This window comes from Pseudomonas trutticola BRTCR10 (assembly GCF_056155105.1).
Map to the genome: position 1 here is coordinate 4,477,584 of NZ_CM149552.1, position 57,671 is coordinate 4,535,254.

Sequence of the window (57,671 nt, forward strand, 5' to 3'; positions counted from 1 at the left end):
TACGGCATGGCGCTAGGTGGAATGAACTTTCTCTTCTATATGTCATTGCGCACAGTGCCTTTGGGGATCGCCGTTGCCCTCGAATTCACCGGACCACTGGCCGTAGCCATCTATGCATCTCGTCGTGCAATCGACTTTCTATGGATCGGACTGGCTGCAACCGGACTGCTGCTATTGATACCGACGGGGGCAACAACCGCCGGAATCGATTTGGTCGGTGCCGGCTACGCTTTGGGGGCCGGTGCCTGCTGGGCGCTGTACATTCTGTTCGGGCAGAAGGCCGGTGCAGATAACGGAGTCACCACCGCAGCACTGGGCGTGATGATCGCGGCGTTGTTTGTCGCCCCCATAGGCATCGTCCATGCGGGTGCCGCGCTACTGACGCCATCACTGATCCCGGTGGCAATTGGCGTTGCCATCCTCTCTACCGCCCTTCCATATACCTTGGAAATGGTCGCGCTCACGCGTATTCCCGCGCGCACCTTCGGAACATTGATGAGCATTGAGCCCGCGTTCGGTGCGCTGTCAGGTCTGCTGTTTCTGCAGGAATACCTCACGCTGTCACAATGGATGGCAATCCTGTGCATCATCCTGGCTTCCGTCGGCGCCACCATGACCATGGGCAGTGCCGCCAAGCCCGCCATTGCGGCAGATTGAAACAGGATTTGACGAAGGTCTGGCAATTGGAGCTCATATAGGCCATGTTTAGGCCCGTAACCCAATGCCAGACATGGATTTTTTTCGGACAGGGATTTCACAACGCTTACAGCGCAGGCGAATACAGGCAGACCCGAGCGTCAGACTCGCGGCCGCTATAAGGACGGTAATGAAACGAATTTTGATACTGATCGCCGTACTCGCAATCGCGGGCTGTGCGGCGACCTCGAAAACCCAGGTAAAGCACGGCAAGAAAGGGCTGCACATCAACTGTTCGGGGCTCTCGTCCTCTTGGGACAAGTGCTATACCAGCGCAGCCAACTCCTGCGCTCCGAAAGGTTATAAGGTCATCGCCAAGTCGGGAGACTCCGTGGAGGAGCCTGGCGATTATCCATTCGGTCTCAATCCCGCCGGTTACACCAGCCGCAGCATGATCGTCATCTGTAAATAGATCACGGCAGACTGGCGATCTGGCGACCAATCTCGTCATGACTGGACTTCAGCACCGCTCGCTGAATGTCCGGCGTGGCCAGCATCCGCGCCACCACCAGAGCTCCAACGCACTGCGATAGAACCGACCACGCCAGGCTGTCGCTCTCCAGTATCCGCGCCCAACTCTCTTGAAGCCGACAGATCCACAGCTCGGCCTGCTCACGAACCTGAATTTCCGAACGGGCGATTTCCGCACCCAGCGCCGGCAGAGCACAGCCGGATTCAGGCTGTTCAACGTGAGCCATGCTCAAATAGTGTTTGAGACAGCGTTCCAGCCGTTCACGATCCTGTTCGCCCTGCCCGCCCAATCGCGCCAGGCTTTGCCCCAACTCTCGCTCGACGATAGCCGTGAACAGCGCATCTTTCGACGAAAAGTGACTGTAAAACGCCGCTCCGCTCAGGCCAATGGCTTTCATCAAACCATCGACGCCGACCGTGGAAAACCCGTTTTGTTTGGCAGACAACGCGCTGCTCTGCAATAGCTTTTCACGGGTTTCCAGTTTGTGACTGGCGGAATAACGCATGTGTTGATCCTCGAATTGGCCGCCTTGACGTTACTCGGATCCTAGCATAACGTTCGTTCACTTAACGATCGTTTACTAAAGGGGTACACCCATGAATAACAAGAAGGTCGTATTGGTGGTTGGCGCAGGCGATGCGACGGGAGGAGCGATTGCCAAGCGTTTTGCCAAAGAAGGATTCGTCGCCTGCGTCACCCGGCGCAGCGTCGATAAATTGCAGCCACTGGTGGAGGCGATTCAGGCCGAGGGCGGCGAAGCCCACGGTTTTGCCTGCGATGCGCGTAAGGAAGAAGACGTCATTGCCTTGATCGAAGACATTGAAACCCGCCTCGGCCCGATTGAAGCGTTTGTCTTCAACATCGGCGCCAACGTGCCCTGCAGCATCCTAGAAGAAACCGCTCGCAAGTATTTCAAGATCTGGGAAATGGCTTGTTTCTCCGGCTTTCTCAACGCCCGTGAGGTGGCCAAACGCATGGTCACCCGCAAACGCGGCACGATACTTTTCACCGGGGCCACTGCCGGATTGCGTGGTGCGTCGGGTTTCGCTGCATTCGCCGGAGCCAAACACGGCATCCGCGCCTTGGCGCAAAGCATGGCGCGCGAGTTGGGACCAATGAACATTCATGTCGCCCATGTCGTGGTCGATGGTGCTATTGATACCGACTTCATCCGCACCAGTTTCCCTGAGAAGTACGCCACCAAGGATCAGGACGGCATCCTCAATCCCGAACACATCGCCGAAAACTATTGGTATCTGCACAGTCAGCCACGGGACGCATGGACATTCGAACTGGATCTGCGCCCCTGGAACGAACGCTGGTAAATCCACCGCCCATAACAATAAGTAGAGAGCAGCGATAATGACGAAAACCGTGGAGTTCTATTTCGACCTTGGCAGCCCTGCCACGTACCTGGCCTACACCCAGCTGCCGAAAATCTGCGCCGATACCGGCAGCGAGCTGATCTATATCCCGATGTTGCTCGGCGGCGTATTCAAGGCAACCGGCAACGCTTCTCCGGCAATGATTCCGGCCAAGGGTCGGTACATGTTTCAAGACCTGGATCGCTACGCAAAACGCTATGGCGTGCCCCTCAGGTTCAATCCGCACTTCCCGATCAATACGCTGATACTGATGCGTGCCGTCACCGGCATACAGCTGCGCCAGCCGGAACGCTTTCAAGCGTTTATCGACTGCTTGTTCAGCGCATTGTGGGTAGAAAGCCGAAGCCTGGACGAACCGGCTACAGTCGCCGCTGTGTTGAGCGAACACGGCTTTGATCCCGATGAAGTCCTGGCGTTGACCAGCGACGAAACCGTCAAGGCTGCATTGAAAGACAATACCGAGACGGCCGTTAAACGTGGTGTTTTCGGTGCCCCAACCATGTTTATCGGCAATCAGATGTTCTTCGGCCAGGATCGTCTCGACTTCGTCGAGGAAGCGTTACGCCAATCCTGAATCGACAAAAAAATCAGGCGCTGATTTCAGCGCCTGAGTTGTACACGATCAGATTGCAGCAGTACGCGTATTCAGCCATTCCAACGCTGCACCTTCGAGCAACGGGCTCAAGCGCTCGCGCACTTCAGCGTGGTATGCGTTGAACCACTGTTTCTCTTCCTGAGTCAGCAACGATGGCAGCAGGCAGCGTGTATCGATCGGACACAGGGTCAAGGTTTCGAATTTGAGGAACTCACCGAATTCGCTACTCCCCGCCACCTGATTCATCGCCAGGTTCTCGATGCGCACGCCCCAACGGCCCGGACGATAAGTGCCCGGCTCAATGGAGGTGATCATCCCCGGTTGCATCGCGGTTTGCGGTGCCGCCACTGCCTGGTAGGCAATCACCTGCGGGCCCTCGTGCACGTTGAGGAAATACCCCACGCCGTGACCGGTGCCGTGACCGTAATCGACGCTTTCGGCCCAGATCGGCGCGCGTGCGATAGCGTCGAGCAGCGGCGACAGAATGCCTTTGGGGAACTGTGCCCGTGACAGTGCAATCACCCCTTTCAACACGCGCGTGCAATCGCGCTTCTGCTCTTCGGTCGGTGTGCCGACTGGCACCATACGTGTGATATCAGTGGTGCCGCCCAGGTATTGACCACCGGAGTCGATCAGCAGCAGACCATCACCCTCGATCACCGCGTGCTCTTCTTCGGTGGCGTGATAGTGCGGCATCGCGCCATTGGCGTTGAATGCAGCGATGGTGTTGAAACTCAGCGAAACATAATCCGGGCGACGCTCACGGGCAGCGGTGAGTTTTTCGTCGATGGTCAGTTCGGTAATGCGTTCGCGGCCCCAGGCCGACTCCAGCCAGGCGAAAAACTCGCAGAGTGCCGCGCCGTCCTGTTCCATGGCTTTACGGATGTGCTGGGCGTCAGCTTCACTTTTTTGCGATTTGGCCAGCGTGGTCGGGTTCAAGCCTTCGACCAGTTTCACGCCGCTATCGAGGTTATCCAGCAGACCACTGGTTACGCGCGCGGGGTCCACCAGCAGGCTCGCGCCACTCGGTACGGCACGCAGAGCGTCGGACACTTCGCGGTAATCACGCAGCGTTACGCCGTCTTTCTCCAGCACTGCCCGCAAATCAGCATCAACCTTGCTCAACGCCACGAACAGCGTGGCTTGCTGTTGATTGATCAACGCGAACGAAACAAACACCGGGTTGAACGACACGTCACCGCCACGCAAATTGAACAACCACGCGATGTCGTCGAGGGTGGCGATGAAGTGCCAATCGGCGCCGCGCTCCTGCAACGTCTCGCGCAGTTTGGCGAGCTTCTCGCCGCGACTGACAGTCGCTTGCGGCGGCAAATGCTGATAGATCGGCGCATTCGGCAGGCTTGGGCGATCGCTCCAGACTTCCTTGAGCAGATCGATATCGGTGCGCAGACGTGCGCCGCGTGCTTCGAGCTTGCTGCCCAACGTGCGGGCGAAAGCCACCGCCATCACCGCGCCATCGACCGCAACCACACCACCTTCCGGTGTTTGCTCAGCCAGCCAATCCAGCGGGCTCGGTTGACCCGGTTGCAGCTTGACCAGTTCGATACCGCTGCCTTTGAGCTCCTTGGTCGCCTGTTCCCAATAACGACTGTCAGCCCAGACACCGGCGAAATCGTCAGTAACAATCAAAGTCCCGACCGAACCATGGAAACCCGAGAGCCACTGCCGACCTTGCCAGTAACCCGGCAGGTATTCCGACAGATGCGGGTCGGCGGACGGCACCAACAGCGCATGAATGCCTTCGCGGCGCATCAGTTCACGGGTGTGCGCCAGGCGCTGGGGAACCGATCCTTCGGTCAAAGTCTGGGTACTCATCATGTCTCCTGCCAATCACTTCATCGTTATTGTTCGTCACCGGAACAACCGGCTCGTTAAAGCCCTGTCGCCCAGAATGCCGGAGCACTGGCGCAGGCGGTCTTGATCAGTTGCGCGGCCTTGTCGATATCTTCGGCGGTGGTGAAACGGCCGAGGCTCAAGCGGATGGTACGCCCGGCCAGACGCGCATCATGCCCCAGGGCCAACAGCACATGCGACGGCGTGTTGCTCGCGGAATTGCACGCCGAAGTCGCGGAAAACGCCATCGAATGGCTCAAAGCCGCGCTGTTGAATTCGCCCTCGCTGAAGGTCAGGCTCAAGGTATGCGGAATGCGCTGGGTGGCACTGCCATTGAGGCGCATGCCCGGCAGGCTCAGCAGTTGTTCAAGCAAGCGTTCGCGCAACGCGACAATGGTTTTTTTCTCTTCATCGAATGCAGCGGCGGCCAAGGCAAATGCGGCGCCCATTGCGGCGATCTGGTGGGTCGCCAAGGTGCCCGAGCGCAAACCGCTCTCGTGTCCGCCGCCGTGAATCTGCGCTTGCACGCGCTGCTGCGCCCGGGGACCGACGTACAGCGCGCCGATCCCTTTGGGACCGTAGAGCTTGTGTGCTGAAAACGACATCAGGTCGACCCGCCACTGCGCCAGATCAATCGCCACCTTACCTGCGCCTTGCGCCGCGTCGACATGGAACAACGCCGCGCGACCACGGACGATTTCACCGATGGCCGGGATGTCGTTGACAGTGCCGAGTTCGTTGTTGACCAGCATCAGCGACACCAGAAAAGTGTCGTCACGCATGGCTTCGCTGACCGCTTGCGGGGTAATCAAGCCATCGGCGTCCGGCACCAGGTAGGTCACGGCAATGCCGGCGTCTTGCAACTGGCGGGCGGTATCGAGGATGGCTTTGTGTTCGATCTGGCTGGTAATGATGTGGCCGCCGGGCACACCGCGCGCCTGGGCGACGCCTTTGAGGGCGAGGTTGTTGGACTCGGTGGCACCGGAGGTCCAGACGATCTGTTCGGCTTGCGCGCCGACCAGTTCGGCGACTTGCCGGCGGGCCTGCTCGACCGTTTGCCGGGCTTGCTGGCCGAACGCGTGGGAGCTGGAGGCCGGGTTGCCGAAATTACCGTGAAACCCCAGACATTCGATCATCACCTGGATGACCCGCTCGTCCACCGGGGTGGTGGCGGCGTAATCGAAATACAACGGACGTATGTTCATAAAAGACTCGCAGAGCGTGTTCCGGGATCAGGAGGCTCGTGTCTGCAAACGGCACTGCGCAGCCTTGTGAGCTGCGCGTCGGTTCGAGAGCGTCATCAATACCTGATCGGATGCCGTTAAAGAAGAACAACTTCATTTAAAAGTGCGTAGGAACGCTCCTGAAGCCGAGCTTAACAGGCATCGGGCGGGCGGTTGAAGCAATGCGTCAGCTAAAGCTTTCGAGAAGTAACGGGTATAACGAAATCACCAGTAACGCCGCCATGCCCCAGTTGAACACGCGCAGCCAGCGCGGATCTTTCAACACATTGCGCAACAGCGTGCCGCACGCGGCCCAGACGCCGACGCTCGGCAAGTTGATGATGGCGAACACCGCGGCGATCACGACCACATTGGTGAAGTAGCCCTGCATCGGCGTATAGGTGCTGATAGCACCGATGGCCATGATCCACGCCTTGGGGTTGACCCACTGGAACGCCGCAGCGCCAAGGTAACTGATCGGTTTGGCGTCGCCTTCGACGTTGTCACCGACAGGCCCCGAGTGCGCGATTTTCCACGCCAGATACAACAGGTACGCCGCGCCGACATAGCGCAGAACCGTGTAGAGCAGCGGGTAAGTCTGAAATACCGCACCCAGGCCAAAGCCTACGGCGACAACCAACACGAAGAAACCGCAGGTAATGCCGAGCATGTGCGGGATGGTTCGGTTGAACCCGAAATTAACCCCCGATGCGAGCAACATTGTGTTGTTCGGTCCCGGTGTAATCGAGGTGACAAGGGCAAACAGGGCAAAGCCCAGCAAAAGATCAAGCGAGAGCGTCATGGGTTCAATCCGTCAGGGTCATTCAGATGTTGACCCTATCCCACGCGGCCCGGCAAACCCACGGACAGTTGGGAAAAACTTCGAGCAGTACAGTTTTCTTCTAGCTTGGACGACCGTGCAGCTGTACCGCACGTTCTGCGCTCATTTCGGCTTGCTTGTCGAATTGCGACTGACCCAGCAATTGGGCTTTCTTCGCGTGGTATTCGTCGAAGGACAAACCGCTGCGGTTCAGCGCTTCCATCGCCAGTTCGCGGGATTCTTCTGCGGTGTAGGGGCGCAATTCCGGGGAAACATGGCTGGCGCAACCGGCGAGAACGGAGACAGCGAGCAATAGGGAGACAGTCAATAAACGATTCATGGGAGCGTCCTGGCGAGCAATGTGGGGGTCGATGGACAAAGGCTACGCCCGGGCACACTCGCGCAAAAATCATCGCTCTCAATAGTGGCTATCAGAAAATCAGCATCACCGGCCTATATCTCCTAATGATCTATAAATATCAATTAACGTTCTTTTACGGAATATCAATCAACCTTTATAAATCCCTGCATGCATTCTCCACTGTTGCTCCAGCAACTGTTGCACTGGCAACAGTGGATCAACAATCCGGCCGCTAATGCACATAGCCGACCCCGACCGAAACGCTCAACGCCCCGTAAACCGGGCCCTCCAGGAATTGGTACAGCACTTGCTCAAGCCCAGTGACTTACTCACTGCTCGCTGAGCAACTGTTGAAAAAGGAACTGATCATGTCGCGTCCCCTGAAAGTCGTCGCCCTGTCCGGCGGAACCTGGCGTCCATCGCGCACGTTGGTGCTGACCCAAGCCCTACTGAGCGAATTGGCCGGGCACTTGCCAATCGAGAGCCATCTGATCGAACTCGGTGACATCGCCCGTCCGCTGGGTGGTGCCCTTTCGCGCCAAGAGTTGAGTGCGGAAGTCGAAGCCGAGCTGCAAGCCATCGAACAGGCCGACCTGCTGATCGTGGCCGCACCGGTTTATCGCGGTTCCTATCCGGGCCTGCTCAAGCATTTGTTCGACCTGATAGACCTCAATGCGCTGATCGATACACCGGTGTTGCTGGCGGCTACTGGCGGCAGTGAACGCCATGCGCTGGTACTCGATCACCAGCTTCGCCCGCTGTTCAGTTTCTTCCAGGCCGTGACGCTGCCGATCGGCGTGTACGCCACCGAGGCCGATTTCGCCGATTACCAGATCACCAGCGAGCCATTGAAAGCGCGGATCCGCTTGGCCGCCGAGCGTGCCGCGCCGTTGTTCGCGACGCAAATCAAACCGTTGCTGAAGATCGCTTAAGGAGCTGTTCATGGATGTTTTCTGGTTCCTGCCGACCCACGGCGACGGCCACTATCTGGGTACCACTCAAGGTGCGCGCCCGGTCACGCTCAATTATTTGAAACAAGTCGCGCAAGCCGCGGACAGTCTCGGTTATCACGGTGTGCTGATTCCCACCGGACGCTCCTGCGAGGACTCGTGGGTGATCGCCTCGGCGCTGGTGCCGTTGACAGAACGCCTGCGTTATCTGGTGGCGATTCGCCCGGGGATCATTTCGCCGACGGTGTCGGCGCGCATGGCGGCGACGCTGGATCGACTGTCCAACGGCCGCTTGTTGATCAACGTGGTGACCGGCGGCGATCCGGACGAGAACCGAGGCGATGGCAGTTTCCTCAGCCACAGCGAACGCTACGAAGTCACCGACGAATTCCTCAGGATCTGGCGCCGGGTGTTGCAAGGCGAATCAGTGGATTTTGAAGGCAAGCATCTCAAAGTGCAGAACGCCAAGGCGTTGTACCCGCCGGTGCAGAAGCCTTATCCGCCGCTGTACTTCGGTGGTTCGTCCGACGCGGCACATGATCTCGCCGCTGAACAAGTCGACGTCTATCTGACATGGGGTGAACCGCCGGCTGCCGTCGCCGAGAAACTCGCCGATGTGCGTGAACGTGCGGCGCGTCATGGTCGCAAGGTCAAATTCGGCATTCGCTTGCATGTGATCGTCCGCGAGACCGCCGAAGAAGCGTGGAAAGCCGCGGACAAACTGATCGAACACATCAGTGATGAAACCATTGAGGCGGCGCAGAAATCGTTTTCGCGTTTCGACTCCGAAGGTCAACGACGCATGGCGGCATTGCACGATGGCCGTCGCGACAACCTGGAAATCGCACCCAACCTGTGGGCTGGCGTCGGCCTGGTACGTGGCGGCGCCGGCACTGCACTGGTCGGCGATCCGCAGCAAGTCGCGGCGCGGATCAAGGAGTACGCGGACCTGGGCATCGAGAGCTTCATTTTCTCCGGCTATCCGCATCTGGAAGAGGCTTACCGGTTTGCCGAACTGGTGTTTCCGCTGTTGCCGGAGCCATACGCGAGCCTGGCCGGGCGCGGCGTGACCAACCTCACCGGGCCGTTTGGCGAAATGATCGCCAACGATGTGTTGCCCGCCCAAGCCAAGGCCTGAAAACGCCCACTGTAGGAGTGAGCCTGCTCGCGAAAGCGGTGTGTCTGCGCCGGTGATGTCGACTGTGCTGACCTCATCGCGAGCAGGCTCACTCCTACAGATAATCGCGTCGATTTGATGAGGAACACCGCGTGACCGCCAAACCACAAAGCACCCTGCTCTCCCCGCTGCTGACTGCCCGTCAACTGGCCGCCGAATTTGCCCTGACCGCCGTCGAACGCGACGAGCGCGGTGGCACCCCGAAAGCCCAGCGAGATGCCCTGCGTGACAGCGGCCTGCTGGCCCTGAGCATTCCGACCCGCTACGGCGGTCTCGGCGCGAGCTGGAGTGAAACCCTGCAGATCGTCCGCGAGTTCGCCAAAGTCGACAGTTCCATCGCCCACGTCTTCGGTTTTCATCACCTGATGCTCGCCACCGTGCGCCTGTTTTCTCGCACCGAGCAATGGCAGCCATGGTTCGAACAGACCGCCCGCCAGAACTGGTTTTGGGGTAACGCCTTGAATCCGCTCGACACCCGCACGGTGGTCAAGGACTTCGGTGGCTGGCGTGAGTTTTCCGGCAAGAAAAGCTTCTGCTCCGGCGCCACCGACTCGCAGATGCTCATCGCCTCGGCAGTGGATGAAAGTGCTGGCGGCAAATTGCTCATCGCCGCGATCCCTACGGGCCGCAGTGGCATCACCTTACATGATGACTGGAACAACATCGGCCAGCGCCAGACCGACAGCGGCAGCGCCACCTTCGAACGGGTGCGGGTCGAGGAATCGGAACTGCTGCTCGATCCCGGCCCGCTGAGCACACCGTTCGCCTGCTTGCGCCCGCTGATCGCGCAACTGACCTTCACGCATATGTTTCTCGGGATTGCCGAAGGGGCTTTTGAAGAAGCGCGGAATTACACCCTGAGCGAAACCCGCCTCTGGCACAAATCCGCCGCGCGCGATGTGCGTGAAGATCCTTACGTGCTCGCGCATTACGGCGAGTTCTGGGTTGCACTGGAAGGCATTCGCCTGCTGGTCGAGCGCGCAGCAGCGCTGCTTGATCAGGCGTGGGCCAAAGGTCCGAACCTCAGCGCCGAAGAACGCGGACATCTGGCCACGGCGATTGCCACCGCCAAAGTCGCCGCCAGCCGTCAGGGCCTCGACATTTGCAGCCGCCTGTTTGAAGTCACCGGCGCACGGGCGACTCACGCCTCGCTGCGCCTGGATCGACACTGGCGCAACCTGCGCACGCAAACCCTGCACGATCCGCTGGATTACAAACTCCATGAGCTGGGCGACTGGGCGCTGAATCAGGCGCTGCCGGTACCGACCTTCTATTCCTGACCTGCCTGCATTTGAACTAAAAAGAAGGACGAGCCCATGCAACTGCTGACTCTACCGCCCTCACCCGCCCTGGCCACGTCGATCCGCGCCACCGCGCAGGTGTTCGAAGACCCGAAGTCCCAGGCCCTGCTCGCGCATTTGCAACAGGTCGCACCGAGTGAAGCCAGCGTGCTGATCATCGGTGAGACCGGCACCGGCAAAGAGCTGGTAGCGCGGCACATTCATAACCTGAGCAACCGCCGTCATCGGCCATTCATCGCGGTCAATTGCGGAGCGTTTTCCGAGTCACTGGTGGAAGCTGAACTGTTCGGCCACGAAAAAGGCGCGTTCACCGGTGCGTTGAGCGCCAAGGCCGGGTGGTTTGAGGAAGCGGATGGCGGCACGCTATTTCTCGATGAAATCGGCGATTTGCCGATGGCGATTCAGGTGAAGTTGTTGCGGGTACTGCAGGAGCGCGAAGTGGTGCGGCTAGGGTCGCGCAAAAGCATTCCCATCGACGTGCGAGTGCTGGCGGCGACCAACGTGCAGCTGGAGAAAGCGATCAATGCCGGGAATTTTCGCGAGGATCTGTATTACCGGCTCAACGTGGTCAATCTGGAATTGAACCCATTGCGCGAACGGCCCGGCGATATCCTGCCGCTGACCCGGCACTTTATCGAAGCCTACAGTCAGCGTCTGGGGTACGGCCGGGTCAGCATCAGTCCCGGCGCGGAAAACAAGCTGCGCAGCTACAGTTGGCCGGGCAATATTCGCGAACTGGAAAACGTCATCCATCATACACTGCTGATCTGCCGCAACGGTGTGATCGAACGCGATGACTTGCGTCTGTCGAACCTGCGTATCGAACGCCCGGACGATCACCACGCCAGCGCCGACGATTCACCGGAAGCGTTGCTGGAACAAGCCTTCCAGAAACTCTTCGCCCAACAGGCCGGGGCGTTGCATGAAAAAGTCGAAGACGCTTTGCTACGCGCCGCCTATCGCTTCTGCCATTACAACCAGGTGCACACCGCTGCGTTGCTTGGTCTGAGCCGCAATGTCACCCGCACGCGGTTGATCAAGATCGGCGAACTGGCGGTGAACAAGCGGCGTATGACGGAAAACCTGCAAGGTGAGCGGCTGATCCAGTTGTCGATCTAACCGACCAGGGTGCATTGCAGTGCATCGTCGTGACTACGGGCGATGCTGCTCAGCACCTGGAACGAGTTGAAGGTGACGGTTTTCGCCTGATGGGCGCGGATCAACTGCCAGAAGTCCTGCTCGCCGCTTTCGAAACTGCGAAACGCGGCCTCCCCGGCCTCGCGCGTCTGCCATTGCAAAAAGCTCAAGACCCGCCGGCCATCGTCGCTGGCTTGCACGCTGGCACTGACAAAACCGTCGTAGCGTTGCGCCAGGCGCTCAGTCTGCACCGACAGCGCCGAGACCAGCGCCCATTGCTGGCGTGGCTCGATCTCGAATTCGATCAATTGGGTAAAGCTGCGGTTCTTCGCTGATGCTTGCATGAAAAGTCCCCACTCATCGTAAGACGAGTCTTGCGACTCGAAGGCCTGCAGGGTAAAACCTCTAGTTAAGTCAAGGTCAAGGGCTTTTCAGCATGATCAGCAAGGAAAACGTGCACAAGCCACTCACTGTTGGCGAGGTCGCGGCGCGCAGCGGTGTCGCGGTCACAGCCCTGCACTTTTATGAGTCCAAGGGTTTGATCAAGAGCCAGCGCAATGCCGGCAATCAGCGCCGTTATGCGCGAGCCGTGTTGCGCCGTGTGGCGCTGATCAAGGTCGCACAACGTTTGGGTATTCCGCTGGCGGAAATTGGCGAGGCGCTGAAAACCCTCCCGGACGATCGCGCACCGACGGCGGCGGACTGGAAGATGCTCTCGGAGCGATGGCGGCGAGAACTGGATGAACGGATCAATCAACTGACGTTGCTGCGTGACCGGCTCACCGGCTGCATCGGTTGTGGTTGTCTGTCGATGGAGGCGTGCCCGTTGCGCAATCAGGGCGATGTGCTGGGCGAACAAGGGCCGGGAGCGCACTTTCCAACCTGAATATTCCTGATGAATATCCTTGGGTGGATACAAAACTTGTGGCGAGGGGATTTATCCCCGATGGGTTGCGAAGCAGCCCCTAAGCCTCCCAGCGCGGTAATCCTGAAAGAATGAATCGGCAGGTTTTAGGGCTGCTTCGCAACCCATCGGGGATACATCCCCTCGCCACAGTTATATAACTGTTCAAAGTGAAGTGACTGCTCGTCGGGCGAAATTCCTGGCCGTGAAGACAGTTCTATAGTGATTCTTCCGCCGATGCGGTACAGCCGCATTTCGTAAAACAACAATCAGGGAGAACGTCATGAGCGTAAAACCCATTCCCGAGGGGTATCACAGCATCACCCCATATCTCGGCATCGAAAAAGCCGCCGAGGCCATCGACTTTTACAAGAAAGCCTTTGGCGCCAACGAAGTCATGCGCTTGGACATGCCTGATGGCCGCGTCGGCCACGCCGAACTGCGCATCGGTGACAGCGCGATCATGCTCGGTACGCCGTGCGATCAGGGCCCCTTGAGCGGCCCGGACAAAGCGGTTTCGGTCGGTTTGCATCTGTATGTGACGGATGTCGACAAATCATTTCAACGGGCACTGGATGCCGGGGCGACGACGGTGTCCGAGGTCAAGGATCAGTTTTACGGTGATCGCAGCGGGACATTGAAAGATCCGTACGGGCATCTGTGGTTTCTTGCCTCGCGCAAGGAGGATTTGACCGAGGAGCAGATCAGGCAGCGGGCGATGGAGATGTTCCAGCAGGGTTGAGATTTGCTGTGTGATCACTGGCCTCTTCGCGGGCAAGCCCGCTCCCACAGGATTTTGCGGGGTGACATAGATAGTGGTCACACTAAAGTTACCTGTGGGAGCGGGCTTGCCCGCGAAGGCGCCATCACTGACAACACACTTCATGACCGGCTACACCACATTTAGCCCCTTGCCCCGAACCCCGGATAATTTCAGGATGCATCTCACAAGCACCCTGAAAAAGGATCAGCCCGATGTTTGCCGGATTTCTCAAAGACCAGCGCCACGTCAACGGCGTCGACATTGCTTACCGTCTCGGCGGTAGCGGGCCGGGCCTGTTGCTGCTGCACGGCCATCCGCAGACCCACGTGATCTGGCACAAAATCGCCGAACAACTGGCCGAACACTTCACCGTGGTCGCCGCCGACCTGCGCGGTTACGGCGACAGCAGTCGACCCGCCGCCGATGCGCTGCACCGCAATTATTCAAAACGCGAAATGGCCCGGGACAACGTCGAACTGATGAAGGCGCTGGGTTTCGAGCAGTTTTCGATCCTCGCCCACGACCGTGGCGCTCGGGTCGCCCATCGCCTGGCCCTCGATCACCCCGCCGCCGTGCAACGCATGATGCTGCTGGACATCGCCCCGACCCTGGCGATGTACGCACAAACCAACGAAGCCTTCGCCCGGGCCTACTGGCACTGGTTTTTCCTGATCCGCCCGGCGCCGCTGCCGGAAACCTTGATCGAGGCCGATCCCGAATCGTACCTGCGCAGCGTGATGGGCAGTCGCAGCGCCGGGCTCAAGCCGTTCACAGAACAGGCGTTCGGTGAATACCTGCGTTGCTTGCAGCAACCGGGCAGCGCTCGGGGGATCTGCGAAGATTACCGCGCCAGCGCCAGCATCGATCTGGAGCATGATCGCGCCGACATTGCCGCAGGCCAGCATCTGAATCTGCCGCTGCGGGTGCTTTGGGGGGCTGAAGGTGTTGTCGGACGCTGCTTCGATCCGCTCGGGGAATGGCAGCAAGTGGCGATGAACGTAACAGGCCAGGCGCTGCCCGCCGGCCACTATCTCGCCGAAGAAGTCCCGCAACTACTGCTCGCGCAAGCGCTGGATTTTCTGCGCTGAACGGAGCCGGCCAATGTCGATGCTATGCTGGCGGCTTCTGCTGCCAGTGCTCGTTTTGACATGACCCAGAAGAAAGACGCCGTGCCCCTGCCCGAAGACCTGCGCGTACTGCTCACCGTGATCCGCAAGAACGGCTTCGCCGCCGCGGCCGATGAGTTGGGGCTATCCCCGGCCTACGTCAGCAAGCGCATCCAGATTCTCGAAAGCACCCTCGGCGCGCGCCTGCTGCATCGCACCAGCCGCCGCGTCTCGCTGACCGAGGACGGCGAGCGCGTGCAGCGCTGGGCGTTGCGCATTCTCGATGATTTCCAGCAACTGCACGACGAACTTGCCGACGCCCACGACAGCCCGCGTGGGCGTCTGCACATCTGTAGCAGTTTCGGTTTTGGCCGCAATCACGTGGCGCCTGCCGTTTCATTGCTTGCCGAACGTTATCCGGCGCTGGAGATTCGCCTGGACCTGTTTGATCGGGTGGTGGACATCATCCATGAAGGGTTCGATCTGGAAATCCGTGTGGGCGACGATATTCCTGGCCAGCACATCGGCCGGCGCCTGGTCAGCAACCGGCGAGTGCTGTGTGCGGCACCGAGCTATCTGCAGCGACGCGGCACACCGCAGACGCTTGATGAGTTGCAGCAACACGATTGCCTGGTGATCAAGGAGCGCGACAACGCGTTCGGCATCTGGAATCTGGATCGCGACGGCACGCAGGAAAGCGTGCGGGTCAGCGGGCCTTTATCGTCGAACAACGGCGAGATTGTCATGCAATGGGCGCTCGATGGGCGTGGGATCTTGCTGCGCTCGTTGTGGGATGTGAAGCCGCTGCTGGATGACGGACGTCTGGTTCAAGTGCTCGAGGATTACCGTCAAAGTGCCAACGTCTGGGCGGTGTACCCGACGCGACTGGCGCATTCGGGGAAATTGCGTGCGTGTGTGGAGTTTTTTCAGGCGCATTTCCGGGATCTGTCCCTGTAGCCCAACCACCATAAAACCCTGTGGGAGCTGGCTTGCCAGCGATGGCGTCGGTTAAGCCAATACAAATGCAAGATGTGCCGGCCTCATCACTGGCAAGCCGGCTCCCACAAGTTACGCTTTCAATTCAGCCAGGGATTGGCGGCCAGATGCTCGCGTTCAAAAGCCTTGATTTGCTCGCGGCGCTGCAAGGTGCTGCCGATGGCATCCAGCCCCAGCAACAACGCCGTCTTGCGCAGCGTATCAATCTGAAAGTCGATCACCGAGCCACCGGCCAGACCGATCTGCTGTGCCTCCAGGTCGATACTGATACGCGCTCGGTCAGGCTGACTGACCAGTTGTGCGATCCGCTGGACCTGCGCCTCTTCCAGGGTAATCAACAACACCCCGTTGCGTTGGCAGTTGTCATAAAAAATCCCGGCAAAACTGCTGCCGATCAACGCGCGAATGCCCATCTGCTGCAAGCCCCACACCGCATGTTCACGGCTGGAGCCGCAACCGAAATTCGCCCCGACCAGCAGAAAACTCGCGCCCTGCCACGCCGGCTGGTTCAACACGAACGCAGGATTGGGCGTGCCATCGGCGAGAAAACGCAAATCGAAAAACACGCCACGATCCAGCCCCTGACGATCGATGCCCTTGAGAAACTGCTTGGGCATGATCACGTCAGTGTCGACGTTGGCCGCCAGCAGCGCTGCGGCCTGGCCGCTGACCTGGGTGAAGGGTTGCAGGCTCATGGGCGTTCTCCAAAGTGGCGGATGTCGGTGAGTCGACCGCTGATCGCAGCGGCGGCGACCATCGCCGGGCTCATCAGATGGGTGCGCGCGCCGGCGCCCTGACGGCCCTCGAAATTGCGATTGGTGCTGGAGGCACAGCGGTCGCCGGGGGCCAGGACGTCGTCGTTCATCGCCAGGCACATCGAGCAACCGGACTGACGCCATTCGAAACCGGCGTCGATAAAGATCTGCGCCAACCCTTCGGCCTCAGCCTGAGCGCGGACTTCGCTGGAGCCCGGCACGATCATCGCCCGCACATGCGCGGCCACCTGTTGCCCGCGCACGACGCTGGCGGCGTCACGCAAATCTTCGATCCGGGCATTGGTGCAGGAGCCGATAAAGGCATGGCTGATGACGATATCGCCTAGCGCCATACCCGCTTCAAGGCCCATGTAATTGAGCGCGCGACGCATGTCCTGGCGCAGGATCGGGTCGTCGATGTCTTGTGGGTCCGGTACTCGCGCACCGATGGCGGCGGCCTGATCCGGGCTGGTGCCCCAGGTGACCATCGGTTCCAGCAGACCCGCATCAAGATGAATTTCCCGGTCAAACCGCGCACCCGGATCACTGCGCAATTCACGCCACGTTGCCACTCCGAGTTCCCACAGTTCACCTTCAGGCGCACGCGGTTTGCCTTTGAGATAGGCGAATACTTTGTCGTCCGGCGCCATGAACGCACCGCGTGCACCGGCCTCGACCGCCATGTTGCAGATGGTCATGCGCGCTTCGACACTCAGGGCAGCAATGGTCGAACCGCAGAACTCGATGGCGTAGCCGGTAGCCCCGGACGCGCCGATCCGGGCGATCAGCGCCATGATCACATCCTTGGACGTGAGCCCCGGCGCCAGTTCGCCATCGACCGTCACGCGCAGGCTTTTCAGGCGTTTGTACACCAGCGTCTGCGAGGCCAGCAGATGCTCGATTTCCGAGGTACCAATGCCGAAACCGAAAGCGCCGAGCGCGCCATAGGTGGTGGTGTGGCTGTCGCCGGCGGCGATCACCATGCCCGGCAGAATAAAACCCTGCTCGGGGGCGATCACATGTTCGATGCCCTGGCGCTTGTCGAGAATGTCGAGCAATTCGATACCGAAGTCCCGACAGTTTTCCGCCAGATATGACACTTGCCGGGCGCCACCCGCGTCGGGCATCGCCGCGACCCGCTGCGGTGTGGTCGGGTTGACGTGGTCGACCACCGCCAGCGCCGTCCCCGGGCGCCATACCTCGCGCCCGGCATCACGCAAACCGCTGAAGGCCTGTGGACTGGTGTATTCGTTGATCACCTGACGATCTATGTACAACAGGACGTGGCCCTGATCGTCGAGGCGACACACCGTGTGCGAATCGATGTGTTTGTCGTAAAGGGTTCTGGGGGTCATGAACAGCACTCACGCAGGGAATCCGGGTGAGCTCCATCATAGGCAGCGGCGAGTTGCCATCAATCGGCAGACAGTGATCGCGTCGTCCATGAATCGTGTTTGATCTGCCGGGCACCGAGGTCCCGTCCCCTGCGGTAATTGTGCTGACCAAGCGAATTGCGAAACATTTGCTTTCATATCGCTTTTCGGGATTTACCACGCTCATTCGTCCTATAGAGATGCAGGCCGTTCGCGTAGGCAAAAGCCACGAGCGCCTTTCGGGGATTCCCGTGCTGCGAAGCCCGTAGCCCGCTCCCTTCCACCGAAAACAAGACGCGCAATCATGTCGAAGAAATCCCGTTCAAAACTATGGTTCCTGGTGCATAGCTGGCTGGCGTTGCCGATCTGGTTTTTTGTCCTGATCGTCTGCGTGACCGGGACACTGGCGGTGGTCAGCCAGGAAATCGTCTGGCTGGCCAACCCGCAAATGCGCGCCAGCCAGCCGTCGGATGACGCCCCGCTGCTCAGTTACGATCAGGTGCTGGCGGCGATCAAAAAAGCCGAGCCACAGACAATCGTCGAAAGCATCAGTCGTCCGGACGAGTCGCACTTTGCCCTCGATGTCGAAGTCAGCTACCCCGACGGGCGCTCGCTGACGGTCTACGTCAACCCGTACACCGGCGTCATCCAGGGCACCGCGCCCACCTTCGACTTCAAGGCTTTCACCCGCGCCCTGCACGGCTGGTGGCTGGTGCCGTTCACCAACGGCTACAGCTGGGGCTGGTACCTGGTGTCGTTTCTCGGCGTGCCGATGCTGGTGTCATTGATTACCGGCCTGGTGGTCTACAAACGCTTCTGGAAAGGCTTTCTGCGCCCGACCCTGCGCGTGCGCCACGGCGCACGGATTTTCTGGGGCGACTTCCATCGACTGTCCGGTATCTGGTCAATCTGGTTCATTGCGGTGATCTCCATCACCGGCATCTGGTTCCTGATTCGGGCGTTCCTGTTCGACAACCAGATTTCAATCTCGAGTGAACCGATCATTCCGGCCATGTCCCGTGAAAGCGTGCCGATTTCCGCAGCCGGCACGCCGCCCCCGCGCATCAGCCTGGATCGCGCCGTCGAAATCGCTCAGCAGGAGATTCCGGGACTGGAAGCCAGTTTCGTCAGCCTGCCGGGTAACGCTTACAGCCACATGAGTGTCGGTGGTCGCGGCTGGTATCCGTTGATGTTCCAGACCGCGACACTCAATCCGTACAACGGTGATATGGCCGCTTCACGTTTGCTCTCCGATCGCTCCTCGCTGGAGTTCGTCACGGAATCCATGCGCCCGCTGCACACCGGTGACTTCGGCGGTATCTGGATCAAGCTGATCTGGTTTTTCTTCGGCCTGCTGCTGAGCATGATGGTGCTCAGCGGCTTGCTGATCTGGACCAAACGCACTGCCCTCGCTACCGCGAACGCGCTCAAACGCGAGGACAAAAAAAACCGCACAAAGGCACAAGCGGTCATGAGCCGTGAACCTTCGGAGGCCACCCAATGAACAAGTCCAAAACGACCGCGGCGCCCTCGCCACTGGCGCGTTTCTGGCGCAAATGGCGGTTTCATATCAACATCCTGTTGCTGTTGATCCCGCTGGGCTTCATGCCCAAATACTTCGCCGACGCTTCGCTGTTTCGCGGCGACAGCGGCCTGGGACAACATGAAATCGGCAATATCCAGGTCGGGCCATGGAGTCTGCGCCTGGCCGAACTGCGTGACCAGGCCCCCATCCTCACGGGCCCGGCCGGCTACATGAAAGACTTCAGCGCAGCCCTGTGCGATACCTGTGTCGAACAGGTCAAAGCCACCTACCTGCGCATCGGCAAGCCGCGCAGCCTGCGCGCAGCCGGAACCATCTTCTTTGGCACGCCCTACCGCATGGGCACACAAATGCCGATCCCGGAAAAGACCAAAACCGACGCAGAACTGTGGATCACCATGGAAGGCTGGGACGGCAGCATGCATCAGGCCTCGATTCCCCTGAGCCAGGCCTCCCCCGCCACTGTCGCCTGGCTGAATAAACAAGGAGCCAAACCATGAGCCCTGCCAAACATCCTTCCCGCCTGCGGCTGGGCGCCGCGCTGCTGGTCCTGTGCGCCGGTTTCAGTGCCAACGCCCTGGCGCACAACCCGATGTGCGAATGCAAAGCCATCGACGCCGAGCAGATCAAATGCACCGGTGGTTTTTCCGACGGCAGTGGCGCACCGGGGGTGACCCTTGACGTGATCGGCTACGACGAAACCATTCTGGTGCCGGGCAAGCTTGGTAGTGATTCGACGCTGACCTTCAAGAAACCCGGCGCCGAGTTCTACGTGCTGTTCGACGCCGGCCCCGGCCACGTCGTCGAAATCGACCAAGCGGATATCGAAGCCCCATGACCACGCCCACCACACAAATCGTGCGCCCGGCCGGTGCCGGTCATGAAACCCTCAACGTTCTGCTGCTGTGCCTGCTGATCCTCGCGCTGGCCGGTTCCGTGGTGGCGTGGCGCGGGGTGTCCCATGACCCGGAACCGGTCGCGAGCGATCAACTCGATGCTCGCCGCGACCTGAGTGCCGCCGAGCAAGGCATTTATGCCGACCTGCGCGTGACCCTGGACGAAATTCGCTTGCTGCGTGAAGAGCAGAAAACCCTGCCGACGCCACAAAACCTCGCGGATGAAGGCTTTGCGCCGTTTGCGCAGGACGCGAGTTCCGTCAGCCGTGGCGGTCATGCCTGGCAAATGCAGGCAGACACCGCCTACTTCGGCCACAGCCAGACGCCTGCCGTTGCCGGTTCGTTTCTGATGCGCATCGACAGCGACGACAAGGCTGCGCCGGATATCTGGCTCAACCGTGACGCCGCTCTCACGGCGCCGCAGGATCTGACCGACGCTGCGCTGTCTGTCGCTGGCTGGAAACAGATCGTCACGCAATACGATGCCGGGGTTACCCGCGAACATCGCCATTGATTCCTCGCCCTCAACCGAGAGAAGACCGTTTGCCCATGTCCAGTTCATCGCCTCGTCGTCCTTTATTGCGTCTGTTTCTGTTTGGCCTTTGCGCCTGTCTGCTGAGCCCGTTGGCCAGCGCCGATGAGGCCAAGCGCCTGCGCATCGGCATTACCCTGCATCCTTATTACAGCTATGTGGCGAACATCGTCGGCGACAAGGCCGAAGTCGTCCCGTTGATCCCGGCCGGTTTCAACCCGCACGCCTACGAGCCGCGCGCCGAAGACATCAAGCGCATCAGCGGCCTCGACGTGATCGTGCTTAATGGCGTGGGCCATGATGACTTCGCCGACCGCATGATCGCCGCCAGCGAAACACCGAAGATCAAAACCATCGAGGCCAACGAAAACGTGCCGCTGCTGGCCGCCACAGGAGTCGCCGCACGCGGTGCCGGCAAAGTGGTCAACCCGCACACCTTCCTGTCGATCAGCGCCTCCATCGCGCAGGTCAACAACATCGCCCGGGAGTTGGGCAAAATTGATCCGGACAATGCCAAGACCTACACCCAGAACGCTCGCGCCTACGGCAAACGCCTGCGGCAGATGCGTGCCGATGCGTTGGCCAAACTGACCCAGGCGCCGAACGCCGAACTGCGTGTCGCCACCGTCCACGCGGCTTACGACTATCTGCTGCGCGAATTCGGCCTGGAAGTGACGGCCGTGGTCGAACCTGCACACGGGATCGAACCGAGCCCCAGCCAGTTGAAGAAAACCATCGACCACCTGCGCGAACTGGACGTTAAGGTGATTTTCTCGGAAATGGATTTCCCGTCCACGTACGTCGAAACCATTCAGCGTGAGTCGGGTGTGAAGCTGTACCCGCTGTCGCACATTTCCTACGGCGAATACACCGCCGACAAGTACGAAAAGGAAATGACCGGCAACCTCGACACCGTGGTGCGGGCGATTCAGGAGTCGGGGGCATGACTGGAAAAGAAACCCTTTCTGACACCTCCAAATCCCCTGAGGGAGCGAGCCTGCTCGCGAAGGCGCCCGATCAGCCAACATTTTTATCGAATGACGCACCGCTATCGCGAGCAGGCTCACTCCTACAGGGTTTCGGGCCGACGCTGGATTTTGCGGGGGTTTGCCTGACGCTGGGCCGCACCACGATTCTCGACAACGTCACCTTTCAGGTTCAGCCCGGCAGCGTCCATGCACTGGTCGGTCCCAACGGTGGCGGCAAGAGTTCGCTGATCAAGACCCTGCTCGGACAGATGCCGCACCAAGGCCAGCTCAGCCTGCAATGGCCCGGCGAGCCCGGCACCATCGGCTACGTGCCGCAGGCGCTGGAGTTTGATCGCGGCTTGCCGATGACCGTCGACGATTTCATGGCTGCGATGTGTCAGCGCCGCCCGGCGTTTCTCGGTTTGAGCAAGCACTACGCCGGCGCCATCGGCGAGGCGCTGGAACGGGTCGGCATGCAGGACAAACGCAAACGGCGCATGGGCGCACTGTCCGGCGGCGAACGTCAACGCGTGTTGCTCGCCCAGGGTCTGATCCCTGCCCCGCAATTGCTGGTGCTGGATGAGCCGATGTCGGCCCTCGATGAGGCCGGGATCCAGGTGTTCGAGCGCCTGCTCGGCGACTGGCGCGCGGCGGGCATCACCGTGCTGTGGATCGAGCATGATCTGGAAGCAGTCGGGCGTCTGGCCAATCGCGTCACCGGCCTCAACCGTCGCGTGCTGTTCGATGCCACGCCACAACAGGCGCTGACCCCGGAACGTCTGCTGAGCCTGTTTTCAACCCATCCACGGAGCGCTGTCTGATGAGTTATGAAGCCTTTCGCTTGATGGTTCAGGGCTGGGCGTCCTCCGGTTACCTGCCGGAAGCGCTGGCCTATGGTTTTGTGGTCAACGCGCTGCTTGCCGGTCTGTTGATCGGCCCGGTACTGGGCGGACTCGGTACGCTGGTGGTGGTGAAACGCTTTGCGTTTTTCTCCGAAGCGGTCGGCCACGCCGCCTTGACCGGGGTGGCCATCGGCATTCTGCTCGGCGAACCTTACACCGGACCGTATGGCAGCCTGTTCGGCTACTGCCTGCTGTTCGGCATTCTGCTCAATTACCTGCGCAACCGCACCGGCCTGGCGCCGGACACTCTGATCGGCGTGTTCCTGTCGGTATCGCTGGCGCTGGGCGCGAGTCTGCTACTGATTCTGGCGGGCAAGATCAACGTGCACATTCTGGAAAACGTGCTGTTCGGTTCAGTCCTGACCGTCAATGGCAATGATCTGGCGGTGCTGGCCATCGTCGGTTCACTGGTCATGGCTCTGGCGCTGCCGCTGTACAACCGCATCATGCTGGCCAGCTTCAACCCTCAGTTGGCCGCCGTGCGCGGCGTGGCGGTGAAGACCCTGGATTACCTGTTCGTGATTCTGGTCACGCTGATCACTGTGGCGGCGGTAAAAGTCATCGGCGCGATTCTGGTCGGCGCGTTGCTGGTGATTCCGGCAGCGGCGGCGCGCTTGCTCAGTCAGTCGCTCAAGGGCTTTTTCTGGTGTTCGGTGCTGATCGCCACCGTCAGCACGCTGTGCGGAATTCTCGCCCCCATCGTATTCGATCTGCCGATCCCGTCCGGCGCCGCGATCATTCTGGTCGCCGGCATTGCTTTCGCCCTCGCCGCCATCGCGCGCGGGGTTGTCCCGAGTCTGAAAGGGAATCTTGGATAAATGACGTTTTCATTGCGCAACCTGACCCTGGCCATGGCCCTGTGCGGCGTGGTCTGCACACCGCTGATGGCCGCTGAAAGCAGCAAGCCCTTGCGGGTGCTGGCCTCGCTACCGATCACCTACGGCTTGGGCGAAGTGCTGCTCAAGGGTACTGACGTCAGCCTCGAACGCGCCGCGCCGGCAAATTTGCCGGGTAGCCGACAGACCGCCTATTTCACCGGTCGCGGCGCCCCGGCGCTGAGCAAACTGGCGACCGGGGCTGACGCGGTGATCGGCGTGCGTTCGCTGTGGGCCGATGATCCGCTGTATCCGATCGCCCGGCGCAGCAACATCCGTATCGTCGAGGTCGATGCCGCACGCCCGGTTGATGGCGCCCTGCCCGGCATCGCCGTGCAACCGGGCTCGAAGGTCGATGGCTTGAACAGTCAGCCGTGGCTGGCGAGCAACAATATGGGACGCATGGCCGACGTGATGGCGGCGGATCTGGTGCGTCTGGCACCGGCTGCCAAACCGAAGATCGAAGCGAATCTGGCGGCGTTGAAACAGCGCCTGCTCAAACTCAGTGCCGACAGTGAGGCGCGTCTGGCCAGTGCCGATAACCTGAGTGTGATGAGTCTGAGCGATCACTTCGGTTATCTGATCGGCAGCCTGAACCTGGAGCTGATCGGACAGGATCCACGTCCTGATAGCGAGTGGACGCCGGAGGATCTGAAGCATTTGACGGCGACGCTCAAGGACAATGATGTGGCGGTGGTGTTGCATCACCGGCAGCCTTCGGACGCGGTGAAAGCGGCGATTGCCGAGTCGGGTAGTCGTCTGCTGGTGCTGAGTGCCGATGCGGCGGATCCGGTGGCTGAGCTTGAGGGGAATGTGGATCTGCTGCTCAAGGGATTGAGCGGCGCGTAATCGCACTGGAGACCGAGTCATCGTTCATCGATGGCAAGCCAGCTCCCACAAGGGTTTGTTGTGTTCCACAAATGGTGTACACACCGCAAATCACTGTGGGAGCAGGCTTGCCAGCGATGGGGGGTTAAAAGGCACCACAAGTTCCAGCCATGAAAAAACCCGCTGACTGTCACCAGTCCAGCGGGTTTCTTTTTGCCGGTCAGCTTATTGAACTGCAGCCTGTGCTTCCATTTTCTGGCGCAGGCTCAGTGGGCGCATGTCGGTCCAGACTTCTTCGATATAGGCCAGGCACTCCTTCTTCAGGCCGCTTTTGCCCACGGTGCGCCAACCTTCAGGCACGGCTTTGTAGTCCGGCCAGATCGAGTACTGCTCTTCGTGGTTGACCACGACCTGAAAGAGGATGTCCTCGCGGTCGAAAACTGACGTCATGCTGGTTCTCCATCGTTGTAAGGGTGGGCTGCACATCGGATGCAGCCGGGTATGTAGAAAGAACGTTCGGCGCGGCGAAAAATTTACACAGCGGCGGTGGCGGCAGCCAACGCACGGCCGAAAATCTCGGCGACGCGGTCGATTTCCGCTGCGGTGATCACCAGCGGTGGCAGGAATCGCACCACAGCACCATGACGACCGCCCAGCTCCAGAATCAGACCGCGCTTGAGACATTCGCGCTGCACCAGTGGCGCCAGACGCGCAAACGCGGGGGGATGGCCGAGCGTATCCGGCGTGCCCGTTGGATCGACCAGCTCAACGCCGAGCATCAAACCACGGCCTCGAATATCACCGAGTTGCGGGAAATCGCGCTGCAGGATGTACAGGTGTTCGCTCAGGCGCTCGCCCATGGCAGCGGCGTGCTCGCAAACCTTGTGCTCCACCAGATAACGCATCACGGCGGAACCGGCGGCCATCGCCATCTGGTTGCCACGGAACGTGCCGGCGTGGGCACCCGGTTGCCAGGTGTCGAGCCAGTCGCGATAAACCACCACCGCCAGCGGCAGACTGCCGCCAATGGCTTTGGACAGCACCACCACGTCCGGCGTAATACCGGCGTGCTCAAAGGCGAACATTTTGCCGGTGCGGGCAAACCCACTCTGGATCTCATCGACGATCAAGGCTACGCCAGCTTTCTCGGTGATGCGGCGCAAGCCGCGCAGCCATTCGATGTCGGCTGGAATCACACCGCCCTCGCCCTGCACCGCCTCGACGATCACCGCCGCCGGCAATTGCACGCCGGCTTCGGGATCGTTGAGCAGGTTGTCCAGATAGCTCAGGTTAGCTTTCACACCCGCCTCGCCACCGAGTCCGAACGGGCAACGGTAGTCATACGGGAACGGCATGAATTGCACGCCGCTGCTGAGCAAGGCGCCCAGCGGCTTTTTCGGCCCCAGGCTGCCCATCAGGCTCAACGCCCCCTGGCTCATGCCGTGATAACCGCCGGAGAACGACAGCACGGTGCTGCGCCCGGTGGCGGTGCGCACCAGTTTCAGCGCGGCTTCGACAGCATCGGTGCCGGTCGGGCCACAGAACTGGATTTTCGCCTGCGCCGCCAGTGCCGGCGGCAGCAGGCCGAACAGATCCTGGACAAATTGATCCTTGACCGGCGTGGTCAGGTCCAGCGTGTGCAGCGGCAGTTCATCGGCCAGCACCTGCTGGATCGCCTCGATCACCACCGGGTGGTTATGCCCCAGTGCCAGCGTGCCAGCCCCGGCCAGGCAATCGATGAAGGTCCGGCCCTCAACGTCCTCGACGTACAGACCCTTGGCGCGTTTGAGTGCCAGCGGGATGCGGCGCGGATAGCTGCGGGCATTGGATTCCTGCCGGGCCTGACGGGCCAGCAGTGGCGATTCGTTGAACTGGTACAACGTTTCTGCTGGCGCCGAGCTGACCCGGGCCGATGACTCTTCGATAAGGCTGGTGGCGACTGACATCTCTCGACCCCTCAATTCGCTATGGATTGTGACCAAAACAGCACACCGGACAGGTGCGCATTCCGGTTGCGGGGCGCACTTGCAGGTTTTCCTGTTCTGGAAACGCTTAAGCGAGGCGAGGATTTAGCCCCTTGAGCGACTGATCATCCGGACATTGCCAGTGGCGTGGACATGGGCAGGATCTGCAAGCCTTTATGGACGAGGCGTGGGGCAGATTCGCGGTAGCCGAGATGGCGATAAAACGCTTCCCCGGTGCGCGTGCTGTTCAGGTGCGCATGGAACACACCACGCCCTCGCAGCCAGCCTTGCAGATCGCTCATCAGCGCTCGCCCTGCGCCCCGGCGAAAGAATTCCGGTTGAACGTGGCAGAGCACAATGTCACCACTGGCCTGAGCCATGCCGACACCGACCGGTTTGTCCGCCAGCAAGGCGATACTCAGGTAGAAGCGCGGATCGGCCAGCCGGGCACTGATGTAATCGGCGGACTGCTGACCGATCCAGTCGCTGACAAGTTGGGGGTCATTGCGATGATCGAGCGCGCAACCGAAGCGGATCGAGCGTTCGATGATACGGCTGATGATTCCGACGTCGGCCAGAACGGCCGGACGAATACAGATGGGTGCTTCCATGGCGCTGTCCCCTCAATCCATTGAGTCAAAGCTGCGCTGACCTTAGCGTCACCGCCAGCGAATAACCAATGGAGAGAAGTTACATTTGATGTGCGCCCCCCTGTAGGAGTGAGCCTGCTCGCGATAGCGTCCGTTCATTCCCCACTCATGGGACTGAACGATTGCTATCGCGAGCAGGCTCACTCCTACAAGGGAAAGTGGTGAATTCAGACGGCTTGCAACGGCATGGTCAGCTCGACGCGCAAGCCATCCGGGCGGCTGTCGAAATGCAGAGCACAGTCGCAACGCTGGACGATCGCCTGGACAATCGCCAGGCCGAGGCCGCAGCCGGTGCTCTGGCCGTTGCGCCAGAAGCGCTGGGTCAGATGCTGCAGATCATCCTGCGCAATGCCCGGGCCATGGTCACGCACGACGAAACGTACGCGGTTGCCAATGGTTTCCAGACGTAACTCCACCGCACAGTCCTCAGGGGTATGGCGCAAAGCGTTATCAAGCAGATTGCGCAACGCAGCAATCGACAGCACCGCAGGCATGTGCAACGGCGCTGTGGAAAGCTCGGGCGGCAGGTGCAACTTGATCCGCAGACGCTCACCGCCCGTGGCATCGGCAATCGCCAGCCTGGCCACTTGCTCGGCGCTGCATTGCGAGCCATCGTCGAACGACAGGCTGCCCTCCACCCGCGCCAGCAACAGCAATTGTTCAAGCGTGCGATGCAGCCGGTCGGCGCCTTCCTCGGCCCGCGCCAGCGACTGATCGCGGGCACTGCCGTCGGTCATCCGCGCCACTTGCAGGTGCGTCTTGATCGCTGTCAGCGGGCTGCGCAATTCGTGGGCGGCATCACCGGTCAATCGACGTTCACGTTCAAGGGTCTTGCCGATGCGCTGGAACAGTTGATTCTGGGTGTCGAGCAACGGCTTCAATTCGCTGGGAAACGACTGCAATTGCAACGGCTCAAGCGAGTCGGCATTGCGCCGCATCAAGGCTTCGCGCAGGCGGTTGAGCGGTGCCAGCCCCTGGCCGATGCCCAGCCACAGCAGGCACAGACAGCCGAGCAGCGCCACACCGACAGGCACCGAAGCCGCCAGCAGGATCGACATGTTCAGGGCTTCGCGCTCGATTTGCCGATCCGCCGTGGTGATCCGCACATCGCCGCGAGCCAGGGTGAAGCTGCGCCATGGCGCTCCATCGATCATCTGGTCGTGAAAGCCCATTTTTTCGGCCTCCAGTGCTTGTTCGGGATGGTTGTGACTGCGGGCAAGAATTTCCCCGCGCAGCGAACTGACCTGACACGCCATGCCGCCGGGAATGTTCAGTTGCTCGGCACTGAAATGGGTGCCCTCGCCCTTGCTCGGCAGCGCCGGCAGTTGCTCCAGCAGCCCGGCGACCATGCGCGCCGACGCCACCAGACGCTGGTCGAGGGAGAACATCATCTGGTTGCGCAGATCGCTGAGCATCCAGGCTGCCGCCAGCGCCCAGATCAGCGCGAACGCAGCGCCGAGGGTCAGGCTCAGGCGCAGTCGCAGGCTCATCACTTGCCTTGATCTCCACCATCGGCCGGGCCCAAGCGATAGCCCAGACCGCGTACGGTTTCGACGATGCCTTTGCCGAGTTTGCTGCGCAGGTGATGGATATGCACATTCAACGCGTTGCTTTCCAGCTCATCGTTGAAACCGTAGACGCTGTCCTTCAACTGCTCGGTCGACAGCACCCGGCCGCGATTGTGCAACAAGGCCTGCAACAGTGATTGCTCACGTCGCGACAAATCCACCGGTTGTCCGGCCAGGGTGGTTTCGCGGCTGCTCGGATCGTAGGTCAGCGCGCCGTGTTCGATCAGGTTGACACTGCGCCCGGCCACTCGCCGCAACAAGGTCTGCAGACGCGCGAACAGCTCGCGCAGATCGAACGGTTTAAGCAGGTAATCATCCGCGCCGGCCTGCAAGCCATCGACCCGGTCGGTGACCGAATCGCGCGCGGTCAGAATCAGCACCGGAATTTCCAGACCGTGCTGGCGCAGCTGCTGCAACAGTTTGAGACCATCTTCGTCGGGCAGGCCGAGATCAAGCACCATGACATCAAACTCGGCAACCTTGAGCATCGCCCGCGCCTTGGACGCGGTGTTGACGTGTTCGACGGTCAGCCCCTGAGCCGTGAGACCGGCAACGATGCCGCTGGCGATCAGCTCGTCGTCTTCGCAAACCAGTACGTGCATGGGTGCTCCGTGAATAAAAAGGCGAGTGAAGCAGGCGAGGATTAAGCGGCAATTATGGCCGTCACCGAGGTTCCCGGGAAGGCGGGATAAAAACCGCTGCATAAAACCTGGCGCGAAAAGCCACAGTCACCGGGCGTTCAATCCTCTCTCACTAATAAAGAAACACTTTTCGCCTATATATAAACAGCCCAATCAATTAATTTAAAACCGACAACTTAAACAGCCACAAAATTGATATGTAGAACATATCCAAACTATAACAAATCGTCTCTATTGACTGGCTCCCCGGCCCGAAAAAAAATCGATAACAGCCATTGACTCGAAATTATGCGCAACTTAATCACTTCATGAAAGAGCTAGCGCAGAGCAACTCAAAGCAACACATTCACCCTATTTAAATTAAAGGATCAAGATATGCCCGCATTAAAAAATTTTGTCGCCGTGGATTGGCGTTCCGGAAAGGACCGGATCTATTTTTTCTTCAAAGACACCAACACTTACTCTCGATTCAATATCGGCGATAATGAAGTTCCCTCCGGTTATCCGAGACCGGTTGCCGGAGGCTGGGATACCCTCACTGATATGACGACCTTGCGTTTCGGCTTTACTACGACCGGAATCCCCAGGCAAGACGTGTTCTTCGACGATCGTGACATCCTCTGGTTGTTTTCTTATCAGGATGGAATTCCGACAGTGAACTGGTACAACCAGGACACCGACAAGAACATGGGTTTCCAACGCGTTGAAGAATCAATATGGTATCGCCTGCTACCTTATTTCGATCGCATCATCGGAGGTTTCTGGCTGGGGTCCACTATTTCAGGCGAAAAGTTTCAATTCATTCTGAATGATGGCCATTGTCTCTCTCTGAACCTGACGACCGGCAAGATCTCACGCGACACTATCAACCAAAACAACTGGCCCGGTTTATCGCGTTTTAAAGATCGAATTATCTCAATGGTCACAAATGATGTGACAGACCCCACAAGGATCTATTTCTTCCTTACCAACAATGAGTACTTGACCTATTCAGGTACAAGTGTACATGGCCCCTACGAGGTTGATGAAGGGCGCTGGCCAGGCTTGTTGCGCGACTGATTGGCCAATCATGGAGGGGCTTGTAGGATAGGGTTAATTATCGGTTAATCGACGCCACCCATTCTGCATCTCACTTGCACAGGGACAAGGCTCCTCCATGCGTCATTTTTTTCTTTTGTTTGCTCTGCTGATCTCGGGCCTGGCCCAGGCGGGAAGTAATCCTTTCGAAACGAAACCGGAATTCTTGCCGGTCGATAAGGCGTTCGTCCTCACCTCTGAACGTCTGGAGTCCGGTGAGAATCAGCTGTTCTGGCAGATTGCCGACGGTTATTACCTGTATCAGAAACGCCTGAAATTCGATGGACTGGCCGCTGAGCAGCAGCCAGCCTTGCCCGAAGGCGAATCCCACAGCGACGAGTTTTTCGGCGAACAACCGGTCTATCGCCAAGGCCTGGAAGTGAAAATCCCGGCGGCGGCCACCGGTCAGATCAAAGTCAGTTATCAAGGCTGCGCCGATGCTGGCCTGTGTTATCCGCCGCAAACCCGGGTGATTGACCTGGGCGGTAAAGCGACCCCGGCTGCCGGCGCCGAAGCACCGGATCAAGCGCTGGCCAGCAGCCTGCAGCAACGGGCGCTGGGCTGGAGCCTGCTGGTGTTTTTCGGCCTCGGCCTGCTGTTGGCCTTCACCCCCTGCACGTTGCCGATGCTGCCGATTCTGGCCGGGATGATTGTGGGGAGTGGCGCGACGCCTCGCCGAGGTTTCGCCTTGGCTGGCAGTTATGTGATCTGTATGGCGCTGGTCTATGCGGCGATGGGCGTGATTGCCGCGCTGCTTGGAGCCAATCTTCAGGCGTGGTTGCAAAATCCGTGGCTGCTGGGTGCCTTCGCGGCCGTGTTCGTGGTGCTGGCGTTGCCGATGTTCGGCTTCTTTGAATTGCAATTGCCGGTGGCGCTGCGAGATCGGCTGGAACATGCCTCGCGCAGTCGCAGCGGCGGCAGCCTGATTGGCGCCGGCGTACTCGGCGCGCTGTCGGGCCTGTTGGTCGGCCCGTGCATGACCGCGCCACTGGCCGGCGCGTTGCTGTACATCGCACAGAGTGGCAACGCCCTGCACGGCGGGTTGATTCTGTTCTCGCTGGGGATCGGCATCGGTGTGCCGTTGTTGTTGCTGGTGACCGTCGGTAATCGCTTCCTGCCAAAACCCGGCGAGTGGATGAACCTGCTCAAAGGCGTGTTCGGTTTCCTCTTCCTCGCCACGGCCTTGCTGATGCTGCGCCCGGTGCTCGATCCATCGTTGTGGCTCGGTCTGTGCGGCGCCCTGCTGTTGATCGCGGCTTATTGCGCCTGGAAACAGTCGGAAGGCTTTGGTCGTGTTGCACAGTTGTTCGGTGCTACGGGATTGCTGCTTGGCTTGTGGGGCAGCTTGCTTGTCATTGGCGCGGCAGGCGGCAGCGACGATCCGTATCAGCCATTGCAGGTTTACAGCGGCGGCCGTGTCGCCAGCGCTGCACCCAGTGGTCATGACGCGTTCATCACGATCAACGACCCCGCAGCGCTGCAACGCGAACTCGATACCGCCAAGGCACAGGGCCAATGGGTCCTGCTCGATTACTACGCCGACTGGTGCGTGTCGTGCAAAGTCATGGAGAAGCAGGTGTTCGGCAAGGACCAGGTGATGCAGGCGTTGAGCGACGTACGCCTGCTACGCCTGGATGTCACCGCCGACAATGCCGCCAGCCGTGAACTGCTCGGCCGTTACAAAGTGCCGGGGCCGCCGAGCTTTGTCTGGATCGGCGCCAACGGCGAGGAACGACGCAGCCAGCGCATTACCGGTGAAGTCGATGCCGAGACGTTTCTGCAACGCTGGACCACCACCCGAGACGCCAACTGATGCTGACATTCACCCTCGGCACCTTTGCCATCGCGCTTAACCACCTGCTGCTGATCAGTGCATTGGCACTGGCGACCTTCGTCGGCTGGCGGGTGGCCAAACGCGGCGGCGATAATCCCGAGTCGGCGCTGTTCAGCCTGTTTCTGCTGGGCATGCTCGCCGCCCGCGTTGCGTTTGTCGCTCTGTACTGGAGCCACTATCGCAATGATCCATGGCAAATCGTTGACCTGCGCGATGGCGGTTTTCTCGCCTGGCCGGGGGTGATTGTCTTGCTGCTCGCCGCCCTGTATCGCGGCTGGCGTCGTCCGGGTTTGCGTCGGCCGTTGGGGTTTGGCGTGGCCAGTGGTGTGGTGTTCTGGTTGCTGGCGACGCTGTCGCTGAACATCTACGAACAAGGCACTCGGCTGCCGAACATCGACCTGCGCAACGCTGCCGGGGAGACGATCAAGCTCAGCGACTATCAGGGCGGCCCGCTGGTGATCAACCTTTGGGCGACCTGGTGCCCACCGTGCCGGCGTGAAATGCCGGTACTGGAAAATGCCCAGCAGCAACGCCCGGACCTGACCTTCCTGTTCGTCAACCAGGCCGAAAGCATGCAGAGCGTGGCGACTTTTCTCGAAACCCAAGGCCTGAGCCTGAACAACGTGTTGTTTGATCGCGGCGGTCGACTGGGCCAGGCCGTGGGTTCCATGGCATTGCCGACTACCCTGTTCTATAACCCTGATGGTCGCCTGTTGGCCAGCCACCTGGGCGAGTTGTCCAACGCGAGCCTGGCCCGCGCCCTGGAAAACTTCGACGTCCCGAATCCTGATTCGACTGCCGTACCGGCCACCTCTGCAAGGAAACTGCCATGCCCCGCCTCCGCCACCTGCTGACGCTGACCCTGGGCACTGCCCTGCTGCAACTGCCGTCGGTTCAGGCCGCCGAAGAACTGCCCGCTGCGATCAAGCAGATCGAAGCCAAGGGCGCAAAAATCGTCGGCCAGTTCGACGCACCGGATGGTTTGCGCGGTTATGCCGCGCAATACCAGAACCGCGGCATGGCGCTGTACCTGACCCCGGACGGTAAACACGTGCTACTGGGCAATCTGTACGATGCCGACGGCAAAGACTTGAGCAGCGAGCCGTTGCAAAAACTGGTCTACGCACCGCTGGCCAAGGAAGTCTGGGCCAAGTTCGAGGCGAGCAACTGGATTCAGGACGGCAATAAGGATGCGCCACGCACCGTGTATCTGTTCAGCGATCCGAACTGTCCGTATTGCAACATGTTCTGGGAACAGGCCCGCCCTTGGGTCAAATCCGGCAAGGTGCAGTTGCGGCACATCATGGTGGGCATCATCCGCGAAGACAGCCCGGGCAAATCCGCCGCACTGCTGGCGGCCAAGGATCCGAGCAAAGCCCTGGAAGATCACGAAAAGGCCGGCAAGGGCAGTTCGCTCAAAGCCTTGAAGGACATTCCAGCAGCGGTGCAGAGCAAACTGGCGGTAAACATGCAGTTGATGGAAGACCTGGAATTGCAGGCGACGCCGGCGATTTTCTACATGGATGACAAGGGTGAACTGCAACAACAGCAAGGCGCGCCTTCGCCGGACAAGTTGGCAAAGATTCTCGGGCCTAAGTAAAGATCACGGGCTCCTGCATCAGGTGCGGGAGCCATTACCACTCGCATCGGCCGACGATGTCATCCAGATTGTCTGCCGTCCCCTGTTCCTTCAAGAATGACGTGACCTCGGCGACCCACTGCTGATCTGACGCAATGCCAGCCCAAGCGTGGGTGCCCGCGCGATGGTAGGGGCGATCGTCAAACGTGTTGATCAGTGCCTGATTCAATGTTCGTACATCAAAGTCCGGATTTTTCGCGTTCTGCATCATCAGTGAGCTGAACACCCGCTGTTGCGTCTCTTCGCACAATTTGACCTGCCGAGCGTCAGTGGAGCTCACGACAATAAAAGTGGGTTGGACATCCTCATCGAGCGCTGCCTGCAACCGATAGTGCCCATCGATAATCACGTATGAGCACAACCCTCCCACGTACCACAGCAATACCGGCGGCAAACTGCCCTCTCTGGCTTTCTTACGCCACCACTTGAGACGACCTGCCAGCGGGTCCACCGCATGCACGCCGATAATATGGCCCAGATCCCAATCGAGCCAATGCACGGTTTGCGCTTGCACGTTATCGAGAATGCCCTCACCACGTGCGTACCAGTTCGGCAAATGACTGGATGCATCAGGTAGTGTGGAGAAATACCAGCCACTTGAGCCATCGCCGGATTTACTGCGCCCGGCATGGGGCAACATTGGTCGCGCCACCCAATGGCCGGGGTAGAGAAAATCGGCCTGATTCTCCATCAGCTCGTTAATGAAGTAGCGACACCAGCCGCGTATGCGCTGGTCGGGAGGTAACTCAAAGTGTTCCTGAACGTCAGCCGAGCCAATAGCGGGGACGGATGGCGAATCCGCTTGAATGGGCTGAGGGTTGCGCACCAACCACGCGCCGTAATACGAAGTGGCGATAGTGCCCCAGAACAACGGGACGTCATTGAGCATCAACCTCATTCGAGCATTGTTGCCACTGAGCAAATGCAGTGGCGGTTTGCTCGACTTCGAGCGTTTGACCTCAACGCTCAGCCCGACCCAGTTTTCCTCAAGATCCTTGAGATCCCGCCAGTAAAATTGCTTCACAGCAGATCCTTTACGAACATCATTGCGGGCAAAGCCCCACAAGTTTTCATCGTCGTTCACAAGTCCGCTGTAGGAGCTGTCGAGTGAAACGAGGCTGCGATTTTTTGATTTTTAATCGTAAAAAGCAAGATCAAGAGATCGCAGCGTGCCGCAGTGCCTGAAGAGTTTATTGATTGCGGTCCGCCAAAAACTTCAGCAATACCTCATTCACAAACTGCGGATTCTCCAGATTGGAGATATGCCCCGCCTCCGGCACCAATGCCCACGGACAGCCAATCAACTCCGCCATTTCCTGTGTCTCCGACGGTGGTCGTGGTTTGTCCTGATCACCGCACAGCACTAGCGTGGTGGCCGCATTCAGCTCGCCCAGACGCGACAACAGATCATCACGGCCAAACGTGATGCGCCCCATCGGCACGATGCTTTGACGCAGTCGATCGGCGGAATAACCCGCCAGTTTTGCGCGGAAGTCCTGATAAAGCGCCGACTGTGGATCAATGCCCGGGCGGAAGAAAATCGGCACGACAATGTCGAGCAACTGCTCGCTGATCTCACCGCTTTCTTCGATTTGCTTGAACAGCGAGAAGTAATACTGACGCGTGGGTTCGGGCTCTACGCCGACATAGGTGTCCATCAACAGCAGACCGTTGACCCGCTGTGGAGCCGAGAGTGCCAGACGCACGCCCCACATGCCGCCGACCGACAGGCCGACCAGAGTGACCTGGTCGATCTCCAGATGATCGAGCAACGCCTCGGCCTGCCGGGCGATGTCATTCAGTGATGTCGTGCCATCCGGCAAGCGTGCGGACTCGCCATGGCCCCAGAGATCCAGCGCAATCACCCGGTAGTGCGGTGACAACGCGGCGATTTGCGGCGCCCACATGGCCTGATCCCACAGATAACTACCGGCCAGCAGCACGGCCGGGCCGGTGCCTTGATCAATGTAATGAAGCGCTTGTCCGTCCACCGTGAAGAAAGGCATCGACCACCCCCGCGACAAAAAAAGAGAACCGGCAGACTGAGCTGCCGGTTCTGGATCGTCAACCTTGGAAATGTACGTGAATGTACCGGTTGAATTGTGTTGAACGCACTGACGCCATCGCTGGCAAGCCAGCTCCCACAGGTTCAGCGGTAAACAAAAAATTTGTGCACACACTCAATCCCTGTGGGAGCTGGCTTGCCAGCGATGAGGCCGGAAAAGACGCTAGAGATTACAAGCCCTCCAGCTCCGCCATCAGGTCATTCAAGCGATCTACCTCCCACAGGTTCAGCGGTAAACAAAAAATTTGTGCACACACTCAATCCCTGTGAGAGCTGGCTTGCCAGCGATGCGGCCGGAAAAGACCCTGGAGATTACAAGCCCTCCAGCTCCGCCATCAGGTCATTCAAGCGATCTACCTTCTCCTCGGTGATATCACTGGCCGCCAGGCCATTGATGTACTCGGCCAGTTCTTCCACCGTGCTGCACTCGAACATCGCTCGCAGCGGCACGTCGCGTTGCAGGGTTTTCTGCACCCGCGAGGCAATCTGTGTGGCTAGCAGCGAATGTCCGCCCAGTTCGAAGAAGTTGTCGCGCACACCGACTTTCTCGACTTTCAGAACCTCGGCCCAGATACCCGCCAGGGTCTGCTCCAGATCGTTGCGCGGAGCCAGGTAATCCTGGCTCTGCAACTGACCGATCTCCAGCACCGGCAAGGCCTTGCGGTCCAGTTTGCCGTTGGCGTTATGCGGCAACTGATCCAGCCACAGCCAGTGCAGCGGCACCATGTATTCCGGCAATTCGCTGCGCAGGCGCTGCTTGATCCGTTCCAGCCGTTCACCTGGATTCAATGCCGAATCAGCGGCGACCAGATACCCCACCAGGTGCTTGCCGTTGGCGCCCTCCTGAACACCGACCGCGGCATCACGGACTTCCGCTTGCTCGTGCAGGCGCGCCTCGATTTCACCCAGTTCAATCCGGTAACCGCGAATCTTCACCTGATGGTCGACCCGACCGACGTATTCCAGCACGCCATCGCTACGGCGACGCGCCAGGTCACCAGTGCGATAGAGACGCTCGCCCGGCGCACCGAACGGGTTCGGCACAAACACCGGCGCCGTGCGCAACGGATCGCTGACATAACCGCGACCGACGCCAGTACCGGCCACACACAACTCACCCACGGCCCCCAACGGCACCAGTTCCAGCGCGCCATCGAGCAAGTACAGCAAGTTGTTGTCGGTCGGCGTACCGATTGGCAGATAGCTGCCGCGCGTCGAGGCCATGTCGACACGGTAGAACGCTACGTCATCCGAACATTCCGCCGGGCCGTAAGCGTTGACCAGACCGATGTCCGGGTAACGCAGCAACCATTGGTGCGCCAGTTCCGGCGGCATCGCTTCACCGGTTGGCAACATCCAGCGCAGACCGTCGAGGCTCAGGCGATCCGAGGCCAGCATGCCTTGAATCAGCGACGGCACGCTTTCCAGCACCGTGATGCCTTGGGTCTGCACATGCACCAGCAGACCTTGCGGATCGTGGGCGATAGTGTTCGGCACGATGTCGACCCGCGCACCAAACAGCGGCGCGGCGAGGAACTGCCAGACCGAAATGTCGAAGCTTTGCGACGCGGTCTGCGCGATCACATCGGCGTCCGTCAGATTCAGGTACGGCACTTTGCTCAACTGGTTATTGAGCATGCCGCGCTGCTCGACCATCACGCCTTTCGGCAGGCCGGTCGACCCCGAGGTGTAAATAACGTAGGCGAGGTTATCCGGGCCGCTGTAGATGCCCGGGTTTTGCATCGAGATCGCCTGCGCTTGAACCTCTTCCCACACCAGCAAGCGTGGCCGATTGGCACAGCTGAACTCATCGAGCAACGCCTGCGCCTGGTCACGGCACGCCTCGCTGCACACCAGCACCGGCGTGCGACTCAGCTCGATGATGCGTTGCAGACGCTGACTCGGCAGCCCCGGATCGAGCGGCAAGTAACCGGCGCCAGCCTTGAAGCTGCCGATGATCATGCCCAGCAGGTCGAGGTTACGCTCGGCCAGCAACGCCACCGGTTGATCCATCTCCACCCCGGCCGCAACCAGCGCATGGCCGAGACGGTTGGCTTTTTGATTCAGCTCGGCATAGCTCAGTTGCTGATCGAGGCAACTGGCCGCGATGCGTTGCGGATGCGCTGCAACCTGTGCTTCGAACAGCGCAACGTAGCTCTGCTCCAGCGGATATTCGTGCTCACTCTGATTGCAACCGTGCAGCAGGAAGTCCTGTTCCTCGCTGCCCAGCAACGGCAGGTCAGCCATGTCGCCATGGAAACCATCGACCAGCGCCAGCAGCAGGCGCTTGAACTCGCCGAGCATGCGCTCGATGGTCGATTCGTCGAAATAACGCTGGTCATACGACAGATGCAGACCGAGGTCATCGCCGGGGTAGCACACCGCCGTCAGTGGGAAGTTGGTATGCGTACGGCCCGAATCCGAGGTGGCGTTAAGGCTTTGCGCACGGTCCAGTACCGAGACTTCCACCGGAGCGTTTTCGAACACGAACAGGCTGTCGAACAGCGGCTGGCCCTTGGGCAATTCGCTTTGTTCCTGGATGTTCACCAGCGGCAGGTATTCGTACTCGCGCAGTTGCATGTTGCTGTCGAGCAAACCACTGAGCCACTGCCGCACACTGGCGCGCTGATCGTCTGCCGGGATCTGCACTCGCAGCGCAATGCTGTTGATGAACAGGCCGACGGTGCGTTGCATCTCCGGCATTTCCACCGGACGCCCGGCCACGGTCACGCCGAAGAGCACGTCGCGATCACCGCTCAGGCGTCGCAGCACCAAGGCCCACGCCGCTTGGGCGAAGGTGTTGATGGTCAGTTGATGAGCCTGGGCCAGTTCGCGCAGACGGGCGCCGTCCTCGACATTGAGTCGGGTGTAACGGTCGCCGACGACCATGCCGCCGCTTTCACCGGCGTGTTCACGCAGGAACGGTCGATCACTCGGAATCGGCGTGGTGCGCTCAAAGCCTTGCAGGTTCTGCTGCCACCACTGACGCGCCTCGGCCAGGCTCTGGCGTTGCAGCCAGCCGATGTAATCGCGGTAACGCGGCGGTACGGCCAATTGAGCTTCGCGATCTTCGCCGAGCGCGGTGTAGATCTCGAAGAAATCGTTCATCAGCAGCGAACGGCACCAGGCATCGATAAGGATGTGGTGGTTGCTCATCATGAACCAGTAGCGCGCCGCGCCGACCTTGATCAGACGCAGGTGGAACGGTGCCTGATTGAGCAGATCGAAACCGGCCTCACGTTCGCTTTTCAGCAATGCTTGCAGTTTCGGTTCCTGCTCGGCTTCGCTGACGTTGCTCCAGTCGAGATACTCGATCGGCGTGCGACCCGGCGTGTGAATCACTTGCAGCATGTCTTCGCCAACGTTCCAGCAGAACGAGGCACGCAGTGCTTCATGACGGGCGACCACCGCTTGCCACGCCTGAGCGAAACGCTCGGGGTCGAGTTCGCTGTTGATGCGGTAGCGATCCTGCATGTAGTACAAGCCTGTGCCCGGTTCGAGCAAGGTGTGCAGCAACATGCCTTCCTGCATCGGCGTCAGCGGATAGACGTCCTCGATGTGCGCGGCGGGCACCGGCAAGGCATCGAGTTGCGCCTGTGTCAGTTTCGCCAGCGGGAAGTCCGACGGCGTCAGACCACCGGCCGCATCTTGCAGGCAATGCTCGATCAAGCTCTGCAATTCGCCGAGGTAGGCATCGGCCAGATCGTTAATGGTCTGCGTGTCATAACGCTCGGCGCTGAAGGTCCAGCGCAGCAGCAGCTCACCGCCGTAGACCTGACTGTCGACACTCAATTCGTTTGGCAGTGGCGCTTGCGGATCGTGTGCCGCGCCGACCGGTTCGTCGAGCGGACGGAACAGCGCATCACTGCCGAAGCTCTGGTCGAACTGGCCAAGGTAGTTGAAGGTGATCGGCGCATGCGGCAGCGCAGCCATGCTGTGTCGGCTGAGGTCATCGGCCAGATAACGCAGCACGCCGTAGCCCAGACCTTTGTGCGGCACCGCGCGCAGTTGCTCCTTGATCGCCTTGATCGAAGCGCCCTGCCCGGCGGCTTCTTCGATGTTGTGCGGGGTCAGGCGCAGTGGATAAGCGCTGGTGAACCAGCCGACAGTGCGAGTCAGGTCGATCTCGTCGAACAGGGTTTCGCGGCCGTGACCTTCCAGTTGAATCAGCGCCGACGGCCGGCCGCTCCAGCGGCACAACACGCGGGCCAGCGCCGTCAGCAACAGATCGTTGACCTGGGTGCGATAAGCGCTCGGCGCCTGTTGCAGCAGTTGTCGGGTGCGCTCGGCATCGAGGCGCACGCTGACGGTTTGCGCGTGACGGTTCTGCTGGCCGCCCTGCGAATTTGCGCAAGGCAGATCAGCGTTCGGACCGGCCAGTTGCGTCTGCCACCAGCTCAGCTCTTCACGCAGGGATTCGCTGCCGGCGTATGCCTGCAAACGCGCCGCCCAGTCCTTGAAGGCACTGGTTTTCGCCGGCAGTTTCACCGATTGTTCGGCGTCGAGCTGGCGATACACCGTTTGCAAATCATCGAGCAAGACCCGCCACGACACACCGTCGACCACCAAGTGGTGGATGGCGATGAACAGACGTTGCTGAGCTTCAGGACCATCGACCAGCAAGGCACGCAGCAGCGGGCCGTTTTCCAGATCGAGACTGCGTTGAGCATCGGCAAACAGCGCCTCGCACTTGTCCATCGAGGTCACGCGCACTTGACACAACACGGGCGCATCGGACAGCGGTTGATGCGTCGCTTGCCATGCTCCGCCGACCTCGCTGAAGCGCAGACGCAAGGCGTCGTGCTGTTCAATCACGGCCAGCAGCGCTTGCTCCAGACGATGCGGCTCCAGCGCCACGTTCGGCTCCAGCAACAACGCCTGATTCCAGTGCTGGCGCTCAGGGATTTCAGTGTCGAAGAACCAGTGCTGGATCGGCGTCAGACGCGACTCACCCGCAACCAGTCCTTGCTCGGCCGTTACTTGTTCACTGCGGCTCGCCACCGCCGCCAGGGTCTGCACCGTCTGATGCTGGAACAGGTCACGCGGGCTGAAATGAATGCCCTGCTGCCGCGCCCGGCTGACCACTTGAATCGACAGAATCGAATCGCCACCGAGTTCGAAGAAATTGTCGTTGAGGCCGACCTGCTCGACGTTGAGCACTTCGCACCAGATCTGTGCCAGGGTCTGCTCCAGCTCGTTGCTCGGTGCCACGTAATCCTGACGATTGAGCTCCGGATCCGGCGCCGGCAAGGCGCGGCGGTCGAGTTTGCCGTTGGCGGTCAGCGGCATGCTCGCCAGCAGGATCAGGTGCGTCGGCACCATATAGTCCGGCAGTTGGCTCTTGAGATGCGACTTCAGCGCTTCGCGCAGTTCGGCTTGTCTGGTTTCGTCTTGTTCGGCGATCTCGGTGACGAGGTAGCCAACCAATTGCTTGCCGCTCGGCGCATCCAGCGCCAGCACCACGGCTTCGCGGATTGAAGCGTGATCGAGCAAACGAGTTTCGATTTCGCCCAACTCGATACGGAAGCCACGGATTTTCACCTGATGGTCGATCCGCCCCAGATATTCCACCAGGCCATCGGCACGCTGGCGCACCAGGTCGCCGGTGCGGTACATGCGCCCGCCATCGGTGGCGAACGGGTCAGCGACAAAACGCTCGGCGGTAATGCCCGGACGGTCGTGGTAGGCCTGCGCCAGACCGGCGCCGCCAACGAACAATTCACCGGTCGCACCTTGCGGGACCAGCGCCAGGTCGGCGTCGAGGATGTACGCCACCCGGTCGCCGATCACGCTGCCGATCGGCACGCTGCCGGCGCCCTCCTCCAGCACGTCCGGGGCCAGACTGGCCAGCGGCATGACCACGGTTTCGGTCGGGCCGTAGGCGTTGAAGAACAGGCTTGGCTTGAAGGCTGCACGAATCCGATGCAGATGTTCGCCGGTCAGCGCTTCGCCGCCGGTGATGATCATCCGCACTGGCAGGATTTCGTTTTGCGTCGCGAGGAACTGCGCCAACTGGCTGCCGTAGCTCGGGGTGAAGCCGAGCACATTGATTCGATGGTTGCGGATCAAGCCGCAGATTTCTTCCGCGTCCCACTGCCCTTGCGCACGCAGCACAACCTGCGCACCGCTGAGCAGCGGCACCAACAGACGTTCTGTCGCGGCATCGAAGTTGATCGAATAGAAGTGCAGTTCGCAGTCGTCCGGGCGCATGCCGAAACGCTCGATCACGGCTTGGCAGTGCATGGCAATTTCGCCGTGGGAGACCACCACGCCTTTCGGTTTGCCAGTCGATCCCGAGGTGTAAATCAGGTAGGCCTGATGCTGCGGCAGGCTGATAAACGGCAGCTCAGTGGCTGGGTGATCGGCCAGTGTCGCGCTGTCATCCTCCAGGCACCAGCGCGCCACGCTTGCCGGCAAGTCTCCAAGCGCTTTGAACATTGCGCGATCACTGAGCAGCAGACCGATGCGGCTGTCTTCGATCATGTAATGCAGACGGTCGAGCGGATATTCCGGGTCCAGCGGCACATAGGCGCCACCGGCCTTGAGAATCGCCAACAGGCCGATAACCATTTCCAGCGAACGCTCCAACGCCAGTCCGACCCGCACTTGCGGGCCGACGCCACGCTGACGCAGAGCCCAGGCCAGACGATTGGCGCGGGCGTCGAGTTCGGCGTAGCTCAGGGTATGGCCAGCGAAGGTCAGGGCCGGCGCATCTTTGCGCACCAGTGCTTGCTCGGCAAACAGGTGATGAATGCACTGATCGAGACGATGCTCGCCCGGTTCGACGCCGAGGCTGTCGAGCAGTTGTTGTTGCTCTGGCGCATCGAGCAGCGGCAGTTCGCTGAGGCGCTGCTGCGGATCGGCGATCAACGCTTCGAGCAAGTTGCGCCAATGCCGCGCCATGCGTGCGATGGTTGGTTCGTCGAACAGATCGGTGCTGTACGTCAGGCAGCAACCGAGGCGATGGTCGAGGTCGGTGACTTCCAGGTTGAGGTCGAACTTGGTCGCCCGCGCATCGTTGGCCAGGTACTCGACGGTCATGCCGGCGAGCATGCGGCTCTGCTGGAACTCCCAGCGCTGCACGTTGCACATCACCTGGAACAACGGGTTGTACGCGGCACTGCGCGGTGGCTGCAAGGCTTCAACCAGATGATCGAACGGCAGATCCTGGTGAGACTGGCCTTCGATAACCGTGTGACGTACCTGCTCGAACAATTCGCCAACCGACATCATCCCGTCGAGCTGGCAACGCAGCACCTGGGTATTGAGGAACGCACCGATCAGCCCTTCACTTTCCGGACGGATCCGGTTGGCTACTGGCGCGCCGATGCGCAGATCGGTCTGGCCACTGTAGCGGTAAAGCAAGGTCGCGAGCGCGGCGGTCATGGTCATGAACAGGGTCAGACCGTTTTGCGCGTTGAACGCACGAACGCGGGCGGCGAGATCATCGCTGAGGTCGAAACGGAACAGTTCGCCCTGATGGCTTTGCACCGGCGGACGCGGACGGTCGCCCGGCAATTCCAGCAGCGGATGTTCGCGACCGAGTTGCGCGGTCCAGTAGTCGAGTTGACGTTGACGCTCGCCGGATTCCAGCCAGTTGCGCTGCCAGACGCTGTAGTCGAGGTACTGCACCGGCAACGGTTCCAGCGGCGAATCGCGGTCGTCGACAAAGGCTTCATAGAGCGCGCTGAGTTCACGGGCGAAGATGTCCATCGCCCAGCCTTCGGTGACGATGTGATGCAGGGTCAGGACAAAGTAATGCTCATGCTCGGCAGTCTTGACCAGACAGGCGCGCAGCAGCGGACCGGTTTCCAGATCGAATGGCAGGTGCGCTTCTGCATCGGCCAGTTGCTGGACGTTTTGCTCACGCTGATCGGCCGGCAGTTTCGAGAAATCCTTCCAGTCCATGCGCACGCCGGTCTCGGCATGCACCTGCTGACGGGCAACGCCGTCGACGCTCGGGAACGTGGTGCGCAGGGTTTCGTGACGCAGGATCAGCGCTTGCAGCGCCGCCTCGAAACGCTCGACATGCAACACGCCACGCAAGCGCGCCATGCCGCCGACGTTGTACGCCGGGCTGTCCGGTTCCATCTGCCAGAGGAACCACATGCGTTGTTGCGAATAAGACAGCGGCACCGGTTTGCTGCGGTCGACTTTTTCAATCGGTGGCTGCTTGTTGGTTTTTCCGCTGGCCTGAATCAGACGGATCTGTTCAGCGAAATCACCGAGTTCGCTGTGCTCGAACAGGGCGCGCAACGGCAGCTCAACGTCGCAAGCCTGGCGGGTGCGCGAGATGATTTGCGTGGCCAGCAGTGAGTGGCCGCCAAGGGCGAAGAAGTCGTCGCGCAGGCCGACTTGCGCCAGGCCCAGCACTTCGCGCCAGATCGCGGCGATCTGCTGCTCAAGTTCGCTAACCGGTTCGACGTGCTCACGTACTTGCCATTGCGGCTCGGGCAAAGCGCGACGGTCGAGTTTGCCGCTGGGGCTGAGCGGCATTTCGTCGAGGCGCATCAGCTGCGCCGGGACCATGTATTCCGGCAGCTCGGCGGCCAGTGCGGTTTTCAGTCGGGCGATTTGCGCGTCATGATCTTCGCTGACATCGGTCGCGGTGAAGTAACCGATCAGTTGTGCGCCAGCGGCGGTTTCGCGCACCAGCACCACGGCTTGGGCAACGCCGTCCTGAGCCAGCAGGCGCGCTTCGATTTCTTCCGGTTCTACGCGAAAGCCACGCAGTTTGACCTGCTGATCGAGACGGCCGAGGTATTCGATCACGCCGTCGGCTGTCCAGCGCGCACGGTCACCGGTGCGGTACAGACGCGCGCCCTGCTCGCCCAGTGGATCGACGACGAAACGTTCGGCGGTCAGCGCAGGGCGACCTAGGTAGCCACGAGCGAGGCCGATACCGCTGATGCACAGTTCCCCCGGCACACCGGCCGGGACAGGATTGAGATCGGCGTCGAGCACCCGGCAGATCACGTTGCCCAGCGGCCGGCCAATTGGCGAGCGTTCGCCATCGGCGTTGGTGCATTGCCAGTGGGTGACGTTGATCGCCGTTTCGGTCGGGCCGTAGCGGTTGTGCAGTTGCGCTGCTGGCAGTTGCGCCAACACGCGGTTGCGCAGTTCGGCAGGCAACGCTTCGCCGCCGGAGAAAACCCGGCGCAGGCTGGTGCATTCGGCACTCAGTGGCTCGTCGATGAGCAGCGAGAGCAACGGCGGAACAAAGTGCAGCGTGGTCACGCCATATTCCTCAACCAGTTGAGCAATGCGATGCGGATCACGGTGTTCACCGGGACCGGCAATCAACAGACGCGCGCCAGTGATCAGCGGCCAGAAGCATTCCCATACCGACACGTCGAAACTGATCGGCGCCTTTTGCATGAGCACATCGGTTTCATCGAGGCGGTAAGCGTTCTGCATCCATTGCAAACGCTCGGCCAGTGCCGCGTGGGTGTTGCCGACGCCTTTCGGCTGGCCGGTGGAGCCGGAGGTGTAAATCACGTAGGCGAGGTTGTCGCCGTGCAGGTGCAACCCCGGCGCCTGGCTTGGCCAGTTTTCCAGGTGCAGCGCGTCCATGGCGATAACGCTGACGCCTTCACTGGCCGGCAAGCGCTCGAGCAATTCGGTCTGGGTCAGCAGCAGTTCGACGCCGCTGTCGCTGAGCATGTAGGCCAGGCGATCGGCCGGGTAATCCGGATCGAGCGGCACGTAAGCGCCGCCAGCCTTGATGATCGCCAGCAAACCGATCAACAGTTGCGGCGAACGCTCGGCGGCGATGGCCACACAGACATCCGGGCCGACGCCTTTGTCGCGCAGGTAATGCGCCAGACGGTTGGCTTGAGCATGCAATTCGGCGAAATCGAGACTGCCGCCCGCCCACACCAGCGCGGTGCGCTCCGGGGTCTGGCGGACTTGTTCGTTGAGCAGCTCCGGCAGCCATTGCTCAGCTTTCGCGCACGGGGCGACGCTCCAGTCTTTCTGCTGATCGTGCTCGATGGCGGTGAGTATTTGCAGATCGCCGATGGCACGTTGCGGTTGCTCGCAAATATCGCGCAGCAGGTTGCTGAAATGTTCGGCCAGACGCTCGATGGTCGCTCCATCAAAAAGCTCATCGGCGTAGTCAAAGGACAGCGTCAGGCGACCGTTGCGATCTTCCTCGCTGTGCAATTGCAAGTCGAACTTGGCCTCGCGGCTGTGCCACGGCAGTTCTTCGGCGAGCAGACCCGGCAGGCGCTTGAGCGCACTCAGGTCCCGTTGCTGGTGGTTGAACATGACCTGGAACAGACCCTGTTCGCGGGCCTGCGGGAACGCTTCGAGCAACTGTTCGAACGGCAGGTCCTGATTGGCCTGGGCGCCGAGTGCGGCTTGACGCGTCTGGGCAAGCAGCTCGACAAAGGGCAGGCGAGCATCGACGTCGGCACGCAGCACCTGGGTGTTGATGAAGAAGCCGATCAGGCCCTGGGTTTCCAGGCGCGGACGGTTGGCATTCGGCACGCCGATGCGGATATCGCGCTGACCGCTATAGCGGTGCAACAGGCTCTGCAACGCCGAGAGCAACAGCATGAACGGCGTGGCTTGATGCGCCTGCGCGGTGTTGCGGATCGCTTCGCTGAGGCTGACGCTCAGACGCACGCTGTGGCGTGCGGCGCTGTGATTATGTTGAGCTGAACGTGGATGATCGGTGGCCAGTTCCAGCGTCGGATGCTCCTCGCCCAACTGCGCTTTCCAGTACGCCAGTTGTCGCTCGCCCTCGCCTTGCGCCAGCCATTGGCGCTGCCAACTGCCGTAGTCGGCGTACTGGGTGGGCAACGCTGCGAGTTCGGCGCGCTGCCCCTGGGAGGCTGCGGCGTACAGACGCGAGAACTCGTCGATCAATACGTTCAGCGACCAGCCGTCAGCGATGATGTGGTGCATCGTCACCAACAGTTGATGATCTTCGTCGTCGAGGCGAATCAGCGTCACCCACAGCAACGGGCCTTTTTCCAGGTCGAACTGGGTGCGCGCTTCGTCCTCGCGAATCTGCTGGGCGCGGGCTTCACGTTCATGGGCCGGCAGGTCGCTGATGTCGATCAGTTGCAGGTTGAATTCAGCCGCCGCGTCGATCTGTTGCAGGGCCACGCCGTCGCGTTCGACGAAGCGCGTACGCAGGGACTCGTGGCGCTCGATCAGTTGCTGGAAGCTGGCGCGCACGGCGTCTTCGTCCAGTTCGCCACGCAGACGCAGGCCACCGGGGATGTTGTAGGCGCTGCTCTGCGGATCTAGCTGCCAGGTGATCCACAAGCGGTTTTGCGCCAGCGATTGCGGCAGCGCTTGCGTGCGCGACAACGCGTTGATCTCGCCTTGGGCAGTGCCGCCATCCTGTTGCTGTTGCGCCACCGCAGCGGCGAATGCGGACAGGGTCGGAGCCTCGAACAGCAGACGCAGGCTCAACTCCAGACCGAGTTCTTCACGCACCCGAGCGATCACTTGCGTGGCGGCGATCGAGTTGCCGCCGAGCAGGAAGAAGTGATCGTCGGCGTTGATTTGTTTGACGTTGAGTTGCTCGGCCCAGATCCTCGCGATCAGTGCTTCGAGCTCGGAGGCTTCAAGGGTCGAATCGGTGCTTGTGGCTTCTGCGCTCGGGAACACCGCGTAGCTGTCGAGGCTGCCGTCGGCCAGGCGATTGCGGCAGGCCGAACGCTGCAGTTTGCCGCTGGACGTCTTCGGCAACGCGCCCGGGTTGAGCAGCACCACGACGCTCGGTGCTTCCTGATATGCCTCGGCGACTGCCTGACGGATGGCTTTGATCAACGCTTCGGGCGCAAGGATTTTCTGCACGCTGCGGCTGATTTCCGCCGCGATGCCGATGCCCTCTTCGCCGTTTTGAGTGACGGCGAACGCGGCGACGCGACCCTTGCGCACCACTTCCACTTCGCTCTCGACTGTCTTCTCGATGTCCTGCGGATACAGGTTGTGGCCGCGCACGATGAGCATGTCTTTCAGGCGGCCAGTGATGAACAGTTCACCCTCGCGCATGAACCCCAGGTCGCCAGTGCGCAGCCAGGTACGGCCGGCGTGCTGGACGAAGGTCTTGGCGCTGGCTGCGGGATTGCGCCAGTAACCGAGGGCGATGCTCGGCCCGCTGGCCCAGACTTCACCGACGGCATTGTCGGCGAGTTCGGCAAGACTGCCGGGCTCGACGATCAGCACCGCGTGATCTGGCTGGCTGATGCCGCAACTCATGATCGGGCTGCCGTCGCCGGGTTCGGCGCGGTTCTGCGCCAGCGCCTGATCGTCCACGCGCAGGGCTGGAATGCCCTTGCCGCGTGGCGTGCCGGCGACGAACAACGTGGCCTCGGCCAAACCGTAGGACGCCATGAAACTGTCTGCGCTGAAGCCACACGCGGCGAATTTTTCGGCGAAACGCTCATTGGTATCCAGACGAATCGGCTCCGAGCCGGAATACGCCACGCGCCAGCGGCTCAGGTCGAGACGCTCCATGGCCGACTCGCTGACCCGTTCGCTGCACAAGCGATAAGCGAAATCCGGCCCGCCGCTGATGGTGCCGCCGTATTGGCTGATTGCTTCGAGCCAGCGCAACGGCCGGCCAAGGAAGTACGCCGGCGACATGAGAATGCACGGCACGCCGCTGAAAATCGGTTGCAGCAGGCCGCCGATCAAACCCATGTCGTGGTACAGCGGCAGCCAGCTGACGATCACGTCATCCGGGTTTACGTCGATGCCGAAGCCGTGGCGGATCAGCAGTTCGTTGGCGACCAGATTGCCGTGGCTGACCTGCACGCCTTTGGGCAACGCGGTGGAGCCGGAGGTGTATTGCAGGAAGGCAATGTGCTCTGCCGGCAGGCTCGGCTCAATCCAGCGCTCGGCCAGTGCGTTGTCGAGGGTGTCGACGCACAACAGCGGCGGCGCGCCTTCGATCTGCTGCAACGCATCGCGCAGGTCGGCGCTGGTCAGCAGCAGGCGCGGTTCGGCGTCGGCGATGATCGACAGCAGACGCTCCTGGTGATGACGGCGCGCCGATTCCGGCGGATAAGCCGGCACCGCAATCACGCCCGCATACAGGCAACCGAAGAATGCCGAGACGTAGTCCGGACCGCTGGGGAACAGTAAAACCGCGCGATCTCCGAATTCGGCTTCGGCCTGCAACGCGGCGGCGATAGTGCGCGCTCGCTGATCCAGTTCGCGATAGCTGAGTACCACAGCCTGCTCTGCGTTCTCGGCAAGAAAACGCAAGGCCAGCCGGTCCGGGGTCAGGGCCGCGCGGCGCTGGAGGGCTTGGACCAGGGTGCTGGGGAGTTCGAACGCGTCGGTCATTTGGTTTCCTGCCTGAATTCGGCTTGCTAGTGGAATCGGGGTGCTGCGTCACGCCCATCCAGGGGCGTGGAGCGCATGCAGGACGCGGTCTACGCCGACCGCGCAAGGCATGGGAATGCTGTCTGGCCGGGGCTCTATAGCCGGAACCATTCACCAATGAGAACGGATGACGTCTTGAAATAATTAGTCCGCAGGCTGGATCGCCAATGGGGCCGGGGTGCGGCGGCGTGTCGCAGTTCTCACATCGCACCGATTTGACGCATTAGTTCTCTTTCTCAATTGACAATCATTATCATTCAACATAATTTGTCGCTCGATGTGTAGGACGGCCCCGTCCCCCAGGCGTCCCACTAACCTATTGGCAGCAAGGTGATTTCCATGACGGAACAAGTATCCACAAGCAGGTGCGATTCACCGCTACTTCAGGCATTCGTCGACAATCGACTGATTCTGGTCAAGATTGCAGCCCGCATTACCGGCTGCCGGTCACGCGCCGAAGATGTGGTGCAGGATGCGTTTTTCCGACTGCAATCGGCGCCACCGATCACGTCGTCGATCAAGGCTCAATTGAGTTATCTGTTCCAGATCGTGCGCAACCTCGCCATCGATCACTACCGCAAACAGGCGCTGGAACAGAAGTATTCCGGCCCTGAAGAGGAAGGGCTGAACGTGGTCATTCAAGGCGCGTCACCAGAAACCTCGCACATCAACTTCTCGACCCTCGAAAACATCGCTGACGCCCTGACCGAGCTGCCCAGCCGCACTCGCTATGCGTTCGAGATGTACCGCCTGCATGGCGTGCCGCAAAAGGACATCGCCAAGGAACTGGGGGTTTCGCCGACGCTGGTCAACTTCATGATTCGCGATGCACTGGTGCACTGCCGCAAGGTGTCGGGCAGTCGTCGGGATGCGGTGGTGATGGGTCGTCGTTAATCAGAGAAGTTGTGGCGCCCTCATTCGCGAGCAGGCTCGCTCCCACATACGACTGCATTTCTCCTGAAAGAACGCGGTTAAATGTGGGAGCGAGCCTGCTCGCGAAGGCGGCCTCAGGATCACAGAGATCCTGAGGCCTGGTCATCAAGCCAGTTTGCAGCGATCAAAAAACCGCTCGCGCCCCAGAATCATCAGCGCCGCACGCTTGTGCGGGAAATCGAACTCTTTCTCGCAATGGAAGCACTGATTTTGCATGTGGCCGATCATCTTCGCGTTGTCGGCACGCGGTTCGGCGACCACCCGCTGAGTACGCGGGTCATCCAGAAACAGGTAATGCACCAGCGCCGACAGCCAGCTCGCCACCTTGTGCGGACCGCGGTGATCCTCTTCCCCCACCAACATGTGAATGCCGCGGTCGTAATTGTCCGCGTCGTAAAACGGCGCGATGCGATCTTCCTTGGCCCAATAGGCTTCGAAATAGGCAAATGGCTGATCATCGAAACAGCCGATCAAGGTCAGCGTGTGCGGATCGGCGTCGAGTTTGCTCAGGTATTCGCGATGCTTTTCGAGGCTGCCCTCTTCTTGCCAGAAACTGGCCACTCGCGGGCTGTTCTGCCAGCGATTGAAGCGCGGCAGGTCTGCTTCGATTTCGACCGTACGCAAGGAAATCCACGCCCCCAGCCGCGCATCAAAACGCCGATAGACTTCACCGCGCGGTTTGACCGGGCGCAGCGGATGGCGTTTGCCACTGCTGATGACCATTTGCTGCGGATAGCTGCCGGTCAGCGAAGTACCGAGCCACGGTTGTGGCAATTGCCAGAACAAGCCGCGCTCACAGCGGTATTCACCGGCCACTTCAGTGCTCACCAACAAACCGCTGAGCAAGGCTTCGCTCGGCGGCTCGTCGAGTTGCCAGGTCAATTGCCGGCACTCGGGATCGCGCGCAAACAGCCAATAACAGGCCGCCCACAGCGCCTGGACAGGCGGCAGGGCAAACCGCTCATCGATCTGGATCGGCCCTTGGGCCTCGCGATCAAGACGTAGGCGAATCAGCGGTTGCCCGTCCAGGCTCAGGCTCAGACGGCTTTCGGTTGCATCGGCTACCAAGTGGCTGCCCGAAGGCAAGGCCAAGGCAGTCAGGTCATTCAGATTGGACATGGGTCGGGCTCACGATAATCGTCGACAGTTCAACGATGGGACGTGAGCCGAGCGGGGAAATTTAGCCTCAGCGGCAAATCAGTGCCTCAATGGTGAGGCACCGGCACCACGGCAATCCGGTACGGCTCGAAAATCTTCAGCATCTCGCCGTTGTCGCGCAGACCTTGCAGCAATTTGCCGAATGCGTCACCGCTGATCGGCGCGGTCGGACGCAAGATAGCGTAGTGGTGATAGATCTGATCAATGCGCTGCGATACCAGCAACTCATCGCGCACTTTTTCGTTTCGCAGCAGGTAATCACTCAGATAGGAACGGGTCACCAGCGCAATGTCCGCGCGCCCGCGCAGCACCATCAACAGGTTGCTGTCATGGGAATAGGTCAGCGTGGCATTGAAATTCTGCGCGAGAAATTTTGGATCGGCATTGAAGCTGGCGAATTCGTAGTGATAACCGCTGAACAGCGCCAGACGCTTGCCGGTGAGGTCGGCAAAGTAACTCTGCTGGCGGCCGTCCTCGCGTTGCGCGACGAATATTTCAGCGTCCTCCAGACCCATATCGACATCGCTGTGGGGAATTTCCTTCCAGCCCCACTCAGGGTTTTCGAAGATCGCCATGTCGATGCGGCCCTGCTTGAAATCACCGAACCGGCGAGGAATCGAGGTCGGAACCAAGACAAATTGATAGTCGCTTTGCAGGCGGTTCAACGCCTCGACCAACTGCGGCAACAGACCCGTGTCGGCACCGTTTTCCGGGCGAACGGTGTAAGGCGGAAAATGCGCCGCACCGACCCGAACCAGTTGCGCTGCCTGAGCGGGCAATACCCATATTGCAGCCAGCGCTGCGAGCAATAAACCCGCGGCCGTCCGAATTGGCGAAGACTTCAAAACACCCCACTCCCCGAAAAAATACCGATCAATGCATTCAAGCTAGGCGGTTTCGCCCAGTTAGCCAGTTTCCCGACTCGATAGAAAGCGCTTCAACGCTCTTCCAGGACCAGAATCAACGCCTCGTCAGCCAACTGATCAAGGCTCAAACTGCCGCCCGCACGGAACCAGGTGGTGGTCCAGGACAATGCGCCAGTGAGGAAACGTCGGGTAATAAATACATCTCCGCGGATAAATCCGGCGTCCTTGGCCTCACCGAGCACCTGTAGCCAGATGTCTTCATAGACATCGCGCAGGGCGAGAACCCTGGCCTGGCCCTCTTCGGACAACGAGCGCCATTCGTAGACCAGCACCGCCATCGCCTCGCCGCTGCCGCCCATGATCGACTGCAATTCACAGCGAATCAGCGCCAGCACCCGCTCACGCACATTGCCGGCATCGGCCAGTGCTGCGCGCATCAATGCGGTGTTGTAACGGATGGTTTCTTCCATCACGGCACGGAGGATTTCATCCTTGCTCTTGAAGTGATGAAAAATGCTCCCCGACTGAATGCCCACCGCACCGGCCAGATCACGCACCGTAGTGCGCTCATAGCCTTTGTTGCGAAACAGGTGAGCCGCCACTTGCAGCAGTTTGCCGCGGGCGCTGTCCGGGTCGGTCAACTGGCCGTCGTCGACCAATTCGCGCATGACCCTCAGGGCTTTTTGCTCGTCCACCCGTTCTCTCCTACAGTCGATCAGTCTGTTGCCCCCTGAAACCGCAGGGTTGCGCGCAATTTAAGCCGCCGACAGCGACCAAGCAAGCGCTTGGGCAGAAGATATTTCAGCTGTTTACAAACCAAGCGCTTGCTTGGTAGCCTCCAGACACTTCTGTCGCAGGTTCCTGAGTCGGAGATAAAAATGCCAACCACCGTCCGCATCGGATGCGCCAGTGCTTTCTGGGGTGACACGTCGACCGCCGCCGCGCAACTGGTGGACGGCGGACGCCTGGATTATCTGGTGTTCGATTACCTCGCCGAGATCACGATGTCGATCATGGCCGGCGCACGCATGAAGGACCCGCAGGCCGGATTCGCCAGTGACTTCATCGAAGTGCTCACGCCGCTGCTGCCGCAACTGGCCGAGCAGAATATCCGCGTCATCAGCAACGCCGGCGGGGTCAATCCACAGGCCTGTGCCGCCGCGCTGGCAGCGGCGTGCAACAAGGTTGGCGTCGCGCTGAAAATCGCCGTGTTGCTGGGTGATGATCTGCAACCGCAAGTCAAACAACTCAGCGGCATCCGCGAGATGTTCAGCGGCGCCCCATTGCCACCAGTGTGCGTTTCGACCAATGCCTACCTCGGCGCGCCGGGTATTGTCGAAGCGCTGCGCCTGGGCGCCGATATCGTTATCACCGGTCGCGTGGTCGACAGTGCGGTGGTCAGCGCGGCACTGGTGCACGAATTCGGCTGGTCGTGGCACGACTACGACAAACTCGCTCAGGCCGCGCTGGCCGGGCACATCATCGAGTGCGGCGCGCAATGCACCGGCGGTAACTTCACCGACTGGCGCGACGTGCCGGATTACGAGCACATCGGCTTTCCGATCGTTGAAGTCAGCGCCGACAGCCACTTCATCGTCAGCAAGCCCGAAGGCTCCGGCGGACTGGTCACGCCGCTGACCGTCGGCGAACAGTTGCTCTATGAAATCGGCGATCCGCAGGCGTATCTGCTGCCCGATGTGATCTGCGATTTCAGCCAGGTCACACTCCGCCAACAAGGCAAGAACGCTGTGCAGGTGCACGGCGCCAAAGGCCTGCCGCCCAGCGACAAATACAAGGTCAGCGCCACCTGCCCGGACGGCTTTCGCTGCACCGCCAGCTGCCTCATCGCCGGCATCGATGCAGTAGAAAAGGCCCAGCGCGTCAGCCAGGCGATCCTCGACAAGACCTCGGAGATGTTCAGCCAGCGCGGCTGGGCGCCCTACAGCGAAACCCACATCGAGCTGCTCGGCAGCGAAGCCACTTACGGCCCTCACGGCCAGCGCCGCGACAGCCGCGAAGTGGTGATCAAAATCGCCGTGCGCCATCAGAGTAAACAGGCGCTGGTCCTGTTCTCCCGGGAGATCGCCCAGGCCGCTACCGGCATGGCGCCGGGATTGACCGGGATCGTCGGCGGGCGGCCGACGGTTTACCCAGTGATCCAGCTGTTCTCCTTCCTCATCGACAAAAGCGCCTGCACGCTGCACATCGATCTGGCCGGTGAGCGTCATCCCTGCACCCTGCCCTCATTGGCAGCGCTCGACAGCGAAGATTTGCCGATTGCCCAGCAACCGCCGAAACCTCAGGGCCGTGCCGATGCCAGCGTGGCGTTGGTAAAACTGGCCGTGGCGCGCTCCGGCGACAAGGGCAATCACAGCAACATCGGTGTGCTGGCGCGCAAGCCCGAATACCTGCCGTGGATCGCCGAAGCGCTGACCCCGGCGGTGATTGTCGACTGGATGAGCCACGTCCTCGACCCGATTCACGGCCGGGTCGAACGCTGGTATCTGCCCGGCACCCACAGCTTGAATTTCCTTTTGGAAAACGCCCTCGGCGGCGGTGGCGTGGCCAGTCTGCGCATTGATCCGCAAGGCAAGGCCTTCGCCCAGCAATTGCTGGAAATCCAGATCCCGGTGCCGCAGAGCATCGCCGAGCAGCTCGATTAGAGGATGGTGTGCATGGCTTACGCGTCGATATTCAAAGCCGATCTGTTCAGCGGCCAGACCATCATTGTCACCGGCGGCGGCAGCGGCATCGGCCGCTGCACCGCGCATGAACTCGCCGCGCTCGGCGCCAATGTGCTGCTGGTCGGGCGCAAGCCGGAAAAGTTGCAAAAGGTCGCGGCAGAAATTGCCGAAGACGGTGGTCGTGCGCACTGGAAGGCGTGCGATATCCGCGATGAAGACGCGGTGAAACAACTGGTCAGCGAATTGATCGACGAACAGGGGCCGATTCACGGGCTGGTCAACAATGCTGGGGGTCAGTACCCGTCGCCACTGGCCTCGATCAATCAGAAAGGTTTCGAAACCGTGCTGCGCACCAATCTGGTCGGCGGTTTCCTGATGGCCCGGGAAGTGTTCAACCAGTCGATGAGCAAGCACGGCGGCAATATCGTCAACATGCTCGCCGACATGTGGGGCGGCATGCCCGGCATGGGCCACTCCGGCGCGGCGCGCTCGGGCATGGACAACTTCACTAAAACGGCGGCGTTCGAGTGGGGTTATGCCGGGGTGCGGGTCAACGCAGTGGCGCCTGGCTGGATCGCTTCCAGCGGCATGGACACCTACGACGGCGCGTTCAAAGCGGTGATCCCGACCCTGCGTGAACACGTGCCGCTAAAGCGCATTGGCACCGAATCGGAAGTCAGTGCCGCGATCGTGTTTCTGCTCAGTCCGGCGGCGGCATTTATCAGCGGCAGCACGCTGAAAATCGATGGCGCGGCCAGCCTCGGCAGTCGTGCGTGGCCGTTGCACAAGGCGACGCACAGCGAGTCGTTCAATGGTTTTCATCGGGCCTACTTGCCAGATGTCCTCAAGGACAAGGAGTAAGTCATGGCGCAGATCCAGTCCCAACTCGATCCGCACAGCGAAGCCTTCGCCCGAAATCGTGCGGCGATGCTCGCAGCCATCGAGCATGTGCAGCAACTGGAACAAAACCTGCTGAACAAGGCTGCCGAGGCCAAGGCGAAATTCGACCAGCGCGGGCAACTGCTACCCCGCGAGCGCCTGAACCTGTTGCTCGACCCCGGCGCACCGTTTCTCGAACTGGCCAGCCTCGCTGGCTACAAGTTGCATGACGACAAGGACGGCAGCGCGGCCGGTGGCGGGCTGATCGCGGGTATTGGCTACGTCTCGGGCATTCGCGCGATGGTGGTGGCGAACAACAGTGCGATCAAGGGCGGCACGATTTCGCCCAGCGGCCTGAAAAAATCCCTGCGCCTGCAACAGATCGCCCAAGAGAACAAATTGCCGGTGATCACCCTCGCCGAAAGCGGCGGCGCCAATCTCAACTATGCCGCAGAGATTTTCGTCGAAGGAGCGCGCAGCTTTGCCAATCAGGCGCGGATGTCGGCGATGGGCTTACCGCAGATCACCGTGGTGCATGGCTCGGCCACCGCGGGCGGCGCCTATCAACCGGGGCTTTCCGATTACGTGGTGGTGGTGCGTGGCAAGGCCAAGCTGTTTCTCGCCGGTCCGCCGCTGCTCAAAGCCGCGACGGGCGAAGTGGCCACCGATGAAGAACTGGGTGGCGCCGAGATGCACGCACAGGTTGCCGGGACCGCCGAATACCTTGCCGAGAACGATGCCGACGGCGTGCGCACGGTGCGCGAGATCCTGCGCATGTTGCCGTGGAACGAACAACTGCCGTGGCTGCCGGAACCGCAATACAAAGAGCCGCTCTACCCCATCGACGAACTGCTGGGGCTGATCCCGGACGATCCGAAAAAGCCCTACGACGTGCGCGAAATCATTGCACGCATTGCCGATGAATCGGAGTTTCTCGAATTCAAGAGCGAGTTCGATCAGCAGACCGTTTGCGGTCAGTTGAAGATTCAGGGGCGCGCCTGCGGCTTCATCGGCAACAACGGCCCGATCACGCCCAACGGTGCGAGCAAGGCTGCGCAGTTCATTCAACTGTGTGATCAGAGCCAAACGCCGCTGCTGTTCTTCCACAACACCACGGGCTTCATGGTCGGCACCGAATCGGAGCAGCAAGGCGTGATCAAACACGGCTCGAAACTGATTCAAGCGGTGGCCAATGCGCGGGTGCCCAAGCTGACCATTGTCGTCGGTGGTTCCTACGGTGCCGGCAACTACGCCATGTGCGGGCGCGGTCTCGACCCACGCTTCATCTTCGCCTGGCCCAACAGCCGCACCGCGGTGATGGGCGGGGCGCAGGCCGGCAAAGTGCTGCGCATCGTTACCGAAGCCAAGCAGCTCAAGGACGGCCTCGTACCAGACCCGAAAATGCTCGACATGCTCGAACAGGTCACCGCGCAGAAACTCGACAGCCAGTCCACCGCACTCTACGGCAGCGCCAATCTTTGGGACGACGGGCTGATCGATCCGCGTGACACCCGCACCCTGCTCGGCTATCTGCTGGATATCTGCCACGAAGCCGACATTCGCGCATTGCAACCCAACAGCTTCGGCGTCAGCCGGTTCTGACTGCCACGGATTGAAAGGAGAACAATAAAAATGATCTTCACCCCGGAACACGAAGCACTGCGTCGCACCGTCCGCCAATTCGTCGAACATGAGATCAACCCGCACGTCGAGGCATGGGAAAAGGCCGGCCGCTTTCCGATCCACGAGATTTTCCGCAAGGCCGGCGACCTTGGTCTGCTGGGGATTTCAAAACCGGAAAAATTCGGTGGCATGGGCCTCGACTACAGCTACTCGATCGTCGCCGCCGAAGAATTTGGCACCATCCACTGCGGCGGGATTCCGATGTCGATTGGCGTGCAGACCGACATGTGCACCCCGGCACTGGCCCGTTTCGGCTCCGATGAGCTGC

Annotated in this window: 48 protein-coding genes (2 of these 48 cut by a window edge); 29 read left to right on the plus strand and 19 right to left on the minus strand. The window is 60.5% G+C overall.

All coding sequences use genetic code 11. The features are described 5' to 3' along the window. Positions 1-657, plus strand: partial view of a threonine/homoserine exporter RhtA gene (rhtA, locus tag ACVVH8_RS20270; RefSeq protein WP_103304827.1) — the 3' portion only. 231 nt of this gene lie to the left of the window's left edge; only the last 657 of its 888 coding nucleotides appear in the window; its start codon lies beyond the left edge, outside the window; its stop codon occupies positions 655-657. Positions 658-826: 169 nt separating this feature from the next. After that, entirely contained in the window at positions 827-1,108 is a 282-nt protein-coding gene (locus tag ACVVH8_RS20275; RefSeq protein WP_103304826.1) for a hypothetical protein, read from the plus strand. A 1-nt stretch (position 1,109) separates the two neighbouring features. Here ACVVH8_RS20275 and ACVVH8_RS20280 read toward each other — a convergent pair whose 3' ends face one another. Continuing rightward, positions 1,110-1,673 carry a TetR/AcrR family transcriptional regulator gene (locus tag ACVVH8_RS20280; protein WP_103304825.1) on the minus strand — a complete coding sequence of 188 codons (564 nt, stop codon included), beginning with the start codon at positions 1,671-1,673 and terminating at the stop codon, positions 1,110-1,112. Between the two features lie 91 nt (positions 1,674-1,764). Here ACVVH8_RS20280 and ACVVH8_RS20285 point away from each other — a divergent pair, with 91 nt between their 5' ends. After that, a complete protein-coding gene (locus ACVVH8_RS20285; RefSeq protein ID WP_103304824.1) occupies positions 1,765-2,493 on the plus strand; it encodes an SDR family oxidoreductase in 729 nt (242 codons plus the stop codon). Between the two features lie 37 nt (positions 2,494-2,530). Continuing rightward, on the plus strand, positions 2,531-3,127 hold the full coding sequence (locus ACVVH8_RS20290; RefSeq protein ID WP_475225929.1) for a 2-hydroxychromene-2-carboxylate isomerase: 597 nt from the start codon (positions 2,531-2,533) through the stop codon (positions 3,125-3,127). A 48-nt stretch (positions 3,128-3,175) separates the two neighbouring features. Here ACVVH8_RS20290 and ACVVH8_RS20295 read toward each other — a convergent pair whose 3' ends face one another. The 4 genes from ACVVH8_RS20295 to ACVVH8_RS20310 all read right to left on the minus strand — a co-directional run bounded on the left by ACVVH8_RS20295 (position 3,176) and on the right by ACVVH8_RS20310 (position 7,385). Next, positions 3,176-4,984: an aminopeptidase P family protein gene (locus ACVVH8_RS20295; RefSeq protein WP_475225932.1), complete on the minus strand. Its 1,809-nt coding sequence runs from the start codon at positions 4,982-4,984 to the stop codon at positions 3,176-3,178. 56 nt (positions 4,985-5,040) lie between these two features. Further along, a complete protein-coding gene (locus tag ACVVH8_RS20300; protein ID WP_475225934.1) occupies positions 5,041-6,207 on the minus strand; it encodes an aminotransferase class V-fold PLP-dependent enzyme in 1,167 nt (388 codons plus the stop codon). A 205-nt stretch (positions 6,208-6,412) separates the two neighbouring features. After that, entirely contained in the window at positions 6,413-7,027 is a 615-nt protein-coding gene (locus ACVVH8_RS20305; protein ID WP_103304820.1) for a LysE family translocator, read from the minus strand. A gap of 100 nt (positions 7,028-7,127) precedes the next feature. Beyond that, entirely contained in the window at positions 7,128-7,385 is a 258-nt protein-coding gene (locus ACVVH8_RS20310; protein WP_213026157.1) for a hypothetical protein, read from the minus strand. A 389-nt stretch (positions 7,386-7,774) separates the two neighbouring features. On the opposite strand from ACVVH8_RS20310, the gene msuE reads away from it, so the two are divergent. The 4 genes from msuE to ACVVH8_RS20330 all read left to right on the plus strand — a co-directional run bounded on the left by msuE (position 7,775) and on the right by ACVVH8_RS20330 (position 11,953). Next, the gene (msuE, locus tag ACVVH8_RS20315; RefSeq protein WP_103304831.1) at positions 7,775-8,338 is read left to right on the plus strand and encodes an FMN reductase; all 564 of its coding nucleotides are present in this window, start codon (positions 7,775-7,777) and stop codon (positions 8,336-8,338) included. A 10-nt stretch (positions 8,339-8,348) separates the two neighbouring features. Continuing rightward, positions 8,349-9,494: an FMNH2-dependent alkanesulfonate monooxygenase gene (ssuD, locus tag ACVVH8_RS20320; protein WP_475225937.1), complete on the plus strand. Its 1,146-nt coding sequence runs from the start codon at positions 8,349-8,351 to the stop codon at positions 9,492-9,494. A 131-nt stretch (positions 9,495-9,625) separates the two neighbouring features. Beyond that, positions 9,626-10,813, plus strand: a complete 1,188-nt coding sequence (locus tag ACVVH8_RS20325; RefSeq protein WP_475225940.1) for an acyl-CoA dehydrogenase family protein — start codon at positions 9,626-9,628, stop codon at positions 10,811-10,813. Between the two features lie 36 nt (positions 10,814-10,849). Beyond that, on the plus strand, positions 10,850-11,953 hold the full coding sequence (locus ACVVH8_RS20330) for a sigma-54 interaction domain-containing protein (protein WP_475225942.1): 1,104 nt from the start codon (positions 10,850-10,852) through the stop codon (positions 11,951-11,953). On the opposite strand, the gene ACVVH8_RS20335 is transcribed toward ACVVH8_RS20330, so the two are convergent. Beyond that, positions 11,950-12,315, minus strand: coding sequence for an antibiotic biosynthesis monooxygenase (locus ACVVH8_RS20335; protein WP_475225944.1), 366 nt, complete (start codon positions 12,313-12,315; stop codon positions 11,950-11,952). The two genes, ACVVH8_RS20330 and ACVVH8_RS20335, sit on opposite strands and share 4 nt — an antisense overlap. A 92-nt stretch (positions 12,316-12,407) precedes the next feature. Between ACVVH8_RS20335 and soxR the strand changes: the two genes are divergently transcribed. From soxR to ACVVH8_RS20355, 4 genes are all read left to right on the plus strand, one after another. Beyond that, a complete protein-coding gene (soxR, locus tag ACVVH8_RS20340; protein ID WP_475225947.1) occupies positions 12,408-12,857 on the plus strand; it encodes a redox-sensitive transcriptional activator SoxR in 450 nt (149 codons plus the stop codon). A 301-nt stretch (positions 12,858-13,158) separates the two neighbouring features. Beyond that, the gene (locus ACVVH8_RS20345) at positions 13,159-13,617 is read left to right on the plus strand and encodes a VOC family protein (protein ID WP_475225950.1); all 459 of its coding nucleotides are present in this window, start codon (positions 13,159-13,161) and stop codon (positions 13,615-13,617) included. A gap of 233 nt (positions 13,618-13,850) precedes the next feature. Then, on the plus strand, positions 13,851-14,726 hold the full coding sequence (locus ACVVH8_RS20350) for an alpha/beta fold hydrolase (protein WP_475225952.1): 876 nt from the start codon (positions 13,851-13,853) through the stop codon (positions 14,724-14,726). Positions 14,727-14,750: 24 nt separating this feature from the next. Further along, positions 14,751-15,701, plus strand: coding sequence for a LysR substrate-binding domain-containing protein (locus ACVVH8_RS20355; RefSeq protein WP_475225955.1), 951 nt, complete (start codon positions 14,751-14,753; stop codon positions 15,699-15,701). Between the two features lie 119 nt (positions 15,702-15,820). Here ACVVH8_RS20355 and leuD read toward each other — a convergent pair whose 3' ends face one another. Together leuD and leuC are read right to left on the minus strand one after the other, a co-directional pair. Further along, on the minus strand, positions 15,821-16,435 hold the full coding sequence (gene leuD, locus ACVVH8_RS20360; protein ID WP_475225957.1) for a 3-isopropylmalate dehydratase small subunit: 615 nt from the start codon (positions 16,433-16,435) through the stop codon (positions 15,821-15,823). Beyond that, complete coding sequence (leuC, locus tag ACVVH8_RS20365) at positions 16,432-17,850, minus strand: 3-isopropylmalate dehydratase large subunit (RefSeq protein WP_475225961.1); 1,419 nt, start codon at positions 17,848-17,850, stop codon at positions 16,432-16,434. Before leuC ends, leuD begins: the two co-directional genes overlap by 4 nt. 322 nt (positions 17,851-18,172) lie before the next feature. Here leuC and ACVVH8_RS20370 point away from each other — a divergent pair, with 322 nt between their 5' ends. The 8 genes from ACVVH8_RS20370 to ACVVH8_RS20405 are packed head-to-tail and all read left to right on the plus strand — an operon-like array spanning position 18,173 to position 24,433. After that, positions 18,173-19,372, plus strand: a complete 1,200-nt coding sequence (locus tag ACVVH8_RS20370) for a PepSY-associated TM helix domain-containing protein (protein ID WP_475225964.1) — start codon at positions 18,173-18,175, stop codon at positions 19,370-19,372. Then, entirely contained in the window at positions 19,369-19,911 is a 543-nt protein-coding gene (locus tag ACVVH8_RS20375) for a thiamine pyrophosphate-binding protein (protein ID WP_475225966.1), read from the plus strand. Before ACVVH8_RS20370 ends, ACVVH8_RS20375 begins: the two co-directional genes overlap by 4 nt. Next, the gene (locus ACVVH8_RS20380) at positions 19,908-20,249 is read left to right on the plus strand and encodes a hypothetical protein (RefSeq protein ID WP_475225968.1); all 342 of its coding nucleotides are present in this window, start codon (positions 19,908-19,910) and stop codon (positions 20,247-20,249) included. Before ACVVH8_RS20375 ends, ACVVH8_RS20380 begins: the two co-directional genes overlap by 4 nt. Next, entirely contained in the window at positions 20,246-20,821 is a 576-nt protein-coding gene (locus ACVVH8_RS20385; RefSeq protein WP_475225970.1) for a DUF6162 family protein, read from the plus strand. The genes ACVVH8_RS20380 and ACVVH8_RS20385 overlap by 4 nt, the downstream gene beginning before the upstream one ends. Positions 20,822-20,856: 35 nt before the next feature. Then, positions 20,857-21,786: a metal ABC transporter substrate-binding protein gene (locus tag ACVVH8_RS20390; protein WP_475225972.1), complete on the plus strand. Its 930-nt coding sequence runs from the start codon at positions 20,857-20,859 to the stop codon at positions 21,784-21,786. After that, complete coding sequence (locus ACVVH8_RS20395; RefSeq protein WP_475225975.1) at positions 21,783-22,628, plus strand: metal ABC transporter ATP-binding protein; 846 nt, start codon at positions 21,783-21,785, stop codon at positions 22,626-22,628. Before ACVVH8_RS20390 ends, ACVVH8_RS20395 begins: the two co-directional genes overlap by 4 nt. Continuing rightward, entirely contained in the window at positions 22,628-23,527 is a 900-nt protein-coding gene (locus tag ACVVH8_RS20400) for a metal ABC transporter permease (protein ID WP_007917717.1), read from the plus strand. The genes ACVVH8_RS20395 and ACVVH8_RS20400 overlap by 1 nt, the downstream gene beginning before the upstream one ends. After that, the gene (locus tag ACVVH8_RS20405; protein ID WP_475225978.1) at positions 23,528-24,433 is read left to right on the plus strand and encodes a metal ABC transporter substrate-binding protein; all 906 of its coding nucleotides are present in this window, start codon (positions 23,528-23,530) and stop codon (positions 24,431-24,433) included. Between the two features lie 204 nt (positions 24,434-24,637). Here the strand turns inward: ACVVH8_RS20405 and ACVVH8_RS20410 are convergent, their stop codons facing one another. From ACVVH8_RS20410 to ACVVH8_RS20430, 5 genes are all read right to left on the minus strand, one after another. Further along, a complete protein-coding gene (locus tag ACVVH8_RS20410; protein ID WP_475225981.1) occupies positions 24,638-24,862 on the minus strand; it encodes an MbtH family protein in 225 nt (74 codons plus the stop codon). An 83-nt stretch (positions 24,863-24,945) separates the two neighbouring features. Then, a complete protein-coding gene (locus tag ACVVH8_RS20415; RefSeq protein ID WP_213026173.1) occupies positions 24,946-26,358 on the minus strand; it encodes an aspartate aminotransferase family protein in 1,413 nt (470 codons plus the stop codon). A 143-nt stretch (positions 26,359-26,501) separates the two neighbouring features. Beyond that, positions 26,502-26,987, minus strand: a complete 486-nt coding sequence (locus ACVVH8_RS20420) for a GNAT family N-acetyltransferase (RefSeq protein ID WP_103304800.1) — start codon at positions 26,985-26,987, stop codon at positions 26,502-26,504. A gap of 206 nt (positions 26,988-27,193) precedes the next feature. Continuing rightward, positions 27,194-28,516, minus strand: coding sequence for an ATP-binding protein (locus ACVVH8_RS20425; RefSeq protein ID WP_103304799.1), 1,323 nt, complete (start codon positions 28,514-28,516; stop codon positions 27,194-27,196). Continuing rightward, a complete protein-coding gene (locus ACVVH8_RS20430) occupies positions 28,516-29,196 on the minus strand; it encodes a response regulator (RefSeq protein WP_103304798.1) in 681 nt (226 codons plus the stop codon). The genes ACVVH8_RS20425 and ACVVH8_RS20430 overlap by 1 nt, the downstream gene beginning before the upstream one ends. 414 nt (positions 29,197-29,610) lie before the next feature. Here ACVVH8_RS20430 and ACVVH8_RS20435 point away from each other — a divergent pair, with 414 nt between their 5' ends. The 4 genes from ACVVH8_RS20435 (at position 29,611) to dsbG (ending at position 33,746) form a co-directional block, all read left to right on the plus strand. After that, positions 29,611-30,294, plus strand: coding sequence for a hypothetical protein (locus ACVVH8_RS20435; protein WP_475225984.1), 684 nt, complete (start codon positions 29,611-29,613; stop codon positions 30,292-30,294). Positions 30,295-30,391: 97 nt separating this feature from the next. Beyond that, positions 30,392-32,125 (plus strand): protein-disulfide reductase DsbD, encoded by a 1,734-nt coding sequence (gene dsbD, locus ACVVH8_RS20440; protein WP_103304796.1) that lies wholly within the window; start codon positions 30,392-30,394, stop codon positions 32,123-32,125. Continuing rightward, positions 32,125-33,000, plus strand: a complete 876-nt coding sequence (locus tag ACVVH8_RS20445; protein WP_103304795.1) for a TlpA disulfide reductase family protein — start codon at positions 32,125-32,127, stop codon at positions 32,998-33,000. Before dsbD ends, ACVVH8_RS20445 begins: the two co-directional genes overlap by 1 nt. Further along, entirely contained in the window at positions 32,976-33,746 is a 771-nt protein-coding gene (gene dsbG, locus ACVVH8_RS20450; RefSeq protein ID WP_315445898.1) for a thiol:disulfide interchange protein DsbG, read from the plus strand. Before ACVVH8_RS20445 ends, dsbG begins: the two co-directional genes overlap by 25 nt. Positions 33,747-33,780: 34 nt before the next feature. Here the strand turns inward: dsbG and ACVVH8_RS20455 are convergent, their stop codons facing one another. From ACVVH8_RS20455 to ACVVH8_RS20465, 3 genes are all read right to left on the minus strand, one after another. Beyond that, complete coding sequence (locus ACVVH8_RS20455; RefSeq protein ID WP_475225986.1) at positions 33,781-34,869, minus strand: hypothetical protein; 1,089 nt, start codon at positions 34,867-34,869, stop codon at positions 33,781-33,783. A 106-nt stretch (positions 34,870-34,975) separates the two neighbouring features. Continuing rightward, positions 34,976-35,791, minus strand: a complete 816-nt coding sequence (locus tag ACVVH8_RS20460) for an alpha/beta fold hydrolase (RefSeq protein ID WP_475225989.1) — start codon at positions 35,789-35,791, stop codon at positions 34,976-34,978. A gap of 371 nt (positions 35,792-36,162) precedes the next feature. Next, positions 36,163-49,161, minus strand: coding sequence for a non-ribosomal peptide synthetase (locus tag ACVVH8_RS20465; protein WP_475225991.1), 12,999 nt, complete (start codon positions 49,159-49,161; stop codon positions 36,163-36,165). Between the two features lie 378 nt (positions 49,162-49,539). Here ACVVH8_RS20465 and ACVVH8_RS20470 point away from each other — a divergent pair, with 378 nt between their 5' ends. After that, positions 49,540-50,094 carry an RNA polymerase factor sigma-70 gene (locus tag ACVVH8_RS20470; protein ID WP_475225993.1) on the plus strand — a complete coding sequence of 185 codons (555 nt, stop codon included), beginning with the start codon at positions 49,540-49,542 and terminating at the stop codon, positions 50,092-50,094. Positions 50,095-50,238: 144 nt separating this feature from the next. Here ACVVH8_RS20470 and ACVVH8_RS20475 read toward each other — a convergent pair whose 3' ends face one another. The 3 genes from ACVVH8_RS20475 to ACVVH8_RS20485 form a co-directional block, all read right to left on the minus strand. Next, complete coding sequence (locus ACVVH8_RS20475; protein WP_401299557.1) at positions 50,239-51,252, minus strand: GNAT family N-acetyltransferase; 1,014 nt, start codon at positions 51,250-51,252, stop codon at positions 50,239-50,241. Positions 51,253-51,338: 86 nt separating this feature from the next. Then, positions 51,339-52,136, minus strand: a complete 798-nt coding sequence (locus tag ACVVH8_RS20480; protein ID WP_103304788.1) for a substrate-binding periplasmic protein — start codon at positions 52,134-52,136, stop codon at positions 51,339-51,341. A gap of 92 nt (positions 52,137-52,228) precedes the next feature. Beyond that, positions 52,229-52,852, minus strand: a complete 624-nt coding sequence (locus ACVVH8_RS20485; protein WP_213026179.1) for a TetR/AcrR family transcriptional regulator — start codon at positions 52,850-52,852, stop codon at positions 52,229-52,231. Between the two features lie 183 nt (positions 52,853-53,035). On the opposite strand from ACVVH8_RS20485, the gene ACVVH8_RS20490 reads away from it, so the two are divergent. The 4 genes in view from ACVVH8_RS20490 to atuD are tightly spaced (at most 30 nt apart) and all read left to right on the plus strand, a layout consistent with a single transcriptional unit that may run on beyond the window. Continuing rightward, positions 53,036-54,820 carry an acyclic terpene utilization AtuA family protein gene (locus tag ACVVH8_RS20490; RefSeq protein ID WP_475225996.1) on the plus strand — a complete coding sequence of 595 codons (1,785 nt, stop codon included), beginning with the start codon at positions 53,036-53,038 and terminating at the stop codon, positions 54,818-54,820. A gap of 12 nt (positions 54,821-54,832) precedes the next feature. Further along, complete coding sequence (locus ACVVH8_RS20495) at positions 54,833-55,702, plus strand: SDR family oxidoreductase (RefSeq protein WP_475225999.1); 870 nt, start codon at positions 54,833-54,835, stop codon at positions 55,700-55,702. A gap of 3 nt (positions 55,703-55,705) precedes the next feature. Beyond that, the gene (gene atuC, locus ACVVH8_RS20500) at positions 55,706-57,322 is read left to right on the plus strand and encodes a geranyl-CoA carboxylase subunit beta (RefSeq protein ID WP_475226002.1); all 1,617 of its coding nucleotides are present in this window, start codon (positions 55,706-55,708) and stop codon (positions 57,320-57,322) included. Positions 57,323-57,352: 30 nt separating this feature from the next. Next, on the plus strand, positions 57,353-57,671 hold the 5' portion of the coding sequence (gene atuD, locus ACVVH8_RS20505; RefSeq protein WP_475226004.1) for a citronellyl-CoA dehydrogenase. It continues 839 nt past the right edge of the window; only the first 319 of its 1,158 coding nucleotides appear in the window; its start codon is at positions 57,353-57,355; its stop codon lies beyond the right edge, outside the window.

Excerpts from the sequence above, each read along its gene's own strand:
- ssuD (WP_475225937.1), top strand. The coding sequence starts at position 8,349 with ATGGATGTTTTCTGGTTCCTGCCGACCCACGGCGACGGCCACTATCTG.
- ACVVH8_RS20405 (WP_475225978.1), top strand. The coding sequence starts at position 23,528 with ATGACGTTTTCATTGCGCAACCTGACCCTGGCCATGGCCCTGTGCGGC.
- ACVVH8_RS20410 (WP_475225981.1), bottom strand. The coding sequence starts at position 24,862 with ATGACGTCAGTTTTCGACCGCGAGGACATCCTCTTTCAGGTCGTGGTC.
- atuC (WP_475226002.1), top strand. The coding sequence starts at position 55,706 with ATGGCGCAGATCCAGTCCCAACTCGATCCGCACAGCGAAGCCTTCGCC.
- ACVVH8_RS20300 (WP_475225934.1), bottom strand. The coding sequence starts at position 6,207 with ATGAACATACGTCCGTTGTATTTCGATTACGCCGCCACCACCCCGGTG.
- ACVVH8_RS20285 (WP_103304824.1), top strand. The coding sequence starts at position 1,765 with ATGAATAACAAGAAGGTCGTATTGGTGGTTGGCGCAGGCGATGCGACG.
- ACVVH8_RS20430 (WP_103304798.1), bottom strand. The coding sequence starts at position 29,196 with ATGCACGTACTGGTTTGCGAAGACGACGAGCTGATCGCCAGCGGCATC.
- ACVVH8_RS20435 (WP_475225984.1), top strand. The coding sequence starts at position 29,611 with ATGCCCGCATTAAAAAATTTTGTCGCCGTGGATTGGCGTTCCGGAAAG.
- ACVVH8_RS20330 (WP_475225942.1), top strand. The coding sequence starts at position 10,850 with ATGCAACTGCTGACTCTACCGCCCTCACCCGCCCTGGCCACGTCGATC.
- dsbD (WP_103304796.1), top strand. The coding sequence starts at position 30,392 with ATGCGTCATTTTTTTCTTTTGTTTGCTCTGCTGATCTCGGGCCTGGCC.
- soxR (WP_475225947.1), top strand. The coding sequence starts at position 12,408 with ATGATCAGCAAGGAAAACGTGCACAAGCCACTCACTGTTGGCGAGGTC.
- ACVVH8_RS20495 (WP_475225999.1), top strand. The coding sequence starts at position 54,833 with ATGGCTTACGCGTCGATATTCAAAGCCGATCTGTTCAGCGGCCAGACC.
- ACVVH8_RS20290 (WP_475225929.1), top strand. The coding sequence starts at position 2,531 with ATGACGAAAACCGTGGAGTTCTATTTCGACCTTGGCAGCCCTGCCACG.
- msuE (WP_103304831.1), top strand. The coding sequence starts at position 7,775 with ATGTCGCGTCCCCTGAAAGTCGTCGCCCTGTCCGGCGGAACCTGGCGT.
- ACVVH8_RS20475 (WP_401299557.1), bottom strand. The coding sequence starts at position 51,252 with ATGTCCAATCTGAATGACCTGACTGCCTTGGCCTTGCCTTCGGGCAGC.
- ACVVH8_RS20295 (WP_475225932.1), bottom strand. The coding sequence starts at position 4,984 with ATGAGTACCCAGACTTTGACCGAAGGATCGGTTCCCCAGCGCCTGGCG.
- ACVVH8_RS20395 (WP_475225975.1), top strand. The coding sequence starts at position 21,783 with ATGACTGGAAAAGAAACCCTTTCTGACACCTCCAAATCCCCTGAGGGA.
- ACVVH8_RS20460 (WP_475225989.1), bottom strand. The coding sequence starts at position 35,791 with ATGCCTTTCTTCACGGTGGACGGACAAGCGCTTCATTACATTGATCAA.
- ACVVH8_RS20415 (WP_213026173.1), bottom strand. The coding sequence starts at position 26,358 with ATGTCAGTCGCCACCAGCCTTATCGAAGAGTCATCGGCCCGGGTCAGC.
- ACVVH8_RS20350 (WP_475225952.1), top strand. The coding sequence starts at position 13,851 with ATGTTTGCCGGATTTCTCAAAGACCAGCGCCACGTCAACGGCGTCGAC.
- leuD (WP_475225957.1), bottom strand. The coding sequence starts at position 16,435 with ATGAGCCTGCAACCCTTCACCCAGGTCAGCGGCCAGGCCGCAGCGCTG.
- ACVVH8_RS20275 (WP_103304826.1), top strand. The coding sequence starts at position 827 with ATGAAACGAATTTTGATACTGATCGCCGTACTCGCAATCGCGGGCTGT.
- ACVVH8_RS20345 (WP_475225950.1), top strand. The coding sequence starts at position 13,159 with ATGAGCGTAAAACCCATTCCCGAGGGGTATCACAGCATCACCCCATAT.
- ACVVH8_RS20305 (WP_103304820.1), bottom strand. The coding sequence starts at position 7,027 with ATGACGCTCTCGCTTGATCTTTTGCTGGGCTTTGCCCTGTTTGCCCTT.
- ACVVH8_RS20470 (WP_475225993.1), top strand. The coding sequence starts at position 49,540 with ATGACGGAACAAGTATCCACAAGCAGGTGCGATTCACCGCTACTTCAG.
- ACVVH8_RS20390 (WP_475225972.1), top strand. The coding sequence starts at position 20,857 with ATGTCCAGTTCATCGCCTCGTCGTCCTTTATTGCGTCTGTTTCTGTTT.
- leuC (WP_475225961.1), bottom strand. The coding sequence starts at position 17,850 with ATGACCCCCAGAACCCTTTACGACAAACACATCGATTCGCACACGGTG.
- ACVVH8_RS20355 (WP_475225955.1), top strand. The coding sequence starts at position 14,751 with ATGCTGGCGGCTTCTGCTGCCAGTGCTCGTTTTGACATGACCCAGAAG.
- ACVVH8_RS20385 (WP_475225970.1), top strand. The coding sequence starts at position 20,246 with ATGACCACGCCCACCACACAAATCGTGCGCCCGGCCGGTGCCGGTCAT.
- ACVVH8_RS20490 (WP_475225996.1), top strand. The coding sequence starts at position 53,036 with ATGCCAACCACCGTCCGCATCGGATGCGCCAGTGCTTTCTGGGGTGAC.
- ACVVH8_RS20280 (WP_103304825.1), bottom strand. The coding sequence starts at position 1,673 with ATGCGTTATTCCGCCAGTCACAAACTGGAAACCCGTGAAAAGCTATTG.
- ACVVH8_RS20370 (WP_475225964.1), top strand. The coding sequence starts at position 18,173 with ATGTCGAAGAAATCCCGTTCAAAACTATGGTTCCTGGTGCATAGCTGG.
- ACVVH8_RS20310 (WP_213026157.1), bottom strand. The coding sequence starts at position 7,385 with ATGAATCGTTTATTGACTGTCTCCCTATTGCTCGCTGTCTCCGTTCTC.
- ACVVH8_RS20380 (WP_475225968.1), top strand. The coding sequence starts at position 19,908 with ATGAGCCCTGCCAAACATCCTTCCCGCCTGCGGCTGGGCGCCGCGCTG.
- ACVVH8_RS20420 (WP_103304800.1), bottom strand. The coding sequence starts at position 26,987 with ATGGAAGCACCCATCTGTATTCGTCCGGCCGTTCTGGCCGACGTCGGA.
- ACVVH8_RS20465 (WP_475225991.1), bottom strand. The coding sequence starts at position 49,161 with ATGACCGACGCGTTCGAACTCCCCAGCACCCTGGTCCAAGCCCTCCAG.
- ACVVH8_RS20335 (WP_475225944.1), bottom strand. The coding sequence starts at position 12,315 with ATGCAAGCATCAGCGAAGAACCGCAGCTTTACCCAATTGATCGAATTC.
- dsbG (WP_315445898.1), top strand. The coding sequence starts at position 32,976 with ATGCCCCGCCTCCGCCACCTGCTGACGCTGACCCTGGGCACTGCCCTG.
- ACVVH8_RS20425 (WP_103304799.1), bottom strand. The coding sequence starts at position 28,516 with ATGAGCCTGCGACTGCGCCTGAGCCTGACCCTCGGCGCTGCGTTCGCG.
- ACVVH8_RS20375 (WP_475225966.1), top strand. The coding sequence starts at position 19,369 with ATGAACAAGTCCAAAACGACCGCGGCGCCCTCGCCACTGGCGCGTTTC.
- ACVVH8_RS20400 (WP_007917717.1), top strand. The coding sequence starts at position 22,628 with ATGAGTTATGAAGCCTTTCGCTTGATGGTTCAGGGCTGGGCGTCCTCC.
- ACVVH8_RS20445 (WP_103304795.1), top strand. The coding sequence starts at position 32,125 with ATGCTGACATTCACCCTCGGCACCTTTGCCATCGCGCTTAACCACCTG.